The following is a 57,671-nucleotide window of genomic DNA, read 5'->3' on the forward strand; positions in this document are numbered from 1 at the left end:
ACCAACTACTTCACCTTCAACCACTTTCTCTTGGTATAAGATTTTGAAGCTGTCGTTCTTACGAATATCTAACGCAAAGTCGATATCCCAACCGAAGATGCCGGCCAGTTCCATAATTTGGTTTGCGGTTAAACCTGCGCTGACGCCAGCGTTCCAGAAGTTAGAGGTGATGTTGGCTTCGGCATAATTGTATTGGTATACCACTTCTTTTTTGTCGAAACTTGATGAGAAAGAATCGCCAGATTTAGTGATCTTGAAGCTTTCAAACGCACTAAGTTGTCGTTTTAACTGAATAAGGTCGTTGTTTTCATCAAAGCCGAACTGCAAGACATCACCAGGTCTTAGGTTAGACAGCTGCTTCTTAATATCATTATTGGTATTGAGTAGCGTGATCAGCAGACGGTATGAGAGGCCAATACGTTCAAATAAAACAGAGGTGCTTTCGCCAGAGCGAACGGTGTATTTCTCCCAATTGAGCACTGCCGTCGGTGGAGCGTCACTTGAGCTAATAAGTGCAGAGGCATTGATAGTCAGTGGGTAATGTTTTCCCACAACTAAAGCGCCCGAATCGTCACGCAAACTGTTGACGTCGGGGAGTAAGAAAATCGCGACGAAAATTATGGCACTAAAAAATGCGATAAAAGCCCGGTGCAAAATAGGAAGGCGTGCAAAAATAGACAACATGTTCCGGTTCGTTCTGTAAATATTATGAAAATCGACGACGGAATAGTGTAACTGGTTTCAAAATACATCGCTATTCAAGTAAGATGTCTAATTAATGTATTTTTGCCAAATCTGTGGGAGTGAACAAGAATGGCGAGTATTGAAGCTGCACTAGCCGAGATCAAACGTGGCGTAGAAGAACTGATTCCAGAAGACGAACTGATTGCAAAACTAAAAGAAGGTCGTCCTTTACGCATTAAGCTGGGTGCCGATCCAACAGCTCCAGATATCCACCTAGGCCATACGGTTATCTTTAACAAGCTTCGTGCTTTCCAAGAGCTTGGTCATGAAGTGACATTCCTTATCGGTGATTTCACTGCAATGGTTGGTGACCCATCAGGTAAAAACTCAACACGTCCACCGCTAAGCCGCGAAGACGTATTGAAGAATGCTGAAACTTACAAAGAGCAAGTATTCAAGATTCTAGATCCTGCGAAGACGCAAATTCGTTTCAACTCTGAATGGCTATCTGAGCTTGGCGCTGAAGGCATGATTCGTCTTGCTTCTAACCAAACTGTTGCTCGTATGCTTGAGCGTGATGACTTCAAAAAGCGTTACGCTGGTGGTCAACCGATCGCAATCCACGAATTCATGTACCCACTTCTACAAGGTCACGACTCTGTTGCACTAGAGAGCGACGTTGAGCTTGGCGGTACTGACCAGAAGTTTAACCTTCTAATGGGTCGTGAACTGCAAAAAGCAGCAGGTCAAAAACCACAAGCGGTACTAATGATGCCACTACTTGTTGGTCTAGACGGTGTTAAGAAGATGTCTAAGTCTGCGCATAACTACATCGGTATTAGCGAAGCACCAAGCGAGATGTTTGGTAAGATCATGTCTATCTCTGACGATCTAATGTGGAGCTACTACGAGCTGCTGTCTTTCCGTCCTCTTGAAGAAGTTGCGGAACTGAAAGCTGGCGTTGATGCAGGTAAGAACCCGCGTGACGTTAAAGTGCTTCTTGCTAAAGAGATCATCGCTCGTTTCCACAGTGAAGCAGGTGCTGAAGCCGCTGAGCAAGAGTTCGTTAACCGTTTTGCTAAGAACCAAGTTCCTGATGAAATGCCGGAGTTTGAATTCGAAGCAGGCCTGCCAATTGCGAACGTTCTAAAAGAAGCGGGTCTTGTAAACTCGACTTCTGATGCGATGCGTATGATCAAGCAAGGCGCTGCTAAGCTTGAAGGCGAGAAGATTGAAGACAGCAAATTCGTGCCTGAAGCAGGTACTGCCGTTTACCAAGTAGGTAAGCGTAAGTTTGCTCGTATTACTATTAAGTAATAATGCACATCAATAATTGAACCAAAGGCATCCACGGATGCCTTTTTTATTGACCCCTATTTATTGACAGGAATTTGACGAAGTTTTTGAACGGCTATTGCTACACTATGCGCGCTGTCATATTGACAGTAATTCTGGAGATTTTTATGAACAATACCGACCATCCTCCTAGTTTGAATGGAGAAGAATAACCTGTCTCGGTATTGATCTATTGTCCTGCCGTTCAGGTAGGGTATCTTTGTTTTCCCCCGCATTCTTTTCCACACACTAGATTCTAACAAGTAGACACATCAGTAGCTTTCAGCTCTTGGTGCGCTTAGCTGTACGCTCTTGGTGTATTAGCTATAGGCTATTTGTTTTGATGGTCGTTACCTTTGCCAATCGGGAGATTCGCCATGACGGTAATGAACAACACTTTTTTATCTATTGAAGCTCTGTACTCAGAGCAAGACATCCAAGCTGTATCGAATGCATTTCAACAGTACGGACGTGAACAACAAATTAATCTTTTGAATCGAATGCCGCTCGAAGATGCGGTGCTAGTGCTGGGGCAATGCTCTTTGAGTACGATTCAGACTTTACTTAGTGAGCTAGAAGAGCAGGGCTTTGAGAAGCGCTCTCGACATCTAGCTCACCAACTAGGGCTGATCTATTCAGAGGTTGAGCCTCAACAGGGGTACCTTTCTACAGGTGTATTAAGCCATGTTAGACAGCGTATCGGTTGGATTATTGCGCTGGCACTGCTAGGTATCGTTTCTGGTCTTATCATCGCTCAGTACGAAGATATCCTAAGCCAGTTGGTACTGCTGGCTATCTATATGCCAGTTATCGCTGCAGCGGGAGGTAACACGGGAACACAAGCCGCTACTTTGGTGATTAGAGCCTTAGCCACAGGTGAATTGAAAAAACGTCAGTGGGCCAATGTTCTATGGAAAGAGTTTAGAGTGGCTATTTGTTTAGCACTGGCGATTGCCGCGGTAATGATTGGACGTATCTTGCTGTTCAGTGAGAACCAATCCACTGGTGGCTATGACATTAATATGATTGCCTTTGCAATCGCTGTTGCTCTGTTTATTCAGGTGACAATATCGACGGTTCTTGGCGGCGGGTTGCCTATCGTGGCTCGTTTGTTCAAGTTGGACCCTGCAGTGCTAGTGAGCCCAGTATTGGCCTCAATAGTAGACATCTCGGGGATGTGGATCTATTTCACGGTCGTGAATGCGTTTTTAGGCATCGCCTAGCGCTTATTAAATAGTAACAGCACTTCGAAAATAAAAATGGCGCTGAAGATTTAAGATCTTCAGCGCCATTTTTTATTGTGTAGTAAAAAGCTTAAAACAAGCTGTTAGTTATTTGGACTGGCTCTGTGTTTGACTGTATTCAATCACATCTTTATAAAAAGCACGTTCAAACTGCGTAATCGGTGCTTCTACTGGTTTGTCCGGGTCTTGCTCTTCAGGGAAGTAGTCACGAACAAATTGTACGAATAGCGAGCTTGGCTTCCCAGACTCATCTAAGCCATATCCCGCCATATTGTAGGTTCCGTACAAAGAACCACTCTTAGCTATGATATTGCTTTGAATCGGCGCTTTCCTCATGCTTGGACGGTACTTGAGCGTTCCATTTACACCTGATGTAGGCATAGCCTCAATTAGGTTGAGCTGTTGATCGTTTTCCCAGATATAACGAAGCACTTGAGCCATGGTCTGTGACCTCATTCGGTTATTTCTAGATAGCCCTGAACCATCGACGAGCTGCGCTTTACTGAGGTCAATATTAGCCTTGGTCAGCAATATCTGCTTTATCGCTTCAGTACCGTTATTGAAACTGCCTGGTTGAACATAAAATGTGGCTCCTAGCGTTTTAGTTAGATTATCTGCGATAAGGTTATCCGACTTCTTGAGCATGATATCGAGCAGTTCAGGAAGCTTTTCTGAGTTGTGACTAGCGACTAACGTGGTTTTGTCTGCTTTCTCTTTTTTACCAATAATCACATCACCTTTTACTTCTATTTTCAGTTCTTTGAGAAGCGATGCAACAACTTGATAGGTGTAAAGTTCTGGATTTTGAATGGCGAACTTAAGTGGCAGTGGCTTTTTGCGCTCAACCAAGCAACCAGAGAGCTTGTAAGCGTTATCTGGTGTGGTGATGAGTTCCAAGTCGCATTGTGTAGCCTTCTGCCCAGAGCGAGTTACCGTGGCAGCGGTGGTCGTCACGTCTATCGGATAGTGAGCGGGAATATAAACGCGAGTGCTGCCATTACCTTTTGTATAAATAGAGGCTTGTGCGCAGTTGCTGTCTAAGGTCATCGCGCTAGAGGGCGCGCTGTAACAAACGCCTAGAATGTCCCAAGGCCAACCCACCGCTCGTTGATAGCCCGTATAAGCCGAGTTATCGAGGTATAAGTTGCCTTTGATGGTTTTAGATTGCGACTTAGCGTATTGAGCCAAAAGGCTTTTTAGATGTTCTCGTTGTAGCGTTGGGTCACCGCTGAATGAGATCACAACATCTTCATTAGAACGAGCTATGTTGGTCGTGTAGTGAAAGTCATCCCCCAATTCCAACTTGGCTGCCAAAGCCGTAACCAGTTTTAAAGTGCTGGCTGGTGGATAAAAGCCATCAGTGTCGGTATTCATTCCATTTGAATTACCACTCAATGATTGCAGTATTAAGCTTGTACTACTGCCATCGGGCAGTTTATCAAGAGGGGCATATGCGAAAGCGGTAAGTGAGTAACTACCAAGTGATAAGCTACATAGAACTAGAGTGGATAGAAGGCGCATAGAAGATTTCTTGGATGGCTGATGTTTTCAAGTATACAGATATAAAAAACGCCCGCTAGGTAGCGGGCGTTTTGATTCTCAATTAACTAATTAATCAATTAGGTAATCAGAATTAGAAGTCGTAACGTAGACCTAGAGCGATTTCGTCTTCAGCGTCTGCAGAGCTTGCTTTGCCGTTTTTCACTAGGTTTGTTGTACCGATCTTGTCGCCTTCAGAGATTAGGTTGAAGTTGTACGAGATGTAAGTACGGAAGTTAGGCTTGAAGTAATAAGTTGCATCAATTGCAACGTTATCTGCAGAAGTTTCACCGTCAGTTTCTGCGTTGTTGTACGTTAGAGTAAACGCTGTCTTATCTAGCGTGTATGCAGTTGCAAATTCGTAACCTGTGTAGTCTACAGATTTGTTGCTGTACTCAAAAACGTTACCTTGTGCATCTTCAAAAACTGCTTGTTTTTCACCATCAGTAAATACACCAGCGAAGTAGAAGTTGCTCATGCGGTAAGATGCAGAAAGCATGTATTCATTAGATTGATCTTGGTCTGCGTAACCAGCACCTAGCTTAACGCCAGAATCACCGATTGCGTAGATAGCAGATAGAGAGTAGCCATCTTTACCGTTGTCGTTGAACTCACCGCTAGTTTCAGAACGGTCAGCAAAGCGGTAGCTTGCTTTTAGGCCTAGGTCTTGGAATTGGCCTTTGTAAGAAAGCATGTTGTCAGAACGGTCAGCTACTGCGATTTTGTCTGCAGCAGAGTTACCGTGGTAAGACATGATATCGGTAAAGTCAGTGATAACGCCTAGCGCTCCGTCGTTTTTACCGTAAGTTACTTCACCGAATGTACCGCCTAGACCTGCGTACGTGTAACGGTTAGTGATGTCGCCGTCGTTGTTATCAGTAGAGCCGCCGTTTTCAGCAGTTGTGAATTCGCCTTCGTAGAAACCAACACCATATAGGCCGTCTTGGATTTCAACTTTACCTAGGAAGTTAAGACGTACACGTGTTTTGTCTTCAGCTTTGCCATCTTTCATAGATAGACGAGCTTCAGCACGACCACCGATTTCTAGAGAAGTGCCGTTTGAGCTGTATACAGATGTACCTTCGATACCACCAGCTTGTTTACCGTCCGCTGCCACTGCGTTAGTAGCAAGAGCTGCAGCAGATACAGCAAGCGCGATCATAGTCTTGTTCATGTTATTATTTCCTAATTACTGTCCATAGAAGTTTTATCAAGGATTTGAACCCTTTTGTGTATTGCCTGTATTAATCAGGCTTCATAATCATGATTAGAACAGAAGTCTGAAAAATGCCAGTGCAATCCATGGGTTACTTTTTACCTCTAAAGTTCCATGGTCAGTTAGTAAAATGATATAAAACTAAAAAATGAACACTGTTTTATTATATCTCTTGTTGATTAAGTGTTTGTTTTAAAGTGATTTTTATAAAAGTGTGATCTGTGTTTATTTTGTTTGTTTTTTGTTTTTTTAGGTATTTAATTCTCAACTTATTGATGGGGAGGTTATTATTCATTTTTGTGATGTCTGTAATTTAGACCTAGATAAAGCTTTTATAACGCAAAGTGGAATAAAGGTGATTTAGCCATAAAGTTTGTTTACACTAAGCCAAATCGTTTTGTTTCTATCACCCAATAAATACGTTGGGTGTATTTATGTTGGCCAAAGAAAGCTTTGGCATAGAGGTAAAAAATGGAAAAGGTTCCAATGACAGTACGTGGCGCTCAGCAGCTACGTGACGAATTAGATCGCCTACTTAAGCTACGCCCTGTTATCTCAGCAGCTATTGGTGAAGCACGTGAACTAGGTGACCTGAAAGAGAATGCTGAATACCACGCCGCTCGTGAAGAGCAGGGTATTTGTGAAGCTCAGATCCGTGATATTGAATATAAGCTATCACTGGCTCAGATCATCGATGTAACGCAAATGGATAATACGGGCAAGATTATCTTTGGTACGACAGTGACACTGATTGATGTGGATACCGATGATGAGTTCCGCTACCAAATCGTTTCAGAAGACGAAGCAGACATCAAAACGGGTCGCATTTCTGTGAAATCGCCAATTGCTCGCGGTCTTATCGGTAAAATGGAAGGCGACGAAGTCATGATCTCTACCCCTGGTGGTGACAAAGACTTCGAAATCGACAAAGTAGAATATATCTAATTGAATTTTCTTTGTTTCTGATAAGTAAAAAGGTCGCTAAATGCGACCTTTTTCGTTTCTCACGCTACACTAAAAGATAAGCGCTGTGGCTTCCTATTAGTGAAGTTAGCTTATATCAAACTCGCTTATTTACGTGGAATCTCGATTTTACGTGCTTCTGACTGGCGGAACAGTACTAGAACTTTACCGATAGTCTGTACTTTCTCAGCTTTAGTTTCACGTACAATTGCATCGATAATCAGTTGCTTAGTATCACGGTCTTCTGATGCAACTTTAATCTTGATCAGTTCGTGGTGGTCTAGAGCTAATTCGATTTCCGCTAGAACAGCTTCAGTAAGTCCATTTGCGCCCATTAGCACAACAGGTTTTAAACTGTGAGCTAGGCCCTTTAGATGCTGCTTTTGTTTGGTACTTAGGTTCATTACGCGGCCAATTTTCTTTACTATTAGGGTTGAAAAAACCTATTTTAACGCCATCTAAAGCTGAAGACTATAATTTATTCAGCAATTAGTACTTTCCTCCAATTTAGGTATCCAATGAGCAAACAGAAACACTCGGCCAGTTCAGGCCGTTGGTTGAAGGAACACTTCGACGACAAGTACGCAAATGAAGCAAGAAAGAAAGGCTATCGTTCACGTGCTTATTTCAAAATGGAAGAGATTCAAACGAAAGATAAATTGCTGTCTCCTGGGATGACCATTGTGGATTTGGGTGCAGCACCTGGCGGTTGGTCTCAATATGCTGCTAAGATTGTTGGAGACAACGGACAAATCATTGCGTGTGACTTGTTACCAATGGATCCGATTGCTGGTGTTAGCTTTTTACAAGGCGATTTCCGCGAAGAAGCTGTGCTAGATGCCTTGTTGGAACGTATACAACCAAACATGGTTGATGTCGTGATGTCAGATATGGCACCTAATATAGCAGGCAACAATTCTGTGGATCAGCCAAGAGCTATGTATTTAGTTGAATTAGCTTTGGATATGTGTCGACAAGTTCTAGCTACCAATGGTAGTTTTGTTGTAAAAGTATTCCAAGGCGAAGGGTTTGACCAATACGTTAAGGACGTCCGCGAGATGTTTAAAACAGTAAAAGTTAGAAAACCCGACTCTTCTCGAGCTCGATCTCGTGAAGTGTTTATCGTAGCCACTGGTTACAAAGGTTAACGATTCTCTTCCAAGAGTGAGAGTTAACAACATGGCTACAGGTTACAAACTGTAGTACCCTACCTTTAATTACAATTAGTTATCGAGAGGCTTACACCTTGAGTGACATGGCAAAAAATTTAATTCTGTGGCTTGTTATCGCGGTAGTGTTGATGTCGGTATTCCAGAGCTTCGGCCCTGGGGAAAGTAACGGCAGAGCAGTAGATTACACCACGTTTGTACAGGAAGTTGGCCAAGGCCAGATTCAAGACGCACAGTTCAATAACAGCGAAATCACTTTCACACGTCGTGGTGGTGGTTCTAAGTATGTAACTTACATGCCTGTTTATGATCAAAAGCTACTTGATGACTTAATTAATCAAAACGTAAAAGTTCAGGGTACACCACCTGAAGAGCAGAGCCTGCTTGGCACTATCTTCATCTCATGGTTCCCAATGATCTTACTGATTGGTGTATGGATTTTCTTCATGCGTCAAATGCAAGGCGGCGGCGGCGGTAAAGGCGCGATGTCTTTCGGTAAGAGTAAAGCTCGAATGATGAGCGAAGAACAAATCAAAACCATGTTTGCTGATGTTGCCGGTTGTGACGAAGCAAAAGAAGACGTGAAAGAGCTTGTGGACTACCTTCGTGACCCAAGCCGCTTCCAAAAGCTAGGTGGTAAGATCCCGACAGGTATCCTGTTGGTTGGTCCTCCTGGTACGGGTAAAACATTGCTTGCAAAAGCGATTGCCGGTGAAGCGAAAGTACCGTTCTTTACTATCTCTGGTTCTGACTTCGTTGAAATGTTTGTTGGTGTTGGTGCATCTCGTGTGCGTGACATGTTCGAACAAGCGAAGAAAGCGGCACCTTGTATCATCTTTATCGATGAAATTGATGCTGTAGGTCGTCAACGTGGCGCTGGTGTTGGTGGTGGTCACGATGAACGTGAACAAACACTGAACCAAATGTTGGTTGAGATGGATGGTTTCGAAGGTAACGAAGGTATTATCGTTATCGCTGCGACTAACCGTCCAGACGTACTAGACCCTGCATTACTTCGTCCTGGTCGTTTTGACCGTCAAGTTGTGGTTGGTCTACCGGATGTACGTGGTCGTGAACAGATTCTTAAAGTACACATGCGTAAAGTGCCACTATCAGGTGATGTTGAACCGTCGCTGATCGCTCGTGGTACTCCAGGCTTCTCTGGTGCAGATCTTGCGAACCTTGTGAACGAAGCGGCGCTATTTGCTGCTCGTGGTAACAAGCGCAATGTATCTATGGTTGAGTTTGAACTTGCGAAAGACAAAATTATGATGGGTGCAGAGCGCCGTTCAATGGTTATGTCTGAAGAAGTGAAAGAGTCAACGGCTTACCACGAAGCGGGTCACGCAATTGTTGGTCGTTTGGTACCTGAACACGATCCAGTGTACAAGGTGTCAATCATTCCACGTGGTCGTGCGCTTGGTGTAACTATGTACCTACCTGAGCAAGACCGCGTAAGCATGTCTCGCCAACATCTAGAATCAATGATCTCTAGTTTGTACGGTGGTCGTCTTGCTGAAGAACTTATTTACGGTAAAGACAAAGTGTCAACTGGTGCGTCTAACGATATCGAACGTGCAACTGATATTGCTCGTAAGATGGTTACGCAGTGGGGCTTCTCTGAGAAATTGGGTCCTCTTCTTTACGCAGAAGAAGAAGGTGAAGTTTTCCTAGGTCGCGGCATGAGCCAAGCTAAGCACGTTTCTGATGACACGACTAAGCTTATCGATGAAGAGATTCGTATCCTTATCGACCGTAACTACGATAGAGCTAAGAAGATTCTTGAAGATAACATGGATATCATGCATTCGATGAAAGACGCTCTAATGAAGTTCGAAACGATCGATGCAGGTCAAATTGATGACTTGATGGAGCGTAAGCAAGAGATTCGTGATCCAGCTGGTTGGGGTGATCAGGTAAAAGCTGAACCTACAAAGGAAGAAGCAAAACCTGAAGCTAAGGCAGAAGAAGCTAAAGCGGAACCTAAAGCTGAAGAGTCAAAAGTTGAAGAAGTTAAATCTGAATCAGATGATGCTCAAAACAAAGATTCTTAATCGCTAAACTATCAATTAAAACCCTGAGTACGCTCAGGGTTTTTCTGTTTATAGCCTATGGTGTTTTTCCCTTTAAGATCGGCCTTCCATGATATTAAAAGCAAAGAATAAAACTCTCGTGTTAGATCGCCCACATGTGATGGGCATCCTCAATGTCACCCCTGACTCTTTCTCTGACGGTGGGAAATTTAACTCACTTGATAATGCCTTACAGCAAGCTGAACGCATGGTTCAAGCGGGCGTTAGCATTATCGATATTGGTGGTGAGTCAACTCGACCTGGCGCTCCTGATGTTTCGTTAGAAGAGGAGCTTGCCCGTGTCATTCCTGCTATTAAAGCCATTCGTGCCAAGTTTGATGTGTGGATCTCGATAGATACCAGTAAAGCGGAAGTGATGCGCCAAGCTGTTGAAGCGGGCGCTGATTTGATCAATGATGTGCGCGCTTTGCAAGAGCCTGGAGCATTACAAGTCGCCGCTGATGCTAATGTTCCGATTTGTCTGATGCACATGAAAGGTCAGCCGAGAACCATGCAAGCTAACCCAAGTTATGATGATGTTCTTCAGGATGTAGAAGCATTCTTGCAAGAAAGGGTAGAAGCGTGTGAGGCGGTGGGTATTTCAAAAGATCAGCTGATCCTTGACCCTGGCTTTGGCTTTGGGAAAACCATCGAACACAATTATCACCTACTAGCGCATCTTGAAAAGTTTCATTCGTTAGGCTTACCTGTTTTAGCGGGGATGTCGAGAAAATCGATGATCTTTAAATTGCTAGACAAGGTTCCGGCCGATTGCATGGTCGCAAGCGTCACTTGCGCGACGATTGCCGCGATGAAAGGCGCACAAATTATTCGCGTTCATGATGTCGAGGAGACACTGGAAGCGATGAAAATAATCGAAGTGATGAACAACAATCACTAAATATAATTAAGGAAAATCACTATGTCTGATAAAAGACGTTATTTCGGCACAGATGGTGTGCGTGGCAAAGTAGGCCAGTACCCGATTACACCTGATTTTGTTCTGAAGCTTGGCTGGGCTGCGGGTCGTGTTCTTGCGAAGCAAGGCACAAAGAAAGTCATCATTGGTAAAGATACTCGTATCTCTGGTTACATGCTTGAGTCAGCGCTAGAAGCTGGCCTTGCTGCTGCTGGTCTTCAGGCTACGTTTACTGGCCCAATGCCAACACCTGCTGTGGCTTACCTAACTCAAACCTTCCGCGCTGAAGCCGGTATTGTTATCTCTGCATCACACAACCCATACTACGATAACGGTATCAAGTTCTTCTCTTCTGAGGGAACAAAACTGCCGGACGATATCGAGTTGGCAATTGAAGCAGAGTTGGATAAAGACATCGAATGTGTTGATTCTTCAGAGCTAGGTAAAGCAGTACGTTTGAACGATGCGGCTGGCCGTTACATCGAGTTCTGTAAAAGTACGTTCCCACATAAAATGACATTAGCTGGCATGAAGATCGTTATCGATTGTGCACATGGTGCGACTTACCACATTGCGCCTGCTGTATTTAAAGAACTGGGTGCTGAGGTCGTTGCGATTGGTGTTGAGCCAAACGGTACTAACATCAACCACGAAGTCGGTGCGACGGATGTACGTGCTCTGCAAGCAAAAGTGCTTGAAGAAAAAGCGGCATTAGGTCTTGGCTTTGATGGTGATGGTGACCGTATCATCATGGTTGACGAGCTAGGCAACAAAGTTGATGGCGACCAAATCGCTTACATTATTGCTCGTGATGCACTGCGTCGCGGTGAGTTGAAAGGCGGCGTTGTTGGTACACTAATGACCAACCTGGGTATGGAAAACGGCCTTAAGCAGTTAGGTATTCCGTTTGTACGTGCTGCTGTTGGTGACCGTTACGTAATGGAACAGCTTCTTGCTAAAGGCTGGAAGATCGGCGCTGAAAACTCGGGGCACGTTATCCTACTAGATAAAGTGACGACGGGTGATGCTATCGTTGCTGCTCTGCAAGTTTTGGCTTCAGTTGTTGATAGCGAAATGACACTGAATGAGTTGTCTCAGGGCATGACGTTGTACCCTCAAGTTCTAGAAAACGTTCGTTTCAGCGGAGATTCAAACCCACTAGAAGCCGAAGCGGTAAAAGCAGCGGTTGTTGAAGTAGAAGCAGAGCTTGGCGAGAAAGGCCGTGTACTATTACGCAAGTCTGGTACCGAGCCACTACTGCGTGTCATGGTTGAAGGCGAAGATGCAGAGCTTGTTCAAGCATCAGCGCTTAAGATTGCAGATGCAGTAAAAGCAAACTGCTAATTTAACCTTTTACTTAGCTGGCGCAGCGAATAGCGCTTGTGATTAGAAGTGGTTGACTTATATCACGGTCAAAAGATATAACGGTCAAAAGAGACATAAATGAGTTTTGTGTCGCTTTTGACCTTTTTTTGACCATTCACTTGGTAAAGGCTTATTTTTTAGCAAATTCTCCTTGTCAGCCATCGTCGCATTCGCTAGTATTGCTCGGCCTTCAGTTAGGAGGTCGCTAGCCTTGTTCTTAAAAATAGTTTTTTGAACGGCGCTGGCTCAACAATTAGGAACATAGGTGGAAAAATGTTTACAGTTCTACTTGTGATTTACCTGTTGGCAGCGCTTGGTGTAATTGGCCTAGTGTTGATTCAACAAGGTAAAGGCGCAGATATGGGAGCCTCTTTCGGTGCTGGCGCTTCAAACACTGTGTTTGGTGCTGGTGGCTCAGGAAATTTCCTTACCCGAATGACTGCAATTTTTGCAACTACATTTTTTATCCTTAGCTTAGTGCTTGGTAATATGTCTACACATAAAACTGAGTCACAATGGATTGACCCGACCCAAGGTCAGGTGATTCAACAAGCTGATGATGCAGTGAGTGAAGTTCCGGCGCAAGGCGACGAAATTCCACAATAATCTGTAAAGATTTGATGCCGAGATGGTGAAATTGGTAGACACGCTAGCATGAGGTGCTAGTGCCTTAGGGTGTGAGGGTTCGAGTCCCTCTCTCGGCACCATGTTTACAAACTTGTAAAACATCTTGTTGGGCGTATAATGCTCGCAAGTCGGACGCGGGATGGAGCAGTTTGGTAGCTCGTCGGGCTCATAACCCGAAGGTCGTCGGTTCAAATCCGGCTCCCGCAACCAATTTCAATGCTATTATATAGCTTGTATTGGTAGCAAGTTTGCACAGTGTGAACCTCACTGTGAGTTAGGTGCGATATCGAATGTGATGGCACTTAACATATAAGGGTCCAGCAACAAAAACCCCGGCTTATACGGGGTTTTTTGTTATCTAAGCATTTGTAAATGTATTTAGATAATGTTTGCTTGGAATTTAAATTGGGCTTTGAGCCCTTTTTTTGTTTCTGGAGTGGTTAAATGACTGGTTTAGAAAGACAACTTACTGAAATGCTTGACGCTCCAGTAGCAGCATCAGGTTATGAGTTAGTTGGATTAGAATTTATTCGTGCTGGTGAGCACTCAACGCTACGTATTTACATCGATTCACCAAACGGTATCAATGTAGATGATTGCGCTGAAGTTAGCCACCAAGTAAGTGCCGTAATGGACGTTGAAGATCCAATTTCAGTGGCTTATAACCTTGAAGTGTCTTCACCAGGTTTAGAAAGACCACTGTTCAAAGCAGAGCATTACCAACAATTTATTGGTCACGAGGTAAGCATCGTTTTGAAAATGGCTGTCGGCAACCGTCGTAAATGGAAAGGTGATATCCAATCTATCGAAGGCGAGACAGTGAAAGTATTGGTTGAAGGACAAGAAGAAGAATTCGTCCTGAGCAATATTGCGAAAGCTAACCTGATCCCTAAATTTTAGTTCTCCTAGAGAGAAGAGCTTAAGAGGCTAGATTAATGAACAAAGAAATTTTGGCGGTAGTAGAAGCTGTTTCAAATGAGAAAGCAGTTCCTCGTGAGCGTATTTTTGAAGCGCTTGAAATCGCGCTTGCAACGGCAACAAAAAAGAAAAGCGAACTAGAAATTGAAGTTCGTGTTGAAATTGACCGTAAAACGGGTGATTTCGAAACTTTCCGTCGTTGGGAAGCTGTTGAGGAAGTTGAATTCCCAACAAAAGAAATCTCTATTGAAGCTGCAAAGTACGATGACCCAGAGATCGAACTTGGCGGTTTCATTGAAGATGATATCGAATCAGTAACGTTTGACCGTATTACGACTCAAACGGCTAAGCAAGTTATCGTACAGAAAGTACGTGAAGCTGAACGCGCTCAAATCGTTGAGCAGTTCATCGATAACGAAGGCGAGCTAGTAACTGGCGCAGTTAAGAAAGTTAACCGTGACACTATTATTCTAGACCTAGGTAACAACGCTGAAGCGGTAATCCTTCGTGATGACCAACTTCCTCGTGAAAACTTCCGTCCAGGTGACCGTGTTCGTGGTCTTCTTTACGCAGTTAAACCAGAAGCTCGTGGTTTCCAGCTTTTCGTTACTCGTTCGAAGCCAGAAATGCTAGCTGAACTATTCCGTGTTGAAGTGCCTGAGATTGGTGAAGAGCTAATTGAACTTAAAGGTGCTGCACGTGACGCTGGTTCTCGTGCTAAAATCGCTGTGAAAACAAACGACAAACGTATTGACCCAGTTGGTGCGTGTGTTGGTATGCGTGGCGCACGTGTACAAGCTGTTTCTAACGATCTTGGTGGTGAACGTATCGATATCGTTCTTTGGGATGATAACCCGGCTCAATTCGTAATCAACGCAATGGCTCCTGCTGATGTTGCTTCAATCATCGTTGATGAAGACGCACACTCTATGGATATCGCTGTTGAAGCGGATAACCTAGCACAAGCGATTGGCCGTAGCGGTCAAAACGTACGTCTAGCGTCTCAACTTACTGGTTGGGAACTGAACGTAATGACTGTTGCTGATCTTGAGAAGAAGCACCAAGAAGAAGCAGTTGCCTCTATTGAAAACTTCATGAAGCACCTAGACATTGAAGAAGACTTTGCTCAAATGCTTGTTGAAGAAGGCTTCTCTACGCTTGAAGAAGTAGCATACGTTCCTGTGAACGAGCTTCTTGAAGTAGACGGTCTAGACGAAGGTATCGTTGAAGAACTACGTAACCGCGCAAAAGACGCACTGACTACTCTAGCGCTAGCGAAAGAAGAAACTTTCGACGGTGTTGAGCCTGCTGAAGACTTACTTGCACTTGAAGGTATTGAGCGTGAAATGGCTTACAAGCTAGCAGCAAAAGGCGTTGCGACACTGGAAGACCTAGCTGACCAAGGCGTTGATGAACTAGAAGGCATCGAAGACCTAACTGCAGAGCGTGCAGGCGAGCTAATTATGGCTGCGCGTAACATCTGTTGGTTCGGCGACGAAGAATAATTCAGCAAGGAGAGAAAGCGGTATGACACAATTAACAGTTAAAGCACTGAGTGAAGAGATTGGTACGCCAGTTGACCGCTTAATTGAACAACTTGCTGATGCAGGCATGAAGAAAGCAGGGTCGGATCAAGTGACTGATTCAGAGAAGCAAACATTGCTAACGCACCTTAAAAAGGAGCACGGCGATACTTCAGGCGAAACAGAACCGACTCGTTTAACTCTTCAACGCAAGACCCGCAGCACGCTAAGTGTTGCCGCTGGAGGCGGTAAGAGTAAGGATGTTCAAGTAGAGGTACGTAAAAAGCGTACTTACGTGAAGCGCAGCACTATTGAAGATGAAGCGAAACGTGAAGCTGAGGAAGTAGCTAATCGTGAAGCGGAAGAGAAAGCACAACGCGATGCTGAAGAGCAAGCGAAACGTGATGCTGCAGAGAAAGCACAGCGCGAAGCCGAAGAAAAAGTAACACGTGAAGCGGATGCAAAACGTGAAGCTGAAGAGAAGGCTCAACGCGCACAAGCTGAAAAGGCTAAAAAAGACATGAATTCAAAAAATGCAGACGCTAACGCACAAGCGAAAAAAGAAGCGGATGAACTTAAAGCTCGTCAAGAGCTAGAAGCAACTCGTAAAGCAGAAGCTGAAGCAGCTAAGCTTGTTGAAGAAGCTCGTAAGTTAGCAGAAGAGAACCAAGAACGTTGGTCTGAAGAAGAGAAGAAGAAGAAAGAGCAAGAGAAATCTGCGGATTACCATGTGACTACTTCTACTTACGCTCGTGAAGCTGAAGATGCGGCAGATAAGAAAGATGAGAAAGCACCTCGTCGTCGCAAGAAGAAAGCAGCTCCTGCTAACCAACCTGCAAACAACCGTGGTGGTCGTAACCAACGTGGTCGTGGCGGTAAAGGTAAGCTTGCTAAACCAACTTCAATGCAGCAAGGCTTCGATAAGTCAGCAACTGTTGCTAAATCTGACGTTGCTATCGGCGAAACTATCGTTGTTTCTGAACTGGCTAGCAAAATGTCAGTTAAAGCAACTGAAGTTATCAAAGTAATGATGAAGATGGGCGCTATGGCGACTATCAACCAAGTGATCGACCAAGAAACAGCACAACTTGTTGCTGAAGAAATGGGTCACAAGGTAATCCTACGTAAAGAAAACGAACTTGAAGAAGCAGTACTAGCTGACCGTGATAGCGATGCTATCGCTGAAGGTCGTGCTCCTGTTGTTACTATCATGGGTCACGTTGACCACGGTAAAACTTCAACACTTGATTACATTCGTAAAGCACACGTTGCTTCTGGCGAAGCTGGCGGTATCACGCAGCACATTGGTGCTTACCACGTAGATACTGACAACGGTATGATCACTTTCCTTGATACTCCTGGACACGCGGCGTTTACAGCTATGCGTGCTCGTGGTGCTCAAGCGACAGATATCGTTGTACTTGTAGTTGCAGCAGACGATGGCGTAATGCCACAAACAATCGAAGCAATCCAGCACGCGAAAGCGGCAGGCGTTCCTCTGATTGTTGCTGTGAACAAGATCGATAAAGAGGGTGCAAACCCAGACAACGTTAAGAATGAGCTAGCTCAATACGACGTTATCCCTGAAGAATGGGGCGGTGAGAACATCTTCGTTCACATCTCTGCAAAACAGGGTACAAACATCGATGGTCTTCTAGAAGCAATCCTTCTTCAGTCTGAAGTTCTTGAACTTACAGCGGTTAAAGAAGGCATGGCGTCTGGTGTTGTTGTTGAATCTCGTCTTGATAAAGGTCGCGGTCCAGTTGCAACAGTACTAGTACAGTCTGGTACTCTAAACAAAGGCGATATCGTTCTTTGTGGTCAAGAGTACGGCCGTGTTCGTGCAATGCGTGATGAAAACGGTAAAGACATCGAAACTGCAGGTCCATCTATTCCTGTAGAAATTCTAGGTCTTTCTGGTGTTCCTTCGTCAGGCGATGAAGCGACTGTTGTACGTGATGAGCGTAAAGCACGTGAAGTTGCGAACTACCGTCAAGGTAAATTCCGTGATGTTAAACTAGCTCGCCAACAAAAAGCGAAACTAGAGAACATGTTCGCGAACATGACGGCTGGCGAAGTTGCTGAGCTTAACGTGGTACTTAAAGCTGACGTTCAAGGTTCTGTAGAAGCGATTGCTGACTCTCTACTGAAACTGTCAACTGACGAAGTGAAAGTGAACATCGTAGGTTCTGGTGTTGGTGGTATTACTGAAACTGATGCAACGCTTGCTGCAGCTTCTAACGCTATCATCCTTGGTTTCAACGTTCGTGCTGACGCAACTGCGCGTAACACGGTTCAGAACGAAAACCTAGATCTACGTTACTACTCAATCATTTACCAACTAATTGACGAAGTTAAACAGGCGATGGGCGGTATGCTTGCTCCTGAATTCCGTCAAGAGATCATTGGTCTTGCACAAGTTCGTGACGTATTTAAGTCGCCTAAACTTGGTGCAATCGCTGGTTGTATCGTGACTGAAGGTACGATTAAGCGTAGCAACCCAATCCGCGTACTTCGTGAAAACGTTGTTATCTACGAAGGTGAACTAGAGTCACTTCGTCGCTTTAAAGATGACGTACAAGAAGTTAAGAACGGTTACGAGTGTGGTGTCGGCGTTAAGAACTACAACGACGTTCGCGTTGGTGACCAGATCGAAGTATTCGAAATCGTTGAGGTTAAACGTACTCTAGACTAATCAGTCTGTACGACTCGACATATTGACTAAGGTTACTAACATTACTAGTAAAGGTAATAAGTAATCGGTTGTTGAATACACCATGGGGGGCTGGTAATTACCAAGCCCCCCATCTTTCTAAGTGAGAAAAGAAAATGTCAAAAGAATTTAGCCGCACACAACGTGTGTCTCAGCAGCTTCAAAAAGAGCTTGCTCTTATCCTACAACGTGAAGTTCGTGACTCACGTATTGGTATGGTAACTATCTCAGACGTAGAAGTGTCTCGTGACCTTGCTTACGCAAAAGTGTTCGTGACTTTCCTGTGTGTTGGTGAGCAAACTCCTGAATCATGCCTTAAAGCTCTTAAAGAGCATGAAGTGCCAGTTCGTATGGCTCTTGGTAAGCGTATTCGCCACCGTCTAACGCCTGAGGTTCGTTTTACTTACGACAACACACTAGTAGAAGGCATGCGTATGTCTAACCTAGTAAGTGAAGTTCTGAACGATGATAAGCGTAAGCAAGAAGAAGCTGGCCGCACTGACGAAGCTCAGTCTAAGGGCGAAGAGTAATGGCTCGCCGTCGTAAAGGTCGCCCTATCAACGGGGTAATTCTATTAGATAAGCCGACTGGCATTTCGTCTAATGATGCACTGCAAAAAGTAAAGCGTATTTACTTTGCAGAGAAGGCAGGGCACACCGGTGCTCTGGATCCTCTTGCGACTGGCATGCTGCCAATTTGTCTTGGTGAAGCAACGAAGTTCTCTCAGTTTCTTCTAGATTCTGATAAGCGCTACGTTGTTATCGCTAAGCTTGGTGAGCGTACCAATACCTCTGACTCTGATGGTGAAGTGGTAGAGACACGTGATGTTAACGTGACTCAAGAACAGCTTGAACGTTGCATTGCGAGCTTCAAGGGTGAAACCGATCAGATACCATCAATGTTTTCGGCATTGAAGTATCAAGGTAAGCCTTTGTACGAATACGCACGTGCAGGTATCGAGGTTCCTCGTGAGTCTCGTAAGATCACTGTGTACTCTATTGAACTGCTTCGCTTTGAAGGTGATGAAGTTGAAATGGAAGTGCATTGTTCGAAAGGCACATACATCCGGACAATTACCGACGACCTTGGTGAAATGCTAGGTTGTGGTGCTCACGTGACCATGCTTCGTCGTACAGGTGTCGCAAAGTACCCATACGAGCGTATGGTGACTTTGGAGCAGTTAAACGAGATCCTAGAGCAAGCACAGGCGCAAGAAATTGCACCGAAAGAGCTGCTTGATCCACTGCTGATGCCAATGGACACTGCCGTTGAAGACTTACCAGAAGTAAACCTGAACGCGGAACTGACTGACCTAGTTCAGCACGGTATGCCAGTTCAGGTTGCTGGTGCGCCAACTGAAGGCACGGTTCGTATGACAAGTGGCGAAGAGAAGCTGTTTGTCGGCGTAGCTCAGATTGCTGAAGATGGCCGAGTTGCACCGAAGCGTTTGGTTGTTTTCAGAGATGAAGAGCCACAAGCGTAGCGCTTACATCGGATCTTAGCGCTGAGTCGTGAAAAGTGAGCAAATAAGATAGAAAGCGAACGCCTAATTTAGGTGGTTCGCTTTTTTCGTTTTTAATGGGTTCGATTGTTATTGCACCAACTGACAAACTTCCCTATAATCCTCGGCTCGCGTAGCGGCTGAATCAGAGATTGGCTGCTACAAATATAAACTTACTCTTATCAGGAGAGAATTATGTCTCTGAATGCAGAAACTAAAGCAGCAATCGTTGCAGAATACGCACAATCTGAAGGCGACACAGGTTCACCAGAAGTACAAGTAGCACTACTTACTGCTTCTATCAACCACCTACAAGGTCACTTCAAAGCGCACAAACACGATCACCACAGCCGTCGTGGTCTACTACGTATGGTTTCTAGCCGTCGTAAGCTTCTTGATTACTTGAAAGGCAAAAACCTTGCTCGTTACCAAGACCTAATCAAGCGTCTAGGCCTACGTCGCTAATAGCGATGTCTGCAAAGACAGTTTGAAGAAAAGGAGCATTTATGCTCCTTTTTTTGTGCCTGTAAGAAAATGTTAGGCTGGATGCTCAGAATATCATCTGGCTTTTTCTGATAGGAAATATATCTCCTAATAAAAATAGTTTATACTACGCCCGCCTATAGCGTTTTCAGCGTTTGGCAATCAACCTCTCAAGAGATTACAGTCACAGATGTCGGCCAATAGGTCGCGACTATTCAAAGGCGGATTTGGTCTTAATTCGGCGTATGAACACATACAAAGATTCACCATCCTAAGTCCCTTTTCACTAGTCGCGATTGGTAATGTCTTGAGTCATTATTCACTTAATCTAAAGTCTGACTTTAGAGCTAAGGATATACAATGTTTGAAAAACCAGTTGTAAAATCGTTCCAGTACGGTAACCACACCGTTACTCTAGAAACGGGCGTAATTGCACGTCAAGCTACTGCTGCTGTAATGGCGACTATGGACGATACTTCAGTATTCGTTTCTGTTGTTGCTAAGAAAGAAGCAGTTGCAGGTCAAGACTTCTTCCCACTAACAGTAAACTACCAAGAGCGTACATACGCTGCGGGTAAAATCCCTGGTGGTTTCTTCAAGCGTGAAGGTCGTCCATCTGAAGGCGAAACACTAACAGCTCGTCTGATTGACCGTCCAATTCGTCCACTTTTCCCAAGTGCGTTTAAAAACGAAGTTCAAGTTATCGCTACGGTTGTTTCTATCAACCCTGACGTAAACCCAGACATGATCACTATGATCGCAACATCTGCTGCGCTTGCTATCTCTGGTGCTCCATTCAATGGTCCTATCGGTGCTGCACGTGTTGGTCACATCGACGGCGAACTTGTTCTTAACCCATCAAATACTGAGCTTGAAAACTCTAAACTAGACCTAGTTGTGTCTGGTACAGAAGGCGCAGTACTTATGGTTGAATCTGAAGCAGATAACCTATCTGAAGAAGAAATGCTTTCAGCTGTTGTTTACGGTCACGACCAACAACAAGTTGTAATCAAAGCAATCAACGAGTTTGCTGCTGAAGTTGCAACTCCATCTTGGAACTGGGAAGCACCAGCAGTTAACACTGAGCTTAAAGCTCAAGTTGCTGAACTTGCTGAAACTCGTCTATCTGACGCGTACCAGATCACTGAGAAAATGGCTCGTTACGAGCAAGTTGGCGTAATCAAGAACGACGTTGTTGAAGCTCTAATTGCACAAGACGAAAACCTAGATGAGCGCGAAATCCGCGGCATGCTTGGTTCTCTAGAGAAAAACGTAGTACGTAGCCGCATCATCGCTGGCAACCCACGTATCGATGGCCGTGAAAAAGACATGGTTCGTGCGCTAGACGTACGTACTGGTGTTCTTCCACGTACACACGGTTCTTCTCTATTCACTCGTGGTGAAACTCAAGCACTTGTTACTGCAACGCTTGGCACACAACGTGATGCTCAAATCATCGACAGCCTGATGGGTGAGAAGAAAGACAACTTCCTTCTACACTACAACTTCCCTCCATACTGTGTAGGTGAAACTGGTTTCGTTGGTTCTCCTAAGCGTCGTGAAATTGGTCACGGTAAGCTTGCTAAACGTGGTATCCAAGCAGTAATGCCTTCTGTTGAAGAATTCCCATACACAGTTCGTGTTGTATCGGAAATCACAGAATCTAACGGTTCTTCTTCAATGGCTTCTGTATGTGGTACATCTCTAGCTCTTATGGATGCTGGTGTTCCAATCAAAGCTTCTGTTGCGGGTATCGCAATGGGTCTTGTTAAAGAAGGCGACGATTTCGTTGTTCTTTCTGACATCCTTGGCGACGAAGATCACCTAGGTGACATGGACTTTAAAGTAGCAGGTACTAACGCTGGTATCACTGCACTTCAAATGGACATCAAGATCGAAGGTATCACTAAAGAGATCATGCAAATTGCACTTAACCAAGCGCAAGGTGCACGTAAGCACATCCTTTCTGTAATGGATGAAGCTATCTCTGGTGCTCGTGAAGATATCTCTGAATTCGCTCCACGTATCCACACAATGAAAATCAGCTCTGATAAGATCAAAGATGTTATCGGTAAAGGCGGCGCAGTTATCCGTGCTCTTTGTGAAGAAACTGGTACTACAATCGAAATCGAAGACGATGGCACAATCAAGATTGCTGCTACTGAAGGCGCAGCTGCTAAAGAAGCTATCCGTCGTATCGAAGAGATCACAGCTGAAGTTGAAGTTGGCCGCATTTACCAAGGTAAAGTTGCTCGTCTAGCTGACTTCGGTGCATTCGTTACTATCCTTCCAGGTAAAGATGGTCTAGTACACATCTCTCAAATCGCTGACAAGCGCGTTGAGAAAGTGTCTGACTACCTAACTGAAGGTCAAGAAGTTCCTGTTAAGGTTCTTGAAATTGACCGTCAAGGCCGTGTACGTCTAAGCATGAAAGAAGCAGTTGAAACGCCAGCTGAAGGCGAAGCACCTGCTGCTGAGTAATTCTCAGTGTGTCGATGGTGATATCGCTTTTTAGTGATTTCTAACCTATCGTCAACAAAGCATGTTATAAAGGGGAGCATATCGCTCCCCTTTTTTATTGCGGTCATAACAGGAGTAATTATTTGTGAAATGGTTTCAAACCGCGAGTATGTGTTTACTGCTTGTACTAACAGGTTGTGCGACAACATCAGATAACACCTCAAGTTGGGTTTATCCACCGATGGCTGTGCCACTGCAACCAAGCGTTCAGCAAGAAGTTCAAATTGCACGTCTTAGTCAGTTATTACAGCGCCCAGATTTGAACGATGAAGTTCGAGCTAAGATGCTGTTTGAACGTGGTAACTACTACGACAGTGTTGGCCTGCGTGATCTCGCGCGTCTCGACTTCAACCAATCTCTTTCATTGAACCCTGCTCAACCTGATATCTTCAATCTTTTGGGTGTTTACTTTACGCAGGTAGGGGAGTTTGATGCGGCTTATGAATCTTTTGATTCTACGTTAGAGCTTGATCCTGCAAACTCTTACGCAGAAAGGAACCGCTCTATCGCGCTTTACTATGGCGAGCGTTACGACTTAGCCAATGAAGAGATGATGAAGCACTATGCCGACGATCCTAGCGATCCGTTTCGCGCTCTTTGGTTGTATATTATTCAGCATGAGCTAACGCCAGAGCAAGCTAAGCTTGATTTACAAAAACGTTACGAGAGTCGCGATGAGCAGTGGGGTTGGGTATTAGTCGCGATTATGCTTGATGACATTACTGAAGAGCAGGCTTTCAAGGCGATCTTAACCGGTACTCGTGACAACACGTTACTTGCGCAGCGTCTAACAGAGACGTACTTCTACCTTGCTAAGCGTTACCATATGAATGGTGATTACGCGAATGCTATCTCTTTGTACAAGTTAGCGGTTTCTTTTAACGTGTATGAATACGTAGAACATCGTTACTCTTTCTTAGAGTTAAGCCGTATCTTCACCACACTTAAAGCTGAGCACTTAGCGCAAGTTAAGCTGGCTGAGGCCGAAGAAGAAGCCAACGCTAAGTAAGCAACACATTTTGATTCCGAAAAGCCGCTGTCTGTCAGCGGTTTTTTTATGCTCCTTTTTTATGATCTTCATCTCGTTTTGATTGCTTTTTATTTAAACAACACTAAAATAGTTAGTCTTGCTAACTAAATGCCATTCTTTGATTAGGTGAGTATGCTGAACCAGAATTTAGAAAAGATTGAGCGCTTCGCCTCTAAGATATGGCGCACTCAGGTAAATGAAGATCCTATTTGCCAATTGAGCTTCAATGAATATGACTATTTGAAGGTCATTCAAGCCTCTCCTGAACCGATCCGATTGACAGATCTGGCGATTGAAATGCAAGTAACCAAGCCTTCAGCAACTACTATGGTTCAAAGGTTAGAGAGAAAAGGTCTCGTTGAGCGTAAAGCTTCGCTCGAAGATGCGAGGTCTAAGTTGGTCGTACTGACCAGCAAAGCGGAAGTCGGCTTGGAAGAAGAAAGTAAGATCTATCAGGTCATGGCACAGATACTGGAAAGCCGTTTGTCTGAGCAAGAATCTCAGCAGTTAAACCTATTATTAAATAAAGCTTTAAAGTAAATAATTTAGATATTTAGTTAGCCTTGTTAACTAATTTTTCGAGTCATATCTTGTTGATATGCGACTCACAAATGAAAGTAGAGTAAGAAATGAGTAACTCAATTAGTCGTCAATTTTGGCGATACACAATCCCTACCGTGGCGGCCATGTTGGTTAATGGCCTGTACCAAGTGGTGGATGGCATCTTCATTGGCCGCTATGTGGGGGCTGATGGACTTGCAGGTATCAATGTTGCGTGGCCTGTGATTGGTTCGATTCTTGGTATTGGTATGTTGGTGGGTGTGGGCACAGGTGCGCTTGTCTCGATTCGCCAAGGTGAAAAAGATACTCAAGGCGCTAAGCAGATCTTAGCAACGGGCTTAACCTTGTTGTTAGCGATAACGCCTATTGTCTCTGCATTGCTGTTCTTGTTTGCTGATAACTTCTTGCTTTGGCAGGGCGCTGAAGGGCGAGTGTATGAACTTGGTCTGCAGTACTTACACATTCTGATTGGTGCTAGTGTCTTCACGCTAGGTTCGATCGCGATGCCGTTTCTACTGCGTAACGATGACAGTCCGAACTTAGCGACGATACTGATGATCGTTGGTGCGGTGATTAATATCGTGCTCGATTACCTGTTTATCGCTCTCTATGGCTGGGAGTTGATGGGTGCAGCATTAGCAACAGCGATTGCCCAGTTTGTAGTAACGGCTCTCGGCTTGGCTTACTTCTTCTCGCGTCGAGCAAACCTACGTTTACGTTGGAATGAGTTGAGATTGAAGCTGGATGTGATTCCACAAATCTTCGCCATTGGTACATCAAGCTTCTTTATGTACGCTTATGGTTCGATGATGGTGGCGTTGCACAATGCGTTGTTCTCTCAATATGGCGACCAGTTGATGATCGGTGCTTACGCGATTTTGGGCTACATCGTGACGGTTTATTATCTCACGGCTGAAGGTATCGCCAACGGCATGCAACCATTGGTGAGCTACAACCATGGTGCGCGTAACCAAGCAAACATCCGCAAGCTACTTAAGATTGCGATGATGAGTTCGGTATTGATTGGTGTGGCGTTCGTGCTGCTTCTCAATGCGTTCCCACGTGAGTTTGTATCAGTATTTAACTCAGACGAACCTCAGTTGGTTGAGTACACCGTGTTGGGTATTCGCCTTCACATGTTTGCACTGGCGCTGGATGGCTTCTTGGTAGTCGCAGCTGCTTACTATCAAGCGGTGAACAAGGGCAGCAAGGCGATGTTTGTGACTATAGGTAATATGCTTATCCAACTACCGTTCTTGTACATTATGCCTAAGTTGTATGGTGTGCCGGGGATCTGGATTGCGTACCCACTGTCTAACATCGCGCTAAGTGTGGTGGTGATGGTGATGCTCTACAAAGATATAAAGAAGCTCGATGCCTCACCGATGGAAACCGCGGCGGCATAGGTCGCGTTTCTTAAGTCGAATAAAATAGGTCTAGCGAATGCTAGACCTTTTTTGTATTTGTTACTGGTTAGTCCAATGCGAGGAACTAGATGTTCTTAACGTCTAAACCTGCAAGCTGATGCCAATACCCATTACATTGGCGGCTTTCAATTTTCATCGGTTTTTGACCTTGCTCGTTTGCTCTGAAGTTGTTGATTTCAGAGAAGGTATCGATACCGAGTGGGCTTAAACGAACCACATCAACCAGGTCGTGCATGTTTGGCAAATCATTGACTAGGTTGTAGCAGTAGCCTGATTGCGTCTGGATACCATTAAGGTTGAATACTGATTGGCCTTCTTGGCTTTCTACTTGTAGCCCTGTTGGGTACTTGATACAGCAGGTTTCGCAATCGTCTTTAGCTTTGTTTTCCGCGCGAGCGGTAAAGCAGCGTGCTGAGTAAGCAAGCGGCAGGTAGCCGTGGCTAAACACTTCAACTTCGAACTTGTTACGAATATTTAGCTCTTCGCACTGGGTCATTACGTTGCTTAGCCATTCGCGAGAAAGCTCAACCGGCATACACCAACGCGTCATGCCTTGTTTCAAGAATAGGTTCAGGGTGCGTGCGTTGTAGGTGTTTACTGCCGGGCCAACCACGAAAGGTACTTTGCTTTCGCTGGCCAGTTGAATAGCAGACACATCATTGGCTTCGATCGCAAAGTCACCGTTATCGATGTACTTCTTCATGATGTTGACTTCGCTTGGTGCTTCTAGCAATGCCATGGTGGAAAGTACGACTTGCTTACCTGAAGCCGACAGCTCTTTAGCAATGTCCATCCAGTGTTTCGCTTTCATCTCACGACGCTTTGAACACACCGCTTCACCTAGGTAGATGATATCGGCTGAGCTTGATTTCGCTTGCTCATAGAAGCTTTCAACGTCTTGTTTTGGCCAAAAATAAAGTAGAGGGCCTAATGCGTATTTCATTGAGTTCTCCATTTGGCTCTATTGCCATTTACGGTGATAAGCGCCAAGCGTGGTTTGTGTACCTTCCGATACATTCGCCAGTGTCGCATTCCAAGCTTGTTCCACTTGGTATTGTTCTGGGTTCGCTAAGTAGCGATCGATAGCTGCACGCCACGTACGAGTGACTTGTTCAACATAAGCCGGGCTGCGTTGGCGACCTTCAATCTTCACTGAGGCAACGTTCGCCGCGAAAAGCTCAGGCAACATGGATAGCGTGTTGAGGCTGGTTGGCTCTTCAAGTGCGTGATAGCGCTTACGTTCACCATCGATATCTGCTTCAAAGCGGCCTTTACACAGCGTTGGGTAACCTGCGTTTTCACCTGCTTCATATTTATCGATAAGGATTTCGTTCAAGCGAGATTCGAGGCCAGTTTCTGTTTCTTGCCAGCGAACGTATTTCGCCGGAGAACAAGCACCAACAGTATTTGGTGATTCGCCTGTCATGTATGAAGAGAGGTAGCAACGGCCTTCTGCCATGATGCACAAGCTACCAAAAGCGAATACTTCAAGGTCAACGTCAGAAGTGATGTTACGAGAAAGCTGTTTGACCTGATGAATCGACAACACACGCGGTAGTACGACACGCTTAACGTTGAAGTTTTTATGGTAGAAGTCGATAGCCGCCGCATTGGTCGCAGATGCTTGCACTGATAGGTGCAGTTCTAGATCTGGATACTTATTTGCAGCGTACTCAAGCACCGCGATGTCTGCGATGATCAGCGCATCAACACCCAGAGCAGCGGCGTTGTCTACGGCATTAGTCCAACGGTCGAAGCCATTTGGGTGAGCAAACGTATTTAGGGCAACATGAATTTTCTTGTTGTGGTCATGCACATACTGCACAGCACGATCGAGCTTTTTACCCGCAAAGTTTAGGCCTGCAAAGTGTCGGGCATTGGTATCGTCTTTGAATCCGATATAGACAGCATCCGCACCACAATCAATAGCGGTTTTCAAAGCAGGTAAGTTACCCGCTGGGCATAAGAGTTCCATTTGCTCACTACCAGTAGAATTAAGTTGAAGCGAGCATTTTATGAAGAATTGTGAATGACGGAATTGATGTAAGGCAGGTTTAGATGGATAAATCTGCTTTTACTCCGTTTGAGGTACTGACGAATCGTGGTTTTGTGTATTAGTTTCGCTTAGGCGGTAAGGTATTTGAGTCGCTTAATTAGTTCTTATGACGGCGGTTTTGGGCAAACAACTCTTCGACATCTTGTTTTGGTTGCGGACGGTAGAAGTGGAAGCCTTGAATCGAACTACAGTTGAGGTTCGATAGCAGAGTTGCTTGCTCACTGGTTTCGACACCTTCAGCAACCACAGTTAAATCGAGAGATTTACCTAGGTTGATGATGTTTTCAATTACGGTGATTTGCTTTGGTAGGGTATCGATATCAGAGATGAAAGCTCGGTCTATTTTAAGCTCATCAATTGGGAAGCGAGCAAGGTAAGACAGTGAAGAGTAACCGGTACCAAAATCATCAATCGATAGAGCAAAGCCAAGTTTCTTGATGGCGTTAAGCATTTGAAGTGTGTGTTCACTATCACTCATTACCGCGCTTTCCGTTAGCTCGAACGTAATCGCACTTGGGTCAAGCTCGGTTGAGCGCAGCAGCTTTTCCATGTAATCAATCAGCTTTGGATTACCAAACTGTTCTGGTGAAAGGTTGATAGCCACTCGACCTGGAAGGATACCTTGCATCTTCCAGCGCTTAACCGTAGCAAATACTTCACGCATTACCACTCGGCCAAGTTGTTCAATAAGCCCTGCTCGTTCCGCCACAGGAATGAACGCGGCCGGACTGATATAACCTTCGACAGGATGCTTCCAACGTACCAGAGCTTCAGCGCCGTTGATGGTGAAATCACGGGCATTCACTTTCGGTTGATACCAAACCTCAAGTCCATTTTGTTGCAGTGCTTTTTGGAGCTCTATCTCAAGCCACAGTCGCATACGCGCTTCTTTATTCATTTGTTCGTTGAACTTGATCAGACGATTACGACCACGATCTTTCGCTTCATACATTGCTGTGTCTGCATTTTGCAGCAAGATACGAGCATCAGTACCATCTTGAGGAAAGCTCACACTACCAATAGAGCAGGCTAAGCGCTTGCTAAAGTGGTGAAGATCGAAGGGTTGATTGATCAGGGAAATGATCTTTTCAGCGAGCATTTCAGGTGTTCGCTGATGTTCAGGTTCTGGAAGGATAATACCAAACTCATCCCCGCCTAAATGTCCAATCACGGCCTTACGAGGCAGTAAGCGTTTAAGACGCGAAGCGACCTCTTTAATCACCTTGTCACCGATGTGATGACCAAGTGAGTCATTGATATTTTTAAAGTTATCAATGTCTAAGTAGAGCATCACCACCGGCGTATCGTTGTGAATGAACTGCTCAAGACGCTTAGTAAACCCAACTCGATTGTAGAGTTTGGTCAGTGCATCTATGTAGGCATCTTCACTGTTTGCTGGTGTGTATTGTTTTGCGGTTTCTTGTGCGTCTTGAATAAGCACCAGCTGAGTGTTGCTTCCAAGAACGGTGGTGGAGTCGATGTTGAGCTGGACCTTACGTTCAAAACCGCATCGCGCACCCGTTAAGCAAACCAAACCAGACTCAGAAATAATAGAGCTGAGGTTATTATTGAAGACTGTTTTGGTTTGTTCATCGATAAATAGGCGTCCCAGCTGTTCGCCAATTAACTCTGTGGTTGAGTTAAAGCCAAGCAGGCGCGCTGCCGCTGGGTTGGATGACAAGATATAGTCACTTTCAACGAGCAGTAATCCGTCAGGGAGTAGTTGAGATAGTTTGTGGAATTTGGCTTCGGATTCTTCTAAAGAACGGACAAGTACTTGGTTTTCTGATGTGTCGAAGGCGTGAAAGACGATGTAGTCGGTTTTGTTGCCATTGGTAAGCGGAGATAGGCTGAAATGAAGGCTGGTATCGAGGTCTGTTTCGTTGAGGGTGACTTCGGCCTCAATCGTTTCGCCACTGAATGCACGCTCATAGTAAGGCTTGAGATGTTGGTAGAACTGTTCGCCCAATGTTTGGCGATCATTCATGCCTGCAAGCTCTGTTTGACTCAAACCAGCAATATCGCAGTAACGCTCATTCACCATAAAATAGTTATGTTGAGCATCAAGTACTGCAAAAAAGAACGGACTATTTGCAGTTAGCTGGGTAAACCAATGTTGTAGTTGTTGGGGAGGCATCAAAGTACTACCAATTCTCCAAGAGCTTGAATATTCACTATCGATAAATATTTATTACTTTTTGTGTGGCTATCGATATTTACCTGTGAGTGCAGCGATCCGCTGTAATTCTCATTACCTGAGTTACTATAACTGTGATTTTCAGGATATTAAAGGTCGAGTATCAAACAGAAGTTAATTTGATACATAACAGTAACTGAGATCTCAACATCATCTATGATGCATTCCATATTATTGACAAAGTTACGGATAAGTCACGTGATAAACAAGATTCGCACTCAACTAGTTCAAAATGCCGCATCAATTTTGCGATCTCCAGTCCAGTTATTGCCTAAAACAGTACAAAAAAGAGCCTTATTGGAGGCGCTTAAGAATGTATTCAAGGAAGCTTTAGAGGACGGTGACTTTGAGTTTTTAGAAGACAAATGGCTGAAAGTCTCAATAAAAGACATGGGGTTAAGTTGGTGTATTAGCTACAAAAATGAGCAACTGGTTGTAGCTGATAAAGAGGTGGTTGAAGATGTAAGCTTTAGCGGCAATCTTAACGATCTTGTGTTGATTGCGGGGCGTAAAGAAGACCCAGATACGCTTTTCTTCCAACGTAGACTGTCTATTGAAGGCGATACCGAGCTCGGTTTAGAAGTTAAAAACTTGATGGATAGCGTAGATTTGGACTTATTGCCGACTCCTATGAAAACTTTGTTAAATCAATTAGCTGATTTTGTGCAGAAGGGAGTACAATCCCCAGATACACAAAGTGAGGTAATGAATGCTTATTCGAACTGAAGCACCGGCAGATATACTTGTCATTGATCGTTTATTGAAATCTGTTTTTGAAACAGATGCAGAAGCTAACTTGGTTATGAGCTTGCGTGAGAATAGCCATTTAACGCTATCGCTGGTGGCTTGTTCTGATGAAGGCGAGGTGGTTGGTCACCTGATGTTTAGCCCTATCACTCTTGATGGCGACGATCATAACTGGCAAGGGCTTGCGCCTCTCGCTGTGAAAGAAGAGTTCCGCAACCAAGGCATTGCCAAATCTCTAGTTGAAGATGCGTTTTCCACTTTGGTTGATTTTGGTTACCCAGCTTGCGTTGTGTTGGGTGACCCTGCTTATTACAGCCGCTTTGGTTTCAAGGCTGCGAGCGAGTTTGGCCTGAGTTGTGTTTGGGATGTGCCTGAAGGTGCTTTCCAAGCGATTGAATTGGTAAACGGTGCGTTTGCTGGACATGCTGGTGAGATTGCTTACAGCCCCGAGTTCAACGACTTATAAGCTGATTTATCACGCAACAAGATACAAACTGATTTAGTCTAAATAAAGGAGCTTGATGCTCCTTTATTTTTTGTTAGTATCAGCCCTGCTCTAATAAGCGCTCTTTCAATAGAGGCAGCTTTCACAAAACTAGTTCTAACAAACTTCTGGTTTCAATAAACTTTGGCTCCAATAAACTTAAGGTTACTACCGCTAGATATGTCACAAACACACGCGCAATACCTACATGAGATGGGCATTAGCCAATGGGAACTAAGTCACCCAGAGCGTTTAGCAGGTTATGAATCTGAATTGACTCCGCTCTCGAGCGATTGCAAGTTACTGTTGGTTTCGCCTGAAAAGCCTCAGGAAGATCTCGCCGTGATGTTTGAGCGAGTACTCAAAAGTATCAAGCTCGACTTATCTCAGGCTTTACACCTTCAACCGCAACACTTGTCTACTGTGGATTTAGGTTCGGTTGAGTGGATATGGTTTGCTGGTTGTGAGTCGGCTCAAGAGCTGAAGGCTAAAACACTTCAATCGCCATTACTGTCTGACATTAACGGTAACAACCAACACCGCCGCGACTTATGGCAACAAATTTGTGCTTATGACTAATCAATTTTTACCGACTTCACAACAACACCTAGACGCCATTTGGAAGATAGAGCAGGCCGCGCATTCTCACCCTTGGTCTGAAAATATGATCCGAGATCTTGATAGCCGAGGCGCTTGTCATCATGTCCTTGAAGTTGATGGACAAGTGGTGGGCTATTTCTTCGCGCAAAACATCGTTGGCGAAGTCACATTGCTTAATATCGCGGTAGACCCAAGCCAGCAAGGCAAAGGGTATGGAAAAGCGTTAACGGAACATTTCCTTGATATGTGTGAGCAAGCTGACGCTGAAAGCGCTTGGCTGGAAGTTCGCGAAAGTAATGTGAACGCGTTTAATCTTTACGAAAAGGCAGGCTTCAACGAAGTTGATCGCCGTCGTAATTACTATCCAACTAAACAAGGCAACGAAGATGCCATCATTATGAGCTATCTTTTTATGTCTTTTAGCTAGTCATGTTACGTCTTTTCGCTAACTAGATAGCTAATCACAAAATTAGCCAAAAAATAGGGTGTAAACTGACCCTTTAGAAAGTGATACGCTTTCTGTATAATCCGCACACAGAATTCAAGGGCAAGTATTATCTACTTGCCCTTTTTACGCTTTAGATCAGCAAAGGGCGACTATGTCTTTCCAACAAGAAGTGAGCAAACGTAGAACGTTTGCGATTATCTCTCACCCGGATGCGGGTAAAACCACGATTACTGAAAAAGTTCTTTTATTCGGAAACGCGATTCAAAAAGCGGGTACCGTAAAAGGCCGTGGCTCTAACCAGCACGCTAAATCTGACTGGATGGAGATGGAAAAAGAACGTGGTATCTCGGTAACTACGTCGGTAATGCAATTCCCATACAATGATTGCCTAGTAAACCTACTAGATACTCCAGGACACGAAGATTTCTCGGAAGATACGTACCGTACGCTAACAGCGGTTGATTCATGTTTGATGGTTATCGATGCTGCGAAAGGTGTCGAGGATCGTACTCGTAAACTAATGGAAGTAACACGTCTGCGTGATACGCCAATCGTAACGTTTATGAACAAACTTGACCGTGACGTTCGTGACCCAATGGAAGTGCTTGATGAAGTAGAGAGCGAGCTAGGTATGGCTTGTGCTCCAATCTCATGGCCAATTGGTTGCGGTAAAGAGTTTAAAGGTGTTTACCACATTCACCGTGATGAAACGATCTTGTATGAATCTGGCCACGGCCACGAGATCCAAGAAGTTCGTATCATCAAAGGTCTAGATAACCCTGAGCTAGATGAAGCAGTAGGTGCTGATCTTGCGGAAAGCGTACGTGAAGAGCTAGAGCTTGTTATCGGTGCTTGTCCTGAGTTTGATCATGAACTGTTCCTAGCGGGTGAACTAACGCCGGTTTACTTCGGTACTGCATTGGGTAACTTTGGTGTTGACCACATGCTTGATGGTCTAACGAAGTGGGCTCCTGCACCTCAAACGCGCCAAGCGAATGAGCGTGATGTAGAAGCGACAGAAGAGAAATTCTCTGGTTTCGTGTTTAAGATCCAAGCAAACATGGATCCAAAACACCGTGACCGTATCGCATTCATGCGTATCGTATCAGGTACTTACGACCAAGGCATGAAGATGAACCATGTTCGTACTGGTAAGAACGTAAGTATTTCGGATGCGGTAACCTTCATGGCGGGCGACCGTGCGCGTGCTGAAAAAGCATACGCTGGTGACATTATCGGTCTACATAACCACGGTACTATCCAGATTGGTGATACCTTTACTCAAGGTGAGAGCCTTAAGTTCGCTGGTATTCCTAACTTCGCACCTGAGCTATTCCGTCGTATCCGTCTACGCGATCCACTGAAGCAGAAGCAACTTCTAAAAGGCTTAGTTCAGCTTTCAGAAGAGGGCGCAGTACAAGTATTCCGTCCTATGCAAAACAACGACCTGATCGTTGGTGCGGTTGGTGTGCTTCAGTTCGACGTGGTTGTAGCGCGCTTGAAAGCGGAATACAACGTAGAAGCTATCTACGAAGGTGTTAACGTTGCAACAGCTCGTTGGGTTGAATGTGATGACGCTAAGAAACTTGAAGAATTCAAACGTAAGAACCAATCTAACCTAGCGCTAGATGGCGGTGATAACCTGTCTTACATCGCACCAACTATGGTGAACTTGAACCTAGCTTCTGAACGTTTCCCTGAAGTTCAATTCCGAGCGACGCGCGAGCACTAATTTCTCCGCGATCTATTCGAGTTAAACAAAAACGTCTATTGTTCTGCAATAGGCGTTTTTTAATGCGTTTTATTTAAGGTTTAAAGGCTGAGACTTGAGGTAAGTATGTTGGGTTGGATAAAAACTTGGGTTAAAAGATATGATAAGTGGTGTGAAGAGCTTGGCTTAACGCCTGAGAACAAGCGCAGTTGTGTTGCTTATCGTCGTGATCCTCAAGGGAAACAAATGGAGAGTAGGGAAAATGACACAGCAAATAAGTGACTTTCCGCTGTTTGATACTCATTGCCACGCGGATTTTGAGGCGTTTGAGCAAGGTTTTACACCTGATCAAACTATTGATGGCTATCTTAAAGAAGCGAAACAAGCGCAAGTCGAGAAGTTAATCATCCCTTCTATTGGCCAAAGTAACTGGAGGAAGCTCGATGAAATCGCTCAATCTCACCCCAATGTTTACTATGCATTAGGCTTCCATCCTTACTTTTTAGAGCAGGCCAATGACGAACAATTTTCGGAACTTCGCCAATTACTCGCTTCAAAAAACAGCCAATGTGTCGCGATAGGTGAGTGCGGGCTCGACTTTTTTGTGGACGTTGAACGAGAGAAACAAGAGCGCTTTTTCATCCAACAAATGGAACTTGCCAAGGCGTTTGAGCTGCCTTTAATCATCCATGAGAGGAAGTCTTATAACCGACTTATTGAGTTGTTAAAGCAACACAAGTTTACTTTTGGAGGGGTCATTCACGGTTTTTCTGGGAGTGAACAGCAAGCTTTGGCGTGGATCAAGCTCGGTTTCTATATTGGCGTCGGTGGAACGATAACTTACCCAAGAGCGCAAAAAACACGCACAACCATCGCAAAATTGCCCCTTGAATGTCTGGTATTGGAAACGGATGCTCCGGACATGCCCATGTATGGAAACCAAGGAAATGTTAATCATTCCAAATATTTAGTTACGATCTTAAATGAACTTTTTTTGCTTAGAAAAGAGCCAAAGCAATCGATTGCAGCGCAAATTTGGCAAAATAGCCATCGCGCATTCGGTATATGTGAATAAAATCGAAGGTTTTTGTTTATCGTTTGCGTAAATTGCACCGAGCTTGTGATTTGGGTCACATTTGCGTGTGAATGGTACATGAATCTTCTACGAAAGTGTGAGGACGGCATTACTTTATTAGTGGTCGCATGAGTATAATTGCCTCCGCTTTATAGCCCCATTTTGTAACACGCCAATAAATAACTAATAAGGAAGTCATAAACTATGAGCCTGTTTATGAGCCTAGTCGGAATGGTTGCACTGATCGCAATCGCAGTACTACTATCTGACAACCGCAAAGCTATTAATCTAAGAACAGTGGGTGGCGCTTTCGCTATCCAATTCGCACTTGGTGCATTCGTACTTTACATCCCTTGGGGTCGTGATCTACTTGCAGGTTTCTCTGCTGGTGTAGCAAACGTGATCGACTACGGTAAAGACGGTACTGGTTTCCTATTCGGCAGCCTAGTTAACTTCTCAGTTGACGGTATCGGTTTCATCTTTGCTTTCCAAGTACTACCAACTCTGATTTTCTTCTCTGCACTTATCTCTGTACTTTACTACATTGGTGTTATGCAAATTGTAATCAAAGTTCTTGGTGGTGGTCTTCAGAAAGCTCTAGGTACTTCTCGCGCCGAGTCTATGTCTGCAGCAGCAAACATCTTCGTTGGTCAAACTGAAGCACCTCTAGTTGTTCGTCCATTTGTTCCTAAAATGACTAACTCTGAACTATTCGCAGTAATGTGTGGTGGTTTGGCTTCTGTAGCTGGTGGTGTACTAGCGGGTTACGCATCTATGGGTGTACCTCTAGAGTACCTTGTAGCAGCATCATTCATGGCAGCACCAGGTGGTCTACTATTCGCTAAAATCATCAAGCCTGAAACAGATACGCCAGACGACAACATCGCTGACGAAATGGACGGTGGCGATGACAAACCAGCTAACGTTATCGACGCAGCAGCAGGTGGCGCATCAGTTGGTCTACAACTAGCACTTAACGTTGGTGCAATGCTACTAGCATTCATCGGTCTAATTGCTCTAATCAACGGTATCCTAGGTGGCATCGGTGGTTGGTTCGGTATGGAAAACCTAACTCTAGAACTTCTTCTAGGTTGGATCTTCGCACCGCTAGCATTCATCATTGGTGTTCCATGGGAAGAAGCAACTATCGCTGGTTCTTTCATTGGTCAGAAGACAGTTGTTAACGAATTCGTTGCATACCTAAACTTCGTACCATACGTTGGTGAAAACGCTCAAGTTGTTGCAGCAACTGGTCAAGTGATGTCTGAGAAGACTCAAGCTATCATCGCATTCGCACTATGTGGTTTCGCAAACCTTTCTTCAATTGCGATTCTTCTAGGTGGTCTAGGTGGTATTGCACCAAGCCGTCGCCACGACATCGCACGTATGGGTGTTAAAGCGGTAATTGCTGGTACTCTATCTAACCTGATGGCAGCAACAATTGCTGGCTTCTTCCTGTCTTTCTAATTAGTTAGAAATCGATATATAGACGCCATAATAATATCGCCCCGTAGCAAGAAATTGCTGCGGGGCTTTTTTGTTTTTAGGCCTGCCGTTTTTAGTATATGCACGCGCTTATGCTTAGATTCGATGTAGGGTCTAGAATGTTTTTTTGAGATACAAACCGTTTGCGTTCTAAGGAGCACTACAATTTATTGATGGATACCTATAATGTATAAGCTAAAGGGATAGGATGTCTCTGTTGGCAAGAAAGTAACCTCGAAATCAACTCGAACGTTATTCTTCTGGGATTAAGCCAAAATTAGCGATACGCTATAGATGTTAGACACAACATGACTGATTTGTTGTGCCATAGACCAAACTGGTACTGTGCGGTGACAAGGATTGCAATTGGTAGCGAAAGTTATCAAGTCTTCAGGGAACCAAGTCCGTTCATTTGTGGCTACTGAGCATTACTAAAATATCCATCTATACTGGATGGAGGGCGAAGTAGTTAACTATTTGAATATATTGATCGGAGATAGAAATGAGCGATTTAAAAGCAGCAGCTCTACGTGCACTTAAACTTATGGACCTAACTACGCTAAATGACGACGATACTACTGAAAAAGTAGTGGCGCTTTGTCATGACGCGAAGACTGCAGTAGGCAACACCGCTGCAATCTGTATTTACCCTCGCTTTATCCCAGCAGCTAAGAAAGCGTTGCGTGAGCAAGGTACTCCAGAAGTACGCATTGCGACTGTAACTAACTTCCCTCATGGTAATGACGACATCGAAATTGCTGTTGCAGAAACAAAAGCAGCGGTAGCGTACGGCGCAGACGAAGTTGACGTAGTATTCCCATACCGTGCTCTTATTGCTGGCAACGAAGAAGTTGGCTTTGAGCTAGTTAAACAGTGTAAAGCAGCTTGTGGTGACATCACGCTTAAAGTGATCATCGAAACAGGTGAACTGAAAGAAGAAGCACTAATCAAGAAAGCTTCTCAAATCTGTATCGAAGCAGGTGCAGACTTCATCAAAACTTCAACAGGTAAAGTGCCAGTAAACGCGACTCCAGAGTACGCGCGCATGATGCTTGAAGTTATCCGTGACATGGGCGTTGCTAAAACAGTTGGTTTCAAACCAGCTGGTGGCGTACGTACTGCTGAAGATGCAGCACTATACTTAGCAATGGCTGATGAGCTACTAGGCGCAGAGTGGGCAGACAACATGCACTACCGTTTTGGTGCTTCAAGCCTACTAACTAACCTTCTTAATACATTAGAAGTGACAGACCAGACTGCTGATCCAGCAGCATACTAATTTACTCGTCATATTTGACACCGCAGCGTTGTTGACTGCGTAAGTTCCTCCTAATCACATAGAGCCTCTATGCTCATAGGAATGAACTCACTGGTCGCCTAACTGCAACGCCAAATATTTAGAGTATTGAACATAATAAGTCTGTTTGATGGAGTGGCGTCAAGCCACTCCATATTACCTCTTTTCCCTACAAACCATACTCACTAGAGTTTGGGAGGCACTAATGTATCTACCTCAAGAAATTATTCGCAGAAAACGTGACGGTGAAGTCCTAACAGCTGAAGAAATTAACTTCTTCATTCAAGGTGTGGCTAAGAACACGGTTTCTGAAGGCCAAATTGCCGCATTCGCAATGGCTATCTTTTTTAATGAAATGACGATGCCAGAACGTATCGCACTAACGTGTGCAATGCGTGATTCAGGCATGGTGATTGACTGGAGCCACATGAACTTTGATGGCCCAATCGTTGATAAACACTCTACTGGTGGTGTTGGCGACGTTACTTCTCTGATGCTTGGCCCAATGGTGGCAGCATGTGGCGGTTTCGTTCCAATGATCTCTGGTCGTGGTTTAGGCCACACTGGCGGTACGCTAGACAAGCTGGAATCTATTCCGGGTTACAACATTACACCAACCAACGATGTGTTCGGTGAAGTAACGAAAGATGCTGGCGTGGCTATCATCGGTCAAACAGGCGATCTAGCTCCTGCTGACAAGCGTGTTTACGCAACTCGTGATATCACAGCAACAGTCGATAACATCTCGCTGATCACGGCTTCAATCCTATCTAAGAAACTGGCTGCGGGCCTTGATTCTCTAGTGATGGATGTAAAAGTAGGTTCAGGCGCATTCATGCCGACTTACGAAGCATCTGAAGAGCTAGCGAAATCTATCGTTGCAGTAGCAAACGGTGCGGGTACTAAAACAACAGCAATCCTAACGGACATGAACCAAGTGCTGGCTTCTTCAGCGGGTAACGCAGTAGAAGTTCGTGAAGCGGTTCAGTTCCTAACGGGTGAATACCGTAACCCTCGCTTGTTAGAGATCACTCTAGCATCGTGTGCTGAAATGCTGGTGCTCGGTAACCTAGCTAAAGACTCAGACGAAGCGCGCGAAAAACTGATGGCAGTACTGGATAACGGTAAGGCAGCAGAGTGCTTCGGTAAAATGGTAGCGGGCCTTGGTGGTCCAGTTGATTTCGTAATGAACTACGATAACTACCTAGAAAAAGCAGACATTATTAAGCCAGTGTACGCGTTAGAAAGCGGTGTGGTATCAGCAATGGATACTCGTGCAATTGGTATGGCTGTGGTTGGTATGGGCGGCGGTCGTCGTGTAGCAACTGACAGCATTGATTACGCAGTCGGTTTTGATCACTTCATTCGCCTAGGTGAAGTAGCAAGTGAAGATAAGCCATTAGCAATGATTCATGCTCGTAACGAACAACAGTGGCAAGAAGCTGCAACAGCATTACAAAATGCAATCACTGTGGGCGGAGAATATACAGCAACGCCAGACGTTTACCGTCAGATTCGTTCTGAAGACGTGTAAATAACAGGTATCGGTATACCTCGCGTATACCGATAAACAGAGTTCTGGTGCAAAGAGCAATAAGTTGGTGAAGAAAATGAAAAGAGCATTTATTTTAGTTTTAGATTCATTCGGTATCGGTGAAACAGCGGATGCAGACAAATTTGGTGATGTAGGTTCTGACACTATGGGCCACATCGCAGATCATTGTGACCAAGGTCTTGCAGACAATGCAGATCGTAAAGGTTCACTGGCACTGCCAAACCTGTCTAAGCTAGGTCTAGCGATGGCTCACAAAGAGTCTACGGGTCGTTTTGCTCCTGGTATGGATGCAGACGCTGAGATCATTGGCGCTTACGGTCACGCTGCTGAGCTGTCTTCTGGTAAAGACACGCCATCAGGTCACTGGGAAATCGCAGGTGTTCCTGTACTGTTTGACTGGGGCTACTTCACCGACAAAGAGAACAGCTTCCCAAAAGAACTGACTGACCGCATCCTTGAGCGTGCAGGCCTGTCTGGTTTCTTGGGTAACTGCCACTCATCTGGTACGGAAATCCTAGATAACCTAGGTGAAGAGCACATGAAGACTGGTCTGCCAATCTTCTATACTTCTGCAGATTCTGTTTTCCAGATCGCTTGTCACGAAGAGACATTCGGCCTGCAAAACCTATTAGACCTTTGTCAGATTGCTCGTGAAGAGCTAGAAGACTACAACATTGGTCGTGTTATCGCTCGTCCGTTCATTGGCCCAGGTAAAGGTCAATTCGAACGTACTGGTAACCGTCGTGATCTTTCTGTTGAGCCACCTGCAGCCACCATTCTTCAGAAGTTGGTTGATGAGAAGGGCGGTAACGTTCACTCAATCGGCAAGATCTCTGATATCTATGCGGGTTGTGGCATCACTCAGAAAACCAAAGCAACAGGTATTCCTGCGCTATTTGAAGCAACCAAAGAAGCGATCAATGAAGCAGGCGACAACACTATCGTGTTCACTAACTTCGTTGATTTCGACTCAGCTTACGGCCACCGCCGTGATGTTGCTGGTTATGCAGCGGCACTTGAGTACTTCGATGGTCGCATCAATGAAATCATCGATATGATGAAAGAAGACGATGTGCTTATCCTAACGGCTGACCACGGTTGTGATCCGACATGGCCAGGTACAGACCATACTCGTGAGCACATCCCTGTGATTGTTTACGGTCAGAAGGTTCCAGCCGGTTCTTTAGGCCGTCGCGATACGTTCGCTGATATCGGTCAAAGCTTAGCGTCATACTTTGGTACATCGCCAATGGGACACGGTACAAGCTTTCTATAATAGTTAACGAAGAGAGAGGGAAACCTCTCTCTTCTTTTTTTGTTTTGAGATTAAGGATATTTTCAATGGCTACTCCACATATTAATGCTGAAATGGGTGATTTCGCTGACGTAGTTTTAATGCCAGGCGATCCGCTACGTGCTAAATACATCGCTGAAACCTTCTTAGAAGAAGTGGTTCAAGTGTGCGACGTTCGCAACATGTTTGGTTACACCGGTACTTACAAAGGTCGTAAGGTTTCGGTAATGGGACACGGTATGGGCATTCCATCTTGTTCTATTTACGCGACTGAGCTTATCAAAGACTTTGGTGTGAAGAAGATCATTCGTGTAGGTAGTTGTGGTGCAGTGAGCGAAGATATCAAAGTGCGTGATGTGGTGATCGGCATGGGCGCATGTACTGACTCTAAAGTGAACCGTATTCGCTTTAAAGATCATGACTTTGCGGCGATTGCGGATTACAAAATGGTGCGCGCGGCAGAAGATGCAGCCAAAGCTCTCGGTGTCGGCGTAAAAGTCGGTAACCTGTTCTCGGCTGAGCTGTTCTACACGCCAGATCCAGAGATGTTCGAAGTAATGGACAAATACGGCATTGTTGGCGTAGAGATGGAAGCGGCTGGCATCTATGGTGTGTGTGCTGAATACGGCGCAAAAGCTCTAACGATTTGTACTGTTTCTGACCACATTAAGACTGGTGAGCAAACGACATCAGATGAACGTCAAACGACTTTCAACGACATGATGGTTATCGCACTAGACTCTGTACTGCTTGGCGACCAAGAATAATCTTGATTTGTCTTAGCTTGATAAGTTAACAGATAACAAAAAGCCCCGTTGCTGCCTGAGCGTCGGGGCTTTTTATTGGATTGCTGTATTTATTCTGAGTCTAGTATTTATTGTCAGCCTAGTGTGTTTATGAGCTTACATTTTTCAATAGTAAGTTCTCACCAGACTTAGTTGGTCTTCTGCGAATCAGCATGATGAACAACACGCCACTCACAAACCCCATCAACACCATACCGATCATGTAGCGATCACTTTTGCGGTAGTGGTGATCAGAAATCGCCGTCATCTTACCGGTTTCAAAAGTCACTCGAATAAAGCCGATGATCGTTTTCTCTGGAGAATAAATAGGTTCAACTAACTGTTGTCTGCCGATACTTGCTGTTGAAAGTGGTGTATCTAAGCCAAGAACCTCACGTACCGAGAGGGCTTTTTCGCTCGAAGCCAGTCGAATACCCTCTGCATCATAGATGGTGGTATCGAACACCAGTCGGTCTTGAGATAGCTGGTTAGTCAGATCAAGCAATCGCTCTTGGTCTTGTTGCGTGATCATCTTGCTGGCTGAAAGTGATGCCTGAGAGATAAGCAGCTTGGTAAGAGTTTCCAACTGTTTTGCTTGGATCTTCTCGTTACCTTTACTGATCACGACCGTATTTTTAATCGTTACAACGAACATGGTAGCCAACAAAATGAGGGCTAGCATTCGTAAAGCGTTACGTATTGAGAACAATGATTCATTCATGTTTCACGAAGCCTGGAATAAACAAATGTTATGATTAAGACATATTGAGACTTGCGTTTTCAAATTGCAATAGGTTAACGTTTAGCATAGTTAATTAGGAATCATACACATGGACGCTCAGAAATATCTGCCGATAAAAAGGCATACGACATTATTAACTCGACTCCCCGAGACTCGTTTCGCTTCTCAACTCGCTAAATCCAAGGCCAATTGGATTGTGTTTGGTGAGTACCTATCTCCACAATCTTTCGATGACATCGACTTTTTCACTGGCACTTACAACACCATCCTCGATACGTGGAAGGTTGGGCATTATGAAGTGGCTTTGATGTCAGGCAATCTAACGCCAGCACACGAAGAAATCCTCCAAGCGCTAAAGCTTGATTATGCTTGCCTTAGCGAGGTCCCAGACTTATCTAAGCCAGGTTTGATCGTGATGGATATGGATTCCACAGCGATTCAAATTGAATGCATTGATGAGATTGCCAAGCTAGCTGGAGTGGGAGAGTTAGTCTCTGAAATCACAGAACGAGCGATGCAAGGCGAGCTCGACTTTGAACAGAGCCTGCGCCAACGAGTAGGAGCACTGAAAGGTGCGGATGAGTCGATATTAGAGCAAGTGCGTCAGTCATTGCCATTCATGCCAGACTTGGTCGGGCTGGTGAATACTCTAAATAAGCTTGGCTGGAAAACAGCGATTGCATCAGGAGGTTTTACTTACTTCTCTGACTACCTGAAAGATACCCTTGATCTAGACCATGCTCAATCAAACACGCTTGAGATCGTCAACGGTAAGTTGACGGGTGAAGTCTTAGGCGATGTTGTTTCGGCGCAGACCAAAGCGGATATCTTGGTAGAGTTGGCTGAAGAGTACGAATTGGAACTACATAATACCGTTGCCGTTGGTGATGGTGCCAATGACTTGGTGATGATGGGCTCTGCCGGTTTAGGCATTGCCTACCACGCAAAACCAAAAGTAGAGCAGCAAGCTCAAACTGCTGTTCGTTACGCAGGTTTAGGCGGTGTGCTGTGTATCTTGTCGGGTGTATTGGCTAAGCAACAGAAGATCAGCTGGCAAGCGAAACCTTAGGGGCTCTACCTAAGTGCTATTGGCTATGTATCTTATTTAGCAATAGTGGCTCAGACACAAAAAAAGCAGGCTATCAGCCTGCTTTTTCAATTTTCATGCTTAAGTTAATACGCCACTCGAGGCTAGCGTGTTAGCTCCAATCGAATCAGCACTTCATCGGTAATGTCCTCTATCTCGCCATAACCGATAAACGCCGTCACCTCATTCTCTAGCTTCTTAGCTTGATGCATACTGATGCGTGAAAGCTCTTCTAAATCCGACTGGAATAAACTCGTTAGCGGATTAAAGATAGGTGCCGTGGTGACTCGCAATACATACACATCACCTAAGCGCTGCGCTTTCTTGATGAATAAGATGCGTTCCTTTGCTGAGGCGAAGTCTTTGACCAACTTGGTGTGTACCGACTGGATTTTGTCGCCAAACTTCACTGCAGCAATGTACACGTCATGATGCTTAGGCTCCGCACCTTCAATTCTTTTTAGTGGCTCAGCCAACAGTGAGTTGGTGTGACCCTTGAAGATTGGCTCCAGTGAGAACTTTTGGTTGTGACCAAGTTTAGCGAGTAACGCTAGATGCTTATTCAGTGGGAAATTCACACCAATGATCTTACAGCGCAGCGTTGAACTTGGCTTATCAATGAATATTGGGTTGCTGACCATTTTGCTCAACAAAATGTTGTGCAGAGATTCGAGTAGCGAATGCGTTGGCAGTATCTCTTGCTTCTTAATCAGCTTACTTTGGTTTTGATCGATAAGCCCATTAAGGAAAGCGATGGTACGCATTGTCTTGGCGTTCTCGGCAATAACCAACTGCACGTTGCGGCCATTCGGACTCACTCGAATTACGTGGTAAGGCACGGTGCTCAGTGGCAGGTTCTTGTCATAGAGCTGCAGTTCATTGAAGTTCACTAATACCGGATCATTAATCTTGAGTACCATTGGGTGTTCAAGGCTAATGCTCAGTCCACGCTTCGAGATATCTAAGGTGTGTCCGTTCGCCGCTGCGCCATCTTGTGATGTAAGTTGTAACGGTGACTTAAATTGGTATCTAGGCTCTTTACGACGAGTCTGAGAGTCAAAGTAGATGCTTTGAATATTGCCGACGACAGTACGCGGGTGACGGAAGCGGTTCAATTCACTGCTTGGAATGCGTGGTTTTTCACTCAGAAGATAATCAGCTGCACTTTCGTGATCGCCTATCTCTTGCAAGATTCCGCAATGCGTCAGTTGAGCTGAGCTTTGAGCCAGCGTATCCGAGTGTTTAGCTAATGCTTGTCGTTCTGTGTCTGACAGTTCGAAAACCGAAAACTTGAACGCCTTCCAACTTTTACGTTTACCACCAATGTGCCAGAACAGCTGTCTTTGTTCACGAGAGGCTTCAGGCAGCATCATTGAATAGAATAAGGTCTTGTTTTGGTGTTCATGGGTAAAAGAGTAGATAACGTTACTGGTTCCCTTCACTCCTGGTTTCGCCAGCAGGTTCATACGTTGCTCGTTGAACAGGGTGCCCAGCGCTTGTTGATTTCGCTCGTCGTGCCAGTATTGCCATAACGGATGGTTGTTATCCGTCAGTAGGGCAAGCTTGAGTTCGCTGCCGCTGAAGAACAGGGGAAGGTTACAAGTGTGCTTTAGATAGGTGTGTTCGATGCCTCGAGTACGAGTTCGAATAATCCTATCTTGATTCTCATGGCTGGTTTTCTTACTGGTGCTATTTAAAGACTCATCGAGTAAGCGGGCCACAATATTGTTGTCGCTTACCTTGATGGTTCTTAGAAATTTGACCGCGTTGTTCTCATAAGATTCGTCGATACCCAAAACACGAAATTCAACCGCTTGGTTAACATCGTTTTCTTGGGACTTTTCGATAAGCTCTGAGAACTTAACGCTGATGATCTCGCCGAGGTTGTATCGAAAGGCGCTCGGTACTTTGAACTTTGCACCCGACGGGGAGATATCAACCGTTACACCATGTAGGCTTTGCCCTTTCGATGTGGTGATCTCGACCTGCGAGCTAATCTTGAGTCTGTTCTCTTGGCGTTTTAAGTCGTAACCTAAGTTAATAGCTTCCGCTTCGTACGGGCTATTGGCGCTAGTAATGTCGTGGTTACCTTGAGAAGATGTTTTAACAACGCTCAGAGGCTGAGTTCGCGGAGTCATTACTAACTCCCATGCGCCTTCTGTGTAACCTTTAAACTTTTTCGTACCACGTTGATATGCGTTTAAAGCGATATCATCGAGCCAGTGCTTACGGCCATCGAGAGTGAACTGACGACACTCATTATCAATACGCCCGCGTAAATCAATGCTCTTTGTACACGGAGCCATGATACGATTCAGTTCCATTTTAACGAGCAGCTTCAGAGACGGCGATTCCCCTTCTGTCATTTGAGAAAGAAGGAATTCGAAATCTTCGGCGTGGTAAGCCGGGATTAAACGTTCTGCTACAGATAGAATTTCAGATTGCTGCATACTTTTCTTGTTAGAATGGACGGTGCGTTTATGTTATCGACTAGTTTAAATCGATCTTTAAGTATAAGTGGTATGACTGCAACTTTTATTTTTATCCGTACGGTCAAATAAGTCACAAATTGACAACATCATTGTGTAATTGAGTAAATTATTGAGGTTTTATGGCGAAGGCAAAGCGAGCTTATGTGTGTAATGACTGTGGTGCCGATTTTCCACGTTGGCAGGGGCAGTGCAATGCATGTGGTGCTTGGAACACGATTACAGAAGTTAGGTTAGCCGCTTCACCTCAGGTCGCACGTAATGAACGATTGAGTGGTTATGCGGGCGGTGCAACTGAATCTTCGGTTCAAACGCTGTCAGAAATCGATCTGCAAGAAGTCCCACGTTTTAGCAGTGGCTTTAAAGAGCTAGACCGCGTACTTGGTGGTGGTGTCGTACCGGGTGCTGCGATCCTGATTGGTGGTAACCCGGGTGCCGGTAAATCAACGCTGCTATTACAAACCATGTGTCAGCTTTCTTCTCAATTACCGACTCTCTATGTAACCGGGGAAGAATCTTTACAGCAGGTTGCAATGCGCGCCTCTCGACTTGGATTACCAAAAGAGCACCTAAAGATGCTCTCTGAAACCAACGTAGATAAGATCTGTCAGGTTGCTGAAAAAGAACAGCCAAAGATCATGGTTATCGACTCGATCCAAGTTATGCACGTTGCGGATGTTCAATCTTCTCCGGGCAGTGTTGCACAGGTTCGTGAATCGGCAACCGCATTAACGCGCTACGCAAAACAGAATAACGTTGCTGTGTTCTTAGTTGGACACGTAACTAAAGACGGCACCTTAGCAGGGCCAAAAGTACTTGAGCACATTATTGACTGTTCTGTTTTATTAGATGGCGGAACCGATAGCCGTTTTAGAACGCTACGCAGCCACAAAAACCGTTTTGGTGCAGTGAATGAACTGGGTGTGTTTGCGATGACAGGCCAAGGGCTAAAAGAAGTCAGCAACCCATCCGCTATCTTCTTGTCTCGTGGTGAAGAAGAAACCTCGGGCAGTTCTGTCATGGTGGTGTGGGAAGGGACGCGTCCACTTCTTGTCGAAATCCAAGCGCTGGTGGATTATTCACAGCTGGCTAACCCACGTCGCGTCGCTGTCGGCCTAGAGCAAAACAGGCTTTCTTTGTTATTAGCGGTGCTGCATAAACACGGCGGCTTACAAATGGCTGACCAAGATGTGTTTGTGAATGTCGTCGGTGGTGTTAAAGTAACCGAAACCAGTGCTGATCTTGCGTTGGTGATGGCTCTACTTTCTAGTTTCAGAGACCGCGCATTACCAAAAGATGTGGTGGTATTTGGAGAAGTAGGCCTAGCGGGTGAGATTCGACCTGTACCGAGCGGACAAGAGCGTTTAAATGAAGCATTTAAACACGGCTTTAAGAAAGCGATTGTACCGGCGGCTAACATGCCTAAAGGTGGCATTCCAGGAATGCAGATCCACGGTGTGAAAAAATTATCGGAAGCAATTAATGCTTTTGATGAGTTGTAATTGAACTCACTTCAGCTACTCTATACAGCAGCAATTCAGCCTAACCTTAACGCCGATTAGGCTTTAGGTTAGCACTATAATTAACAATCATTTAGATTGTTACTACTGAGTGCCTTTTTCTATATGTTAGAAAAAGGCAAAGTTTTTTAGTCCCAAATGCATGCAAAGCTATCAGTCTTCACAGATTGTGATATACTCTGCGCGCATTTTATATCCTATTAACAGAGTAAGACAATGGCAGATTTATCGAAATACAGAAACATTGGTATTTTCGCGCACGTTGATGCGGGTAAAACAACTACCACTGAGCGTATCCTTAAGCTAACTGGTCAAATCCACAAGACTGGTGAAGTACATGATGGCGAATCAACGACTGACTTCATGGAACAGGAAGCTGAGCGCGGTATTACTATCCAATCAGCAGCTGTAAGCTGTTTTTGGAACGATCACCGTCTAAACGTTATCGATACTCCTGGACACGTTGACTTCACAGTTGAAGTATACCGTTCTCTTAAAGTTCTTGATGGCGGTATCGGTGTATTCTGTGGTTCTGGTGGTGTTGAACCTCAATCAGAAACTAACTGGCGCTACGCTAACGAATCAGAAGTATCTCGTCTGATCTTCGTTAACAAACTAGACCGTATGGGTGCAGACTTCTACAACGTTGTTGACCAAGTTAAAAACGTTCTAGGTGCAACTCCTCTAGTAATGGTTCTACCAATCGGCCGTGAAGACGAGTTCGTTGGTGTTGTAGACCTACTAAGCCGTAAAGCATACGTTTGGGATGACACTGGTCTTCCTGAAAACTACGAAATCAAAGATGTTCCAGCGGACATGGTTGATGACGTTGAGCAATACCGTGAAGAGCTAATCGAAACTGCTGTAGAGCAAGACGATGACCTAATGGAAGCTTACATGGAAGGTGAAGAGCCTTCTATTGAAGACGTTAAGCGTTGTATCCGTAAAGGTACTCGTGATATCGCATTCTTCCCAACGTTCTGTGGTTCTGCGTTCAAGAACAAAGGTATGCAACTTATCCTTGATGCTGTAGTAGATTACCTACCAGCACCAACTGAAGTTGACCCTCAGCCTCTAATGGATGAGAACGGTGAAGAAACTGGCGAACACGCTATCGTTTCTACAGATGAGACTTTCAAAGCGCTTGCATTCAAAATCATGGATGACCGCTTCGGTGCTCTAACTTTCGTTCGTATTTACTCTGGTAAACTGAACAAAGGTGACACGATTCTTAACTCATTCACTGGCAAGACTGAACGTGTTGGCCGTATGGTTGAGATGCAAGCTGATGACCGTAACGAACTAACTAGCGCACAAGCTGGTGACATCATTGCGATCGTTGGTATGAAGAACGTGCAAACTGGTCACACTCTATGTGATCCTAAGCACCAAGTAACGCTTGAGCCAATGGTATTCCCAACTCCAGTAATCTCAATCGCTGTATCTCCAAAAGATAAAGGCGGTTCTGAGAAAATGGGTATCGCTATCGGTAAAATGGTTGCAGAAGATCCATCTTTCCAAGTTGAGACTGACGAAGAGACTGGCGAAACTATCCTGAAAGGTATGGGTGAACTTCACCTAGACATCAAGGTAGATATCCTTAAGCGTACATACGGCGTTGACCTAACTGTAGGTGCTCCTCAAGTTGCTTACCGTGAAACTATCACTCAAGCAATTGAAGATAGCTACACGCACAAGAAGCAATCTGGTGGTTCTGGTCAATTCGGTAAGATCGATTACCGTATCAAACCAGGCGAAGCAGGTTCTGGCTTCAAGTTCAACTCTGTAGTTGTGGGCGGTAACGTTCCTAAAGAATTCTGGCCTGCAGTTGAGAAAGGCTTCGCATCTATGATGGAAAACGGCGTACTAGCTGGCTTCCCAACTCTAGACGTTGAAGTTGAACTTTTCGATGGTGGTTTCCACGCAGTCGATTCATCTGCTATCGCATTTGAAATCGCAGCGAAAGGCGCATTCCGTCAATCTATGCCTAAAGCTGGCGCGCAACTTCTTGAGCCAATCATGAACGTTGACGTGTTCACTCCAGACGATCACGTTGGTGATGTTATCGGTGACCTTAACCGTCGTCGTGGCATGATCAAAGATCAACAAGCTGGCGTTACTGGTGTTCGTATTAAAGCTGACGTACCTCTTTCTGAGATGTTCGGCTACATCGGTCACCTACGTACTATCACTTCTGGTCGTGGCCAATTCTCTATGGAATTCGCACAATACGCACCATGTCCAACTAACGTTGCTGACGAAGTGATTGCAAAAGTTAAAGCAGAAAAAGAAGCTGGTAAGTAATTAGCCCTTTTCTCAATTCGCTAAAAAAGCCCCGCAAGTGAAAGCTTGCGGGGCTTTTTATTGCTTGTAACATACTGCGAGAGATGCGAGAGATGCGAGAGATGCGAGAGATGCGAGAGATGCGAGAGATGCGAGAGATGCGAGATTGATATGGCCCCTAAAAAGTAGACACAGGGGTTGTCCCGTATTTAATCAACACGGGACAGATGAAGTAGGGAGAGACTAACGCTTTAAGTCGATGTAAATCTGCTCAACCTTAGTTCGTGCCCAATCTGTTTTTCGCAGAAACTTTAAGCTCGATTTAATGCTAGGGTCTTTTTTAAAGCAGTTGATATTAACCATGTAACTCAACTCTTCCCAACCGTAATGTTCAACCAATTCAGTTAGCAGCTTTTGAAGCGTGATACCGTGAAGTGGGTTATTTGCTTGTGTCATGAGATTTACCCGTCATTTATTTGCTCTCAGTATATCAGCTTAGCCATCAGAGTTTCCCGACCATTTCAATGAGAAGTCGGTATCGACGATATTGAGCATTTCCCTTCCTTTGTTACCAAACTCACTGACCTGCGTTTCTATCCATTTGGAGAAGCGTTGAATCTTATCGCGATGAAAGTATCCCGGTGGCGCACATAAGAAATAGTTGTATTTTGGTCTTAGCGCTGTATGACCAATTCTAACTAGCTTCCCTTCTTGCAGGTATCGATACACCAAGCTGTGTTTGACTAAAGCGACTCCTTGAACAGAGAGTGCCCCTTCTAGTACAAAGTGAGAGCCATCAAACTGCAACGTGGTGTGACCGCCTTCAACGCCTACTTCATTAAGCCATATTGACCAATCCATGTCTGGCCATCGGTCTTCAATTAGCTCGGCTTTGTGCAGGTCCTCGACACTGTATATTCTATACTTCTCCTGATAGAGCGGATGACAAACAGGATATAACACTTCATCCATTAGCCAGCGCGACTCTAGATTTGGGTAGTTACCGTGCCCATAGCGTATACAGATATCGATACTCGAATCCTCAAAGGTGATCAGCTTATTGGTCGGTTCAATCAACATAGAAAGATCTGGGTGTCTCTCTCTGAAATCCCCAATCCTTGGCACCAACCAATGCTGGGCAAAAGATGGAACGGTCGAGATCGACAGCTGAGTGGGATTAGGGTCCTGGTTTATTTGTCTGACCCCATCTTGAATATGGGCAAAGCCTTTCTTCGCTTGTAGGTACAGTACTTCGCCTTCATGAGTTAATACTATTTTTCGGTGTTGGCGAATAAACAGATCTGCGCCTAACCACTCTTCAAGTTGGCGAATTTGTTGGCTGACTGCTGCGGCTGTGACAAATAGCTTTTCTGCTGCCAGCTTAAAACTGCCTGTTTCAGCTGCCGTATAAAAATAGTAGATCCCTTGGAATGGTGGGGTTCGTTCTCTCACATTAGTTTTCCTTAACTGAATGCCAGTATCTATCGTTTGTCGACGTTGCTCTGCTGGTTGATTATTGACCACAACAAAGCAAAAGATCAACAGGAGAAAGGCTATGAATACGATCACAGCAACAGCAAATACCAACCATTCATTTTTGTCATCATTATCAATTAAGAAATTCTATTCTAAATTAAGCCTGTACTTTCAAAATCGTAGAACCAGAAAGCAACTGTCTGAGCTACCCGATTATTTACTTAGAGATATCGGGATTACGTCGGAACAAGTCGAGAAAGAACTGAAGAAGTCATTTTGGGAGTGATTCAAGGCAACGTAGCTTTTAACTCGACGTTGCTTTAACTCAACATAGTTTTGTCGGTGTCGGCAGGTTTACGTTACCGTTCTATGTTGAGTTAAGTTTATAGTTTATATAAAGAAGTGGGAGATGAGATTTAACTCTCCAATAGCTCGTTTACTTCTTCGTGCAACCAATTGGTGAACGCGGTAATACGCTCTTCTCTCGGGGAGTTAGGATCAAAGCATAGGTTGACTTGAACCCCAGGTGTCATGCCTATATCAAAGGGCTTCACTAGTAAGCCGCGTTCGATGAAGTCACCAGCTAAGCTGTCTGTTGCCAAGCAAACCCCATGTCCCGCCATGACCGTGGTTAGCCCCATATCAAAGGTACCGACTTCCATCCACTGAATGGTGCTGCTTTGAGTCGATATGTTTGCTTGCCTAAACCATTCATCCCACGGGAAACAACCGCTATCAAACTGAATCAGCCAACATTTGAGGAGTTGTTCAGGTGATGTGAAGTTCAAAGAGTTTGCGAGTTTAGGGGAACAAAAAGGGTAAACCGGTTCGTTGATTAGCATCTCAAGAATCAAGCCTTCTTCAACGCATAGATCTTCACCTTGTCGAATAGCCACATCAATTTCGCCATGTTTTAAATTTGGTGTATCACACCCTGTTAGTATCTTAATTGGGATCTCTGGGTGCTTTACCGAGAACTTCCACAGCCTAGGCAGTAACCAACGAGAAGCAAAAGAGGGGGGACTTCTAACAACAAGTAGCCCTTGAATAGGTTCTGATTGGATCTTGTTTAACCCCAGCAGAATATCTTGAAATCCATCAGAGACATGTCTAAAAAGTGTGTGCCCTTCATGCGTCAAAGTCATTGCACGCCCCTTACGAATAAAGAGCTTACATCCAACCTGTTCTTCTAACTGTCGAATCTTCTGGCTGACGGCTGCTTGAGTGACGAACAGCTCTTCAGCAGCTTTGCTGTAATTGTTCAAGCGAGCCGCAACTTCAAAGTAACGGAGACCTGAAAGGTGACGCAGTCTATTGTCCATAATCTCAGCTTATAGTTCTTGTTAATAATGGTTGTTCGATTATCGAACAGGTTGTTTTCATAATAACGACAGAACGATGGCAAATACAAGAGAGTAATTATGGAAGCATTAATCCGTTGGACAAGATTTTATGGGACTAAGTTGTTTAAAAATAATAAGATCAAAGGAGGTAAGGCTAAGGCGAAACAGAATAAGGTTTTATGTGCAGAACAGCTGAGTCGTAGGATGAAAGAAGATATAGGGTTAGAGTAAGAGAATAACGATGCTTCTGATTATACTAAATGTTTATAATCATGACTTATGTATCCATTAGCGTGAAGGCTAGTTTCGCTGGTTCTATCTCGGCCACAATATTCATTTGTACTCGCTTAATCCAGCCTGACTTTACCCATTAATCATCGAGTACTTATAAAAATCCATTCCTACTAAACTAAATGCTTATTTTTCAATTTACGTTGTCTTATTTTTGAGACTTTAACTCTGATTTATATAAAAACAAGCGTCATAATGTTTTTTTCCTTTCTTTGTCTAATGGATATAAAACAGACAGTTATTTTTGGGATTAATAAATGAAAATTAAATTACTATGTTTTATTAGAACCTTTAATTTTATATAAGCAATTGAATTAAATTAAATTAAACAAAAAACAGTTTGAATCCACCTCCGTATTAATAGTGTTGAAATTGATTAATTGAATGCTGCTTGAATAACTCATTTATCAATTCTATATCTGTAATGTTGAGTCTTTCTATATCTCCTAGGATTCTATTGGGCTAGATAGGGTGAATAGAAAGACGAAAGGGTGGGGGCTGTATGAAATTTATTTCAAGAGGTTCAGAAGGTAACCGCTATCGAAGCGGTCTAAAATCCAAAATAAAAGGTATCGCTATTATCGAATTTACGATTGTGGTGAGCCTGTTTTTTGCGCTTTTTTTAACGGTTGTTGACCTTGGTATTTATGGGTTCGTTAAACTGACCATGCAACACTCGGCAAGGGAGGGGGCAAGATATGCCATTACAGGTCGTTCTGACTTGGATCCTGACTCATCGAGTGATCGCGAAGCGGCTATCTTGGAAAAAATCTCTCAATCGTCGAGCGGTTTACTCGATAAAGTGATGGATGTTCAGAATATACGTGTTGAAGATGTCTATGGTAATGCAATCACCGGCTTTGGCGGTTCTGGAGACATTATTTCTATTCATCTTGATTGTGAGTGGCCATCTGTAAATCCCTATATGTATGTTTTGCTCGATGATGGAAAATTCAAATTTACCGTCAGCGCAGCGATGAAAAACGAAGCTTTTTAGGGAGGGACTGGATGTTTCCTTTTAAATTGAAAAAAGCCGCTCAGAAAGGTTTTGCAGCAATCGAAATGACGTTGATAGCGCCTTTATTTATGCTACTGATCGTGGCGGCTGTCGACATAACACATCTCATTCAAGCTAACCACGTTATTATCAGTATCAGTCGAGAAGGTGGAAACATTATCTCGCGAAGTAACACTGATACCCCACAAGAAGTCATGGACATCATAGCGACAACATCAGGCACTTTGGATTTAACGCAAGACGGCGTTATTTACATTACTGAGTTGGTCGGTCAAGAAGATGCTTCTCCATACATTAAAAGTCAGTATCGATGGAACCAGCACGGGTTAAGTAAAAACAGTGCTATTTGGGCGAGCTGCAGCAATTGGGCCAATGATGGAGAGTGCTCGGATGTGGATGCTGATGATCCTCCTGTTGTTAACAACTTAGCGGTTGCACTTGATGATGGAGAGATTGTGTACAGCGTTGAAGTCTTTTACGACTACTCGCCTATTTTTAGTCGAGTGTTTGATGATGAATACATTCTGAGCGACACAACATATATGTAAGGGAGGTCGATATGGATAAGGGAACCCCAATCAAATATCGTTACAGTCGTGGGTTAGTGGCTTTGATGTCAATTATTGCGCTGCCTTTTATACTCTTAGTTGTTGGTCTTTCTGTTGATGCTGGTCGAGCTTATATTGTTAAGTCGAAATTATTTGCCGCGGTCGATGCAGCCAGCATTGCGGCTGCAAGGGCGGTCGCTAATGGCGAAGATGCTGGACGGGCAGCTGCTCAAAAATATTTTGCAGCTAATATCCCCGCAGACTTCTATTCAGCCACTCCTAGCTTAGGCGCAGTCAATTTCGCTAATGATTCGTTTGGTAATATCTCTATCGATATCTCAGCAACAGCGCAAGTGCCCACTGTCTTTTTGCCATTGATAGGGCTAGACACGTTTAACCCTGGTGTATCCGCACAGTCGATCCGCCGCCCTGTAGATTTAGTGTTAGTGATTGATAACACAACATCTTTGAGGTTAGGGAGTATCGGCGACGTGACTCAAGATGTCATCGATAGGTCTAAGTCATTCGTTGAGAATTTTCATGAAGGTTTTGATCGTATCTCGTTGGTGAAATTTGCGTTTGGGGCAGAGGTACCTGTTGGGTTCACATCGACTCGAGGACACAGTCGAAGCACTATCAAATCTGAAATTGATAGCTTTAACTTTGGTAGTACCTCGAACGCACAATATACCAATGCATCGGAAGGGATGTATCGAGCTCTGAATGAACTGAGAACGGTGACTGATCCGGCAAATTTGAAAGTGATCGTGTTCTTTACCGATGGAGCACCAAACACCTTTGCAACCACGTTTGATTTTGAGGACGGGGATTCACATACGGGCGCTATTCGATCAAGCGATGGTTCCAGTGGTACGCCGAGAGGGCTTTGGAGGCATGACTCGATAGCCACCACTTTATCTGGTGGCTATGAGGGAAATGATATTGATGACCATATCAGTGAGATGCCCCAGTACTACACGACTCATGATTCAAGCGCCACCGAGTTCAACATTCTAAATCCGTCTCATGCGTTGCGTCCAGTCGCGCAATATGATCCAGATAGTCATTCAGCGAATGATTTGTATACCCGTGTAAATCGGGTTGCGCGTAATCTCGTCGAAGATATTGCGGAAAAAGCCAGAACGGAAGATATTTATGTATTTACGTTAGGGTTAGGTTCATCTCTAACATCAGCGACAGGACCTGATAGCGAGTTTGGTGAAGACTTATTGCTACGGATGGCGAATTCTAGTGCGCTATTAGATGATCCTGATCTTAGTGCGGATTATGACCCTGCTCAGCTTGAAGGAGTGTATTGTCATGCCATCGATGAAGAGGCGCTAGGTCCTTGTTTTGATGAGATGTTAGACGTAATTATCAGGTTAACCTTGTAATAGTTGTCTGCGGGTCGGTTTACTTGCAATAAGGCTGTCAGTAGAAAAACGGTCAATAGGAAGAAAGGCCAACAGAAAGTGGGTCATATAAAAAGAGGGAGATCTCAAGCTCCCTCTTAGTGCTAGTTTCAGTTTAGTAGCACTCTTTATTCAGTGTTAGGTGGAAGTCATGGTTATTCTTCCCAAACCACCAATTTATCTTTCGGCCAGTTATGACCAACTTCATGGTATTTCTGCTCAAGGATATGTCGCTTGATTTTGAGAGTCGGGGTTAACACGCCATTCTCAATGCTCCATGGTTCCTTAATCATCAATACACCTTTGATCTTCTCATGTGAACCGAGCTGCTCGTTCATTTTCTCGATAACGCGCTTTGTCGTTTTCTCATAGCGAGCTCTATCGAAATTAGGGAAGTCATGCGGTACCACAAGTAGGATTGGGCCTGGTAGGCCAAGCCCTATCAAACACATCATTTCTACGCGGCTGTACTCAAACAGTTTGTTTTCGATTGGTACAGGGGCAACAAACTTACCTTTAGCTGTTTTAAAGGTATCTTTCTTACGCCCACGAATCGTTAGGTAACCTTCACTATCGATATCACCGATATCACCGGTATGAAGCCAACCATCCGAGTTAAAAGACTCTTGGGTTGCAATATCATTCTTGTAGTAACCAGAGAATAAGCCTTTGCCTCGAACTAGAATCTCTTCATCTTCAGCTATTTTGAGTTCGATCCCTGGACCTGCATTACCAACCGTACCAATTTTATCGGCTCTGAATGGGTAGTTGAGCGTGCTGTAGGCGAAAGACTCTGTCATGCCCCATGCCTCGGTAATGTGCAGGCCAACACTCTCATACCATGCGAGTAGAGCGGGTGATACAGGTGCAGAACCACAGCCGAGAACACGAGCTTGGTCTAACCCTAAACCATCAGCAAGCTTCTTCTTAATGATGTTGTTGATAAACGGAATCTTCAATAAGAAGTTCAGTTTCTTCTGTGGCAATTTGTCTTGGATTCGCTGCTGGAACAGAGTCCATAAGCGAGGAACTGAAATAAACAGTGTAGGGCGATGCATTTTCACATCATCAATAAAGGTGTCTAAAGATTCTGGGAAAGCCGTAACCACGCCCCCCATTACTGAAGAACCAAAGATGTAAACGCGTTCTGTAATATGAGCAAGCGGTAGGTAAGAAAACAGGCGATCGCCAGGTTGGATCCCAATATGGTCAATCAACCTTTGAACAGACCAAGTAAACGCACCGTACGTGAGCATTGCGCCTTTTGGTAACCCTGATGTACCCGATGTATAAACAAGTGACATAAGCTTATCGTCGTGATGCTGAGGGCGTTTGGTTGATCGTTCATGTGTATCAATGAGCTGTTCGAAAGTGTGTTGGCACTTCGCTGCACTGTCGTATGGTAGTGAAATACTCACTAAGCTCGGATTGTCCTCAAGTACTTTTTGAGTGGCTTTAGGATCGTCAAGCTTACCCGCAATCACAATTTTACTTTCACTGTGTTCAATACAGTACTGAATGGTGTCTGCACCCGCTGTAGGAAAGATTGGGACGCTGACAAAATCTCCTAACATCATGGCAAGATCGCAGATGAACCATTCTGCACAGTTTTTCGATACGAGAGCGACTCGATCGCCAGGTTGGGCTCCGAGTCCTTCTAATGCTGACGCCAATTTCAGTGCTTTGTCTGCTACTTCTTTATAAGTAAATTCGACAAATTGGCGATTAATAATCTGTTTCAAATAGACTTCATCTGGGCGTTCTTCTGCCCATTTTAAAATCATGTCATTGGGTGTAGGGAGAGCTGTTGCTTGTTCTTGGCTAAACTCGTTAGGCTGAATCATTGTCTAACTCCATGTTTTTCGCTAAGTTATTTTTGGTTATTTTTGTTAAAATCATGTTAAATGTACCATGATTTT

The 57,671-nt window shown here is 44.5% G+C and carries 51 protein-coding genes and 2 tRNA genes; 40 read left to right on the top strand and 13 right to left on the bottom strand.

Annotation, left to right across the window (positions count from 1 at the left end; translation table 11 throughout):
- Positions 1-684, bottom strand: a 684-nt coding sequence (locus A136_RS15280; protein WP_017063270.1) for an OapA N-terminal domain-containing protein, incomplete at its 3' end; no start/stop codon positions are given.
- Between the two features lie 129 nt (positions 685-813).
- Between A136_RS15280 and tyrS the strand changes: the two genes are divergently transcribed.
- Together tyrS and A136_RS15290 are read left to right on the top strand one after the other, a co-directional pair.
- Entirely contained in the window at positions 814-2,001 is a 1,188-nt protein-coding gene (tyrS, locus tag A136_RS15285) for a tyrosine--tRNA ligase (RefSeq protein ID WP_017063271.1), read from the top strand.
- Positions 2,002-2,396: 395 nt separating this feature from the next.
- Positions 2,397-3,242 carry a magnesium transporter gene (locus tag A136_RS15290; protein ID WP_017063272.1) on the top strand — a complete coding sequence of 282 codons (846 nt, stop codon included), beginning with the start codon at positions 2,397-2,399 and terminating at the stop codon, positions 3,240-3,242.
- 108 nt (positions 3,243-3,350) lie between these two features.
- Here A136_RS15290 and dacB read toward each other — a convergent pair whose 3' ends face one another.
- Together dacB and A136_RS15300 are read right to left on the bottom strand one after the other, a co-directional pair.
- On the bottom strand, positions 3,351-4,784 hold the full coding sequence (dacB, locus tag A136_RS15295) for a serine-type D-Ala-D-Ala carboxypeptidase (RefSeq protein WP_017063273.1): 1,434 nt from the start codon (positions 4,782-4,784) through the stop codon (positions 3,351-3,353).
- Between the two features lie 112 nt (positions 4,785-4,896).
- A complete protein-coding gene (locus A136_RS15300) occupies positions 4,897-5,976 on the bottom strand; it encodes a porin (RefSeq protein WP_017063274.1) in 1,080 nt (359 codons plus the stop codon).
- Between the two features lie 513 nt (positions 5,977-6,489).
- Here A136_RS15300 and greA point away from each other — a divergent pair.
- Positions 6,490-6,963 carry a transcription elongation factor GreA gene (gene greA / locus A136_RS15305; protein ID WP_017059397.1) on the top strand — a complete coding sequence of 158 codons (474 nt, stop codon included), beginning with the start codon at positions 6,490-6,492 and terminating at the stop codon, positions 6,961-6,963.
- A gap of 125 nt (positions 6,964-7,088) precedes the next feature.
- Here greA and yhbY read toward each other — a convergent pair whose 3' ends face one another.
- A complete protein-coding gene (yhbY, locus tag A136_RS15310; protein WP_017063275.1) occupies positions 7,089-7,385 on the bottom strand; it encodes a ribosome assembly RNA-binding protein YhbY in 297 nt (98 codons plus the stop codon).
- Positions 7,386-7,499: 114 nt separating this feature from the next.
- On the opposite strand from yhbY, the gene rlmE reads away from it, so the two are divergent.
- The 17 genes from rlmE (at position 7,500) to A136_RS15395 (ending at position 25,788) form a co-directional block, all read left to right on the top strand.
- The gene (gene rlmE / locus A136_RS15315; RefSeq protein ID WP_017059396.1) at positions 7,500-8,129 is read left to right on the top strand and encodes a 23S rRNA (uridine(2552)-2'-O)-methyltransferase RlmE; all 630 of its coding nucleotides are present in this window, start codon (positions 7,500-7,502) and stop codon (positions 8,127-8,129) included.
- 107 nt (positions 8,130-8,236) lie between these two features.
- Positions 8,237-10,204 carry an ATP-dependent zinc metalloprotease FtsH gene (gene ftsH / locus A136_RS15320; protein WP_017059395.1) on the top strand — a complete coding sequence of 656 codons (1,968 nt, stop codon included), beginning with the start codon at positions 8,237-8,239 and terminating at the stop codon, positions 10,202-10,204.
- Between the two features lie 88 nt (positions 10,205-10,292).
- Positions 10,293-11,123: a dihydropteroate synthase gene (gene folP, locus A136_RS15325; RefSeq protein ID WP_017063276.1), complete on the top strand. Its 831-nt coding sequence runs from the start codon at positions 10,293-10,295 to the stop codon at positions 11,121-11,123.
- Between the two features lie 21 nt (positions 11,124-11,144).
- Complete coding sequence (gene glmM / locus A136_RS15330) at positions 11,145-12,485, top strand: phosphoglucosamine mutase (RefSeq protein ID WP_017059393.1); 1,341 nt, start codon at positions 11,145-11,147, stop codon at positions 12,483-12,485.
- A 294-nt stretch (positions 12,486-12,779) separates the two neighbouring features.
- Complete coding sequence (gene secG / locus A136_RS15335; RefSeq protein WP_017059392.1) at positions 12,780-13,112, top strand: preprotein translocase subunit SecG; 333 nt, start codon at positions 12,780-12,782, stop codon at positions 13,110-13,112.
- Positions 13,113-13,128: 16 nt separating this feature from the next.
- Positions 13,129-13,213: transfer RNA gene (locus tag A136_RS15340), tRNA-Leu, on the top strand.
- Positions 13,214-13,266: 53 nt separating this feature from the next.
- Positions 13,267-13,343, top strand: a tRNA-Met gene (locus A136_RS15345).
- A gap of 234 nt (positions 13,344-13,577) precedes the next feature.
- The gene (gene rimP, locus A136_RS15350) at positions 13,578-14,033 is read left to right on the top strand and encodes a ribosome maturation factor RimP (protein WP_004738265.1); all 456 of its coding nucleotides are present in this window, start codon (positions 13,578-13,580) and stop codon (positions 14,031-14,033) included.
- 35 nt (positions 14,034-14,068) lie between these two features.
- Positions 14,069-15,556: a transcription termination factor NusA gene (nusA, locus tag A136_RS15355; RefSeq protein ID WP_017063277.1), complete on the top strand. Its 1,488-nt coding sequence runs from the start codon at positions 14,069-14,071 to the stop codon at positions 15,554-15,556.
- Between the two features lie 22 nt (positions 15,557-15,578).
- Positions 15,579-18,269: a translation initiation factor IF-2 gene (infB, locus tag A136_RS15360; protein ID WP_017059231.1), complete on the top strand. Its 2,691-nt coding sequence runs from the start codon at positions 15,579-15,581 to the stop codon at positions 18,267-18,269.
- 134 nt (positions 18,270-18,403) lie between these two features.
- Positions 18,404-18,817 (top strand): 30S ribosome-binding factor RbfA, encoded by a 414-nt coding sequence (gene rbfA / locus A136_RS15365; protein WP_017059232.1) that lies wholly within the window; start codon positions 18,404-18,406, stop codon positions 18,815-18,817.
- Positions 18,817-19,770, top strand: coding sequence for a tRNA pseudouridine(55) synthase TruB (gene truB / locus A136_RS15370; RefSeq protein ID WP_017059233.1), 954 nt, complete (start codon positions 18,817-18,819; stop codon positions 19,768-19,770). Before rbfA ends, truB begins: the two co-directional genes overlap by 1 nt.
- A 213-nt stretch (positions 19,771-19,983) precedes the next feature.
- The gene (rpsO, locus tag A136_RS15375) at positions 19,984-20,253 is read left to right on the top strand and encodes a 30S ribosomal protein S15 (RefSeq protein ID WP_010436144.1); all 270 of its coding nucleotides are present in this window, start codon (positions 19,984-19,986) and stop codon (positions 20,251-20,253) included.
- 378 nt (positions 20,254-20,631) lie between these two features.
- Positions 20,632-22,752 (top strand): polyribonucleotide nucleotidyltransferase, encoded by a 2,121-nt coding sequence (gene pnp / locus A136_RS15380; protein WP_017059234.1) that lies wholly within the window; start codon positions 20,632-20,634, stop codon positions 22,750-22,752.
- Between the two features lie 124 nt (positions 22,753-22,876).
- Positions 22,877-23,800, top strand: coding sequence for a lipoprotein NlpI (gene nlpI, locus A136_RS15385; RefSeq protein WP_017059235.1), 924 nt, complete (start codon positions 22,877-22,879; stop codon positions 23,798-23,800).
- A 153-nt stretch (positions 23,801-23,953) separates the two neighbouring features.
- Entirely contained in the window at positions 23,954-24,361 is a 408-nt protein-coding gene (locus A136_RS15390; RefSeq protein WP_017056675.1) for a MarR family winged helix-turn-helix transcriptional regulator, read from the top strand.
- Between the two features lie 89 nt (positions 24,362-24,450).
- On the top strand, positions 24,451-25,788 hold the full coding sequence (locus A136_RS15395; protein ID WP_017063278.1) for an MATE family efflux transporter: 1,338 nt from the start codon (positions 24,451-24,453) through the stop codon (positions 25,786-25,788).
- Positions 25,789-25,873: 85 nt separating this feature from the next.
- On the opposite strand, the gene A136_RS15400 is transcribed toward A136_RS15395, so the two are convergent.
- From A136_RS15400 to A136_RS15410, 3 genes are all read right to left on the bottom strand, one after another.
- Positions 25,874-26,752: a U32 family peptidase gene (locus A136_RS15400; RefSeq protein ID WP_017059237.1), complete on the bottom strand. Its 879-nt coding sequence runs from the start codon at positions 26,750-26,752 to the stop codon at positions 25,874-25,876.
- Positions 26,753-26,770: 18 nt separating this feature from the next.
- Positions 26,771-27,784: a ubiquinone anaerobic biosynthesis protein UbiU gene (ubiU, locus tag A136_RS15405; protein WP_017059238.1), complete on the bottom strand. Its 1,014-nt coding sequence runs from the start codon at positions 27,782-27,784 to the stop codon at positions 26,771-26,773.
- A gap of 178 nt (positions 27,785-27,962) precedes the next feature.
- Positions 27,963-30,002 (bottom strand): bifunctional diguanylate cyclase/phosphodiesterase, encoded by a 2,040-nt coding sequence (locus A136_RS15410; protein WP_017059239.1) that lies wholly within the window; start codon positions 30,000-30,002, stop codon positions 27,963-27,965.
- Positions 30,003-30,260: 258 nt separating this feature from the next.
- On the opposite strand from A136_RS15410, the gene ubiT reads away from it, so the two are divergent.
- The 12 genes from ubiT (at position 30,261) to deoD (ending at position 41,525) form a co-directional block, all read left to right on the top strand.
- Positions 30,261-30,788, top strand: coding sequence for a ubiquinone anaerobic biosynthesis accessory factor UbiT (ubiT, locus tag A136_RS15415; RefSeq protein ID WP_029235120.1), 528 nt, complete (start codon positions 30,261-30,263; stop codon positions 30,786-30,788).
- Positions 30,772-31,275 (top strand): GNAT family N-acetyltransferase, encoded by a 504-nt coding sequence (locus A136_RS15420; protein WP_017063279.1) that lies wholly within the window; start codon positions 30,772-30,774, stop codon positions 31,273-31,275. The genes ubiT and A136_RS15420 overlap by 17 nt, the downstream gene beginning before the upstream one ends.
- A 198-nt stretch (positions 31,276-31,473) precedes the next feature.
- On the top strand, positions 31,474-31,872 hold the full coding sequence (locus A136_RS15425; protein WP_017063280.1) for a DNA polymerase III subunit psi: 399 nt from the start codon (positions 31,474-31,476) through the stop codon (positions 31,870-31,872).
- Complete coding sequence (gene rimI, locus A136_RS15430; protein ID WP_017063281.1) at positions 31,865-32,320, top strand: ribosomal protein S18-alanine N-acetyltransferase; 456 nt, start codon at positions 31,865-31,867, stop codon at positions 32,318-32,320. The genes A136_RS15425 and rimI overlap by 8 nt, the downstream gene beginning before the upstream one ends.
- Before the next feature lie 172 nt (positions 32,321-32,492).
- Entirely contained in the window at positions 32,493-34,073 is a 1,581-nt protein-coding gene (gene prfC / locus A136_RS15435) for a peptide chain release factor 3 (RefSeq protein ID WP_017063282.1), read from the top strand.
- A gap of 105 nt (positions 34,074-34,178) precedes the next feature.
- Positions 34,179-34,334 carry a DUF5363 family protein gene (locus tag A136_RS22750; RefSeq protein ID WP_017066983.1) on the top strand — a complete coding sequence of 52 codons (156 nt, stop codon included), beginning with the start codon at positions 34,179-34,181 and terminating at the stop codon, positions 34,332-34,334.
- Entirely contained in the window at positions 34,315-35,127 is an 813-nt protein-coding gene (locus tag A136_RS15440) for a TatD family hydrolase (RefSeq protein ID WP_017058834.1), read from the top strand. The genes A136_RS22750 and A136_RS15440 overlap by 20 nt, the downstream gene beginning before the upstream one ends.
- A gap of 204 nt (positions 35,128-35,331) precedes the next feature.
- Entirely contained in the window at positions 35,332-36,594 is a 1,263-nt protein-coding gene (locus tag A136_RS15445) for a NupC/NupG family nucleoside CNT transporter (RefSeq protein ID WP_017058833.1), read from the top strand.
- Between the two features lie 520 nt (positions 36,595-37,114).
- Positions 37,115-37,891 (top strand): deoxyribose-phosphate aldolase, encoded by a 777-nt coding sequence (gene deoC / locus A136_RS15450; protein ID WP_010436196.1) that lies wholly within the window; start codon positions 37,115-37,117, stop codon positions 37,889-37,891.
- 223 nt (positions 37,892-38,114) lie between these two features.
- Positions 38,115-39,443 (top strand): thymidine phosphorylase, encoded by a 1,329-nt coding sequence (gene deoA, locus A136_RS15455; protein ID WP_017063283.1) that lies wholly within the window; start codon positions 38,115-38,117, stop codon positions 39,441-39,443.
- A 76-nt stretch (positions 39,444-39,519) separates the two neighbouring features.
- Positions 39,520-40,740, top strand: coding sequence for a phosphopentomutase (locus A136_RS15460; protein WP_017063284.1), 1,221 nt, complete (start codon positions 39,520-39,522; stop codon positions 40,738-40,740).
- A gap of 65 nt (positions 40,741-40,805) precedes the next feature.
- Positions 40,806-41,525, top strand: a complete 720-nt coding sequence (deoD, locus tag A136_RS15465) for a purine-nucleoside phosphorylase (protein WP_017063285.1) — start codon at positions 40,806-40,808, stop codon at positions 41,523-41,525.
- Between the two features lie 127 nt (positions 41,526-41,652).
- Here the strand turns inward: deoD and A136_RS15470 are convergent, their stop codons facing one another.
- The gene (locus A136_RS15470) at positions 41,653-42,264 is read right to left on the bottom strand and encodes a YtjB family periplasmic protein (RefSeq protein ID WP_076655999.1); all 612 of its coding nucleotides are present in this window, start codon (positions 42,262-42,264) and stop codon (positions 41,653-41,655) included.
- A 109-nt stretch (positions 42,265-42,373) separates the two neighbouring features.
- Between A136_RS15470 and serB the strand changes: the two genes are divergently transcribed.
- Positions 42,374-43,354 carry a phosphoserine phosphatase gene (gene serB / locus A136_RS15475; RefSeq protein ID WP_017058828.1) on the top strand — a complete coding sequence of 327 codons (981 nt, stop codon included), beginning with the start codon at positions 42,374-42,376 and terminating at the stop codon, positions 43,352-43,354.
- Between the two features lie 122 nt (positions 43,355-43,476).
- Here serB and A136_RS15480 read toward each other — a convergent pair whose 3' ends face one another.
- Positions 43,477-45,822 carry a PilZ domain-containing protein gene (locus A136_RS15480; protein WP_017063287.1) on the bottom strand — a complete coding sequence of 782 codons (2,346 nt, stop codon included), beginning with the start codon at positions 45,820-45,822 and terminating at the stop codon, positions 43,477-43,479.
- Between the two features lie 161 nt (positions 45,823-45,983).
- Between A136_RS15480 and radA the strand changes: the two genes are divergently transcribed.
- Together radA and fusA are read left to right on the top strand one after the other, a co-directional pair.
- Positions 45,984-47,363, top strand: coding sequence for a DNA repair protein RadA (radA, locus tag A136_RS15485; protein WP_017063288.1), 1,380 nt, complete (start codon positions 45,984-45,986; stop codon positions 47,361-47,363).
- Positions 47,364-47,597: 234 nt separating this feature from the next.
- Complete coding sequence (gene fusA, locus A136_RS15490) at positions 47,598-49,685, top strand: elongation factor G (RefSeq protein ID WP_017058825.1); 2,088 nt, start codon at positions 47,598-47,600, stop codon at positions 49,683-49,685.
- 222 nt (positions 49,686-49,907) lie between these two features.
- On the opposite strand, the gene A136_RS15495 is transcribed toward fusA, so the two are convergent.
- The gene (locus tag A136_RS15495; protein WP_017063289.1) at positions 49,908-50,120 is read right to left on the bottom strand and encodes a VF530 family DNA-binding protein; all 213 of its coding nucleotides are present in this window, start codon (positions 50,118-50,120) and stop codon (positions 49,908-49,910) included.
- A 39-nt stretch (positions 50,121-50,159) separates the two neighbouring features.
- Positions 50,160-51,116 carry a LysR substrate-binding domain-containing protein gene (locus A136_RS15500; protein ID WP_017063290.1) on the bottom strand — a complete coding sequence of 319 codons (957 nt, stop codon included), beginning with the start codon at positions 51,114-51,116 and terminating at the stop codon, positions 50,160-50,162.
- Between the two features lie 103 nt (positions 51,117-51,219).
- On the opposite strand from A136_RS15500, the gene A136_RS22350 reads away from it, so the two are divergent.
- Positions 51,220-51,426, top strand: coding sequence for a DUF1127 domain-containing protein (locus tag A136_RS22350; RefSeq protein WP_017063291.1), 207 nt, complete (start codon positions 51,220-51,222; stop codon positions 51,424-51,426).
- A gap of 130 nt (positions 51,427-51,556) precedes the next feature.
- On the opposite strand, the gene A136_RS15505 is transcribed toward A136_RS22350, so the two are convergent.
- Positions 51,557-52,462, bottom strand: coding sequence for a LysR substrate-binding domain-containing protein (locus tag A136_RS15505; protein WP_017063292.1), 906 nt, complete (start codon positions 52,460-52,462; stop codon positions 51,557-51,559).
- A gap of 99 nt (positions 52,463-52,561) precedes the next feature.
- Here A136_RS15505 and A136_RS22870 point away from each other — a divergent pair, with 99 nt between their 5' ends.
- The 4 genes from A136_RS22870 to A136_RS15520 all read left to right on the top strand — a co-directional run bounded on the left by A136_RS22870 (position 52,562) and on the right by A136_RS15520 (position 55,734).
- Positions 52,562-52,714 (top strand): hypothetical protein, encoded by a 153-nt coding sequence (locus tag A136_RS22870; RefSeq protein ID WP_017063293.1) that lies wholly within the window; start codon positions 52,562-52,564, stop codon positions 52,712-52,714.
- Between the two features lie 562 nt (positions 52,715-53,276).
- Entirely contained in the window at positions 53,277-53,771 is a 495-nt protein-coding gene (locus A136_RS15510; RefSeq protein ID WP_017063294.1) for a TadE family protein, read from the top strand.
- Positions 53,772-53,782: 11 nt separating this feature from the next.
- A complete protein-coding gene (locus A136_RS15515) occupies positions 53,783-54,340 on the top strand; it encodes a TadE/TadG family type IV pilus assembly protein (protein WP_017063295.1) in 558 nt (185 codons plus the stop codon).
- Between the two features lie 11 nt (positions 54,341-54,351).
- Complete coding sequence (locus A136_RS15520) at positions 54,352-55,734, top strand: vWA domain-containing protein (RefSeq protein WP_017063296.1); 1,383 nt, start codon at positions 54,352-54,354, stop codon at positions 55,732-55,734.
- Positions 55,735-55,907: 173 nt separating this feature from the next.
- Here A136_RS15520 and A136_RS15525 read toward each other — a convergent pair whose 3' ends face one another.
- On the bottom strand, positions 55,908-57,596 hold the full coding sequence (locus A136_RS15525) for an AMP-binding protein (RefSeq protein ID WP_017063297.1): 1,689 nt from the start codon (positions 57,594-57,596) through the stop codon (positions 55,908-55,910).
- Between the last annotated feature and the right edge of the window lie 75 nt (positions 57,597-57,671).

The organism is Vibrio crassostreae 9ZC13 (assembly GCF_000272045.2).
Lineage (GTDB): Bacteria > Pseudomonadota > Gammaproteobacteria > Enterobacterales > Vibrionaceae > Vibrio > Vibrio crassostreae_C.

Bases quoted from the DNA above. Each gene is read 5' to 3' on its own strand.
- tyrS (WP_017063271.1), top strand. From the start codon at position 814: ATGGCGAGTATTGAAGCTGCACTAGCCGAGATCAAACGTGGCGTAGAA.
- A136_RS15420 (WP_017063279.1), top strand. From the start codon at position 30,772: ATGCTTATTCGAACTGAAGCACCGGCAGATATACTTGTCATTGATCGT.
- rimI (WP_017063281.1), top strand. From the start codon at position 31,865: ATGACTAATCAATTTTTACCGACTTCACAACAACACCTAGACGCCATT.
- A136_RS15510 (WP_017063294.1), top strand. From the start codon at position 53,277: ATGAAATTTATTTCAAGAGGTTCAGAAGGTAACCGCTATCGAAGCGGT.
- A136_RS15520 (WP_017063296.1), top strand. From the start codon at position 54,352: ATGGATAAGGGAACCCCAATCAAATATCGTTACAGTCGTGGGTTAGTG.
- A136_RS15440 (WP_017058834.1), top strand. From the start codon at position 34,315: ATGACACAGCAAATAAGTGACTTTCCGCTGTTTGATACTCATTGCCAC.
- A136_RS15505 (WP_017063292.1), bottom strand. From the start codon at position 52,462: ATGGACAATAGACTGCGTCACCTTTCAGGTCTCCGTTACTTTGAAGTT.
- ubiU (WP_017059238.1), bottom strand. From the start codon at position 27,784: ATGGAACTCTTATGCCCAGCGGGTAACTTACCTGCTTTGAAAACCGCT.
- fusA (WP_017058825.1), top strand. From the start codon at position 47,598: ATGGCAGATTTATCGAAATACAGAAACATTGGTATTTTCGCGCACGTT.
- ftsH (WP_017059395.1), top strand. From the start codon at position 8,237: ATGGCAAAAAATTTAATTCTGTGGCTTGTTATCGCGGTAGTGTTGATG.
- dacB (WP_017063273.1), bottom strand. From the start codon at position 4,784: ATGCGCCTTCTATCCACTCTAGTTCTATGTAGCTTATCACTTGGTAGT.
- greA (WP_017059397.1), top strand. From the start codon at position 6,490: ATGGAAAAGGTTCCAATGACAGTACGTGGCGCTCAGCAGCTACGTGAC.
- A136_RS15515 (WP_017063295.1), top strand. From the start codon at position 53,783: ATGTTTCCTTTTAAATTGAAAAAAGCCGCTCAGAAAGGTTTTGCAGCA.
- A136_RS15390 (WP_017056675.1), top strand. From the start codon at position 23,954: ATGCTGAACCAGAATTTAGAAAAGATTGAGCGCTTCGCCTCTAAGATA.
- infB (WP_017059231.1), top strand. From the start codon at position 15,579: ATGACACAATTAACAGTTAAAGCACTGAGTGAAGAGATTGGTACGCCA.
- nusA (WP_017063277.1), top strand. From the start codon at position 14,069: ATGAACAAAGAAATTTTGGCGGTAGTAGAAGCTGTTTCAAATGAGAAA.
- secG (WP_017059392.1), top strand. From the start codon at position 12,780: ATGTTTACAGTTCTACTTGTGATTTACCTGTTGGCAGCGCTTGGTGTA.
- deoA (WP_017063283.1), top strand. From the start codon at position 38,115: ATGTATCTACCTCAAGAAATTATTCGCAGAAAACGTGACGGTGAAGTC.
- A136_RS15445 (WP_017058833.1), top strand. From the start codon at position 35,332: ATGAGCCTGTTTATGAGCCTAGTCGGAATGGTTGCACTGATCGCAATC.
- serB (WP_017058828.1), top strand. From the start codon at position 42,374: ATGGACGCTCAGAAATATCTGCCGATAAAAAGGCATACGACATTATTA.
- A136_RS15495 (WP_017063289.1), bottom strand. From the start codon at position 50,120: ATGACACAAGCAAATAACCCACTTCACGGTATCACGCTTCAAAAGCTG.
- rlmE (WP_017059396.1), top strand. From the start codon at position 7,500: ATGAGCAAACAGAAACACTCGGCCAGTTCAGGCCGTTGGTTGAAGGAA.
- A136_RS15480 (WP_017063287.1), bottom strand. From the start codon at position 45,822: ATGCAGCAATCTGAAATTCTATCTGTAGCAGAACGTTTAATCCCGGCT.
- yhbY (WP_017063275.1), bottom strand. From the start codon at position 7,385: ATGAACCTAAGTACCAAACAAAAGCAGCATCTAAAGGGCCTAGCTCAC.
- folP (WP_017063276.1), top strand. From the start codon at position 10,293: ATGATATTAAAAGCAAAGAATAAAACTCTCGTGTTAGATCGCCCACAT.
- rimP (WP_004738265.1), top strand. From the start codon at position 13,578: ATGACTGGTTTAGAAAGACAACTTACTGAAATGCTTGACGCTCCAGTA.
- A136_RS15410 (WP_017059239.1), bottom strand. From the start codon at position 30,002: ATGCCTCCCCAACAACTACAACATTGGTTTACCCAGCTAACTGCAAAT.
- A136_RS22870 (WP_017063293.1), top strand. From the start codon at position 52,562: ATGGAAGCATTAATCCGTTGGACAAGATTTTATGGGACTAAGTTGTTT.
- A136_RS15460 (WP_017063284.1), top strand. From the start codon at position 39,520: ATGAAAAGAGCATTTATTTTAGTTTTAGATTCATTCGGTATCGGTGAA.
- prfC (WP_017063282.1), top strand. From the start codon at position 32,493: ATGTCTTTCCAACAAGAAGTGAGCAAACGTAGAACGTTTGCGATTATC.
- deoD (WP_017063285.1), top strand. From the start codon at position 40,806: ATGGCTACTCCACATATTAATGCTGAAATGGGTGATTTCGCTGACGTA.
- rbfA (WP_017059232.1), top strand. From the start codon at position 18,404: ATGTCAAAAGAATTTAGCCGCACACAACGTGTGTCTCAGCAGCTTCAA.
- A136_RS15470 (WP_076655999.1), bottom strand. From the start codon at position 42,264: ATGAATGAATCATTGTTCTCAATACGTAACGCTTTACGAATGCTAGCC.
- deoC (WP_010436196.1), top strand. From the start codon at position 37,115: ATGAGCGATTTAAAAGCAGCAGCTCTACGTGCACTTAAACTTATGGAC.
- rpsO (WP_010436144.1), top strand. From the start codon at position 19,984: ATGTCTCTGAATGCAGAAACTAAAGCAGCAATCGTTGCAGAATACGCA.
- A136_RS15525 (WP_017063297.1), bottom strand. From the start codon at position 57,596: ATGATTCAGCCTAACGAGTTTAGCCAAGAACAAGCAACAGCTCTCCCT.
- A136_RS15425 (WP_017063280.1), top strand. From the start codon at position 31,474: ATGTCACAAACACACGCGCAATACCTACATGAGATGGGCATTAGCCAA.
- A136_RS15300 (WP_017063274.1), bottom strand. From the start codon at position 5,976: ATGAACAAGACTATGATCGCGCTTGCTGTATCTGCTGCAGCTCTTGCT.
- A136_RS15290 (WP_017063272.1), top strand. From the start codon at position 2,397: ATGACGGTAATGAACAACACTTTTTTATCTATTGAAGCTCTGTACTCA.
- A136_RS22350 (WP_017063291.1), top strand. From the start codon at position 51,220: ATGAATACGATCACAGCAACAGCAAATACCAACCATTCATTTTTGTCA.
- A136_RS22750 (WP_017066983.1), top strand. From the start codon at position 34,179: ATGTTGGGTTGGATAAAAACTTGGGTTAAAAGATATGATAAGTGGTGT.
- A136_RS15400 (WP_017059237.1), bottom strand. From the start codon at position 26,752: ATGAAATACGCATTAGGCCCTCTACTTTATTTTTGGCCAAAACAAGAC.
- radA (WP_017063288.1), top strand. From the start codon at position 45,984: ATGGCGAAGGCAAAGCGAGCTTATGTGTGTAATGACTGTGGTGCCGAT.
- A136_RS15395 (WP_017063278.1), top strand. From the start codon at position 24,451: ATGAGTAACTCAATTAGTCGTCAATTTTGGCGATACACAATCCCTACC.
- truB (WP_017059233.1), top strand. From the start codon at position 18,817: ATGGCTCGCCGTCGTAAAGGTCGCCCTATCAACGGGGTAATTCTATTA.
- glmM (WP_017059393.1), top strand. From the start codon at position 11,145: ATGTCTGATAAAAGACGTTATTTCGGCACAGATGGTGTGCGTGGCAAA.
- pnp (WP_017059234.1), top strand. From the start codon at position 20,632: ATGTTTGAAAAACCAGTTGTAAAATCGTTCCAGTACGGTAACCACACC.